The organism is Burkholderia diffusa (assembly GCF_001718315.1).
GTDB lineage: Bacteria > Pseudomonadota > Gammaproteobacteria > Burkholderiales > Burkholderiaceae > Burkholderia > Burkholderia diffusa_B.
The window spans coordinates 172,215-229,885 of sequence record NZ_CP013364.1; the positions used below are offsets into that span (position 1 = coordinate 172,215).

Here is a 57,671-nt window from a genome sequence, read left to right on the forward strand (position 1 = left end):
GGCCGACGTGCCCGGCGAAAGCGACGTCGTGCTCGACGTGAAGCGCGCCAAGCCGTGGACCGTCGTCGCCTCGATCGACAACTCGGGCACGCGGGCGACCGGCCGCCTGCAGGGCAACCTGTCGCTCGGCATCGACAATCCCCTTGGCCTAAACGACATCTTCAACATCGGCGTGAGCCAGGATCTCGAGTTCGGCGACAAGCGGCTCGGCTCGCACGGCTGGAACGGCTTCTATTCGATCCCGTGGGGCTACTGGATCGGACGTCCAGAATCAGTCGCACTACGATGCGAGTTCGAGCGGCTTCAGCGCGGGCGCGACGCCCGGCGACGGCGGGATGAACTACAGCACGCACGGCAGCACGTCGGGCAAGAATGCGGGCGGCGCGCCTATGCTTGGACAGAACGACAGCGGTAGCGACAGTGCAACAACGAAGAGCGGCGTAAGCGCGGGGACGGTCACGATCACAGATTCGGCGAACCGGAAGCAGGATGTGGCGAGCTTGAACCGCGACACGACGAATACGAACGGTACGGTCGCCAAACTCCCCGACATGCAGAACCTGTTGAGCAATCAAGCGGACATGATGGCGGCGGCCAGCGCGGCTGGCGAAGCGGTGTCGCGCCGGATCGGGGACTATGCCGACGAGATGAAACGGCAAGCCGAGAAGAATGGTGACCGGGCAGGTGTCGATGCGTGGAAGGAAGGCGGAGCGAATCGCGCACTGATGCAAGGTGCAGGCGCGGCGCTGGTGACGGGACTGGCCGGCGGCAATGCGGTAGGCGGCGCAGCCGGTGCGGCGATTGCGTCGATCGCGTCCGGCAAGCTGAACGAGCTGAGCAGCGGGATTGCAGGCAGCGATCCGACCGGCAACGCCAATATGAATCAGGCGCTGGGTAATATCGTGGCGAACGCGCTTGCGACGGGGGCTGGTGCGGCTGTGGGTGGGGAATCGGGGGCGTTCTCGGGATACAACGTGGATCGGTTCAATCGGCAGTTGCATCCTGAGGAAAAGACGCTCGCTAAGCGGCTAGCCGAGAAAAGTAGGGGTAAGTACACGCAGGCGCAGATCGAGGATCAGATGCGGATCATGGGCGTGTCCATGAATGGGAGCTACGAATCCGGCGCGCCGGCAACCCTTGTGGGTACGACGCCGACTGACATGGGCGCACAATGGGTTGGAGCGAAACCGACGGCGGATGGCCAGATCGTTTTGACGCAGAAGACAGTGATTGCGAATCCTGAGTTGCAATCTTACATCGCGGCAAACGCGGATTCGGCTGTTCCTGGTCAGATACCGAGCCAGTTTAACTATGATCGTTCTACAGACGGCGGGCCGGGGTTCAATCTGACGGGACCGTTTACGAAGTTCGACCAGTCGGATGCGAACTATGTGAAGGGCACGACTGCGGATACGGCCTCGATGGTGTCGAATACTGCGGGGTGGATTTCGTCGACTGCGGCAACTGGGGCTGCCGTGCCGTCACCCTTTGCTCCAGCGTTTGGAACAATTGCCTACGGAGCGACGGTCGTAGGTATCGGAGCTGACGCCCTATCCCAACTGGTAAGTCCCAATGCAGGTCAATACACTTACGAAGGTGCTTTGGCACTCGGTGGTCAAGTGGTTGGAGATAAAATTCCTATCGCGTCGCTGGTCATCAATGGCACATCCGAAGTGATAAAAAAGCAACCATTTTCAACAGCGATCGGCAATTGGGTTGGTCAGCAGTTGAATTCGATTTTCGGTCAGAGTGTTGAAAAAGGAAAGAAATGAGACTCATCGAAGACGGTAATTTCGCAGGGTGGCTGAGAGTTGTACTTTTTCTGGTCGGCTTAGCCTTGGCATTGGCAGGACTTGGACTTGACCAAATGCCGCAATGGATCAGAGCTGGGGCATTCCTCCTTGGCTTTGCGATGATGGCCCTTGGGGGTATTTCCAGTCGAGCGCATATGCTGAAGATCAAACCATTCGATAACAGCCACAAAAAGGCGCGCAAGAGCTACGAAGTGAAGAACGACGAGCCGGGAAAGTCAAAATGACAATAGATTTAGTTATTCTGAATGAAATGATCATTTAGAGAGATTTATTAGATAGGTGGCGCAGCCGGTGCGGCGATCGCGTCGATCGCATCAGGCAAGCTGAATGAACTGAGCAGCGCGATCGCTGGCAGCGATCCGACTGGCCACGCCAATATGAATCAGGCGTTGGGCAACATCGTGGCGAACGCGCTTGCGACGGGGGCTGGTGCGGCAGTGGGTGGGGAATCGGGGGCGTTCTCGGGATACAACGTTGATCGGTTTAATCGGCAGCTCCACCCTGACGAAAGACAGTGGGCGAAGGATAAGGCGAAGGACTTCGCGAAGTTCTATGAAGAAAAGACTGGCAAGTCACTCACTGCGGAGCAGGCGCAGAATATGCTTCTGGCGAACGGCTATCGTTTGGTGGATGCAGCGGCGAGCAAGGGGCCGGGAGGAGACGCAACAGCGGTGGCGTATATCAGTCAGAACGGGGGCGGGCTGTTCCAGGCGACGACGTCGGAGTACAACAGCCCGTTCTTGTCTGGGAACAAGGACGGCACGTTGACGCCGGAGCAGCGTGCTTTACCGGGATCAGTGGCGAACCCGACCGCGGGCCTGGTGATCGTTGGTGGCCTTGCTACTGCAGGCCTCGCACCAGAAATTATTGCCGGCGGATCGGCAGGGCTATCGTATGCTCAAGACCTGTTTGCTGCCTATAAGGCTGCACAGGCTGGGTACTCGCTGACGACAGCGGCAGCAACTGGAGCAGCAGTCTCCGGTGCGACGTATACGGGCGGGGCAGTGGCCGGTGCTGGCTTAGCAACCCTGAAAGGGAACAACTTCTACGATAGTTTTAATCAGAATTTTTCACTAGCCGGGCTGGCGACTGCGACGACATTTGGAGCCTATAACTCTATGTTTACTACATCGATGTTGGGCTGGGCAGGGATTCAGAATTCGATCGTGAATATCACGACTATTCCGGGGGTCGTTATCCGTGGAATCGGGCTTGCGCTAAGCCAAACGGCAGGAAAAGCAGCGCAGGCAATTGTGAAGTCAGGTGAACCTCAGAAGCAGTAAGGAGCAGACATGTCAATTGAATCCATAAGCGGCATTATAGGAGGATTCTTTGGGCCAGTTTTCGGAAAGATTCTCGGAAAATTTCGCCTTTGGAAGGTTTTCATTTCTTCGATAGTAATTATCTATCTAGGGTTGTTTGTGGCGGGTCTCGTGGTCGTTGGCTTTAAGGCTACAGCATCTAGGTTTGGTGAATTCCTCACCCCTTTTGCGCTGCTTGTATTTGTTGGCTTGTCTGCTGCCATCACTCTCGTTGCGTTTTTAGGGCGCTCTGCACACAGAAATTGAGAGAGATGACTTGCTTTCAGGGCCGCTGATTTCATTATAAAAATTCGTGAAATAGAGGTGGAGGTTTGTTTGATGGTGGGCCAAATCTACGAGATCCGATCAAAAGTCCGTTCCGTCCGACTTGGTTGCGCAGATCTGTAGAGATTTTATTCACGGGAATCGCGAAGGCAACGCTGGTGGTTGCGATACTTATTGCGCTTGTGCTGGCCGTTCTTTCTGGTGGCGCGGACTGGAGCGGTACTTGGCCAACCACAAGACGAGCAAGATTTAGAGTATTCCTGCTTCTGATCGTCGTTATTGCAATCTTGATCGGCGCTACCTATGCGATCCGCCTGCAATCGACAGCTTAATTGGACAATATAATTTTTTCGCTTCCACATTCTCACTTCAAGCAGAATTTGCAGCCGAACGAAAAGAAGGATATCCACACGGGGCGAGAAAGTGCTGCGATGGTGGCTCCGCGAGCGGCGAACGCAGATCGATCTGATCGTCTCGAAGTGATGCAACGATAGCGCGAGTGACACAGTGTGATCCACGATAAAACATTCGAAAAACACATGAGAACTATTCGCCGGGGGAATTCTGCTGCGGCAGCACTGTTGCTTATCGCGACCAGTGTGTCGGCGCAGGAAGCGCCGCGCCTGATCGTTCCGGGTAACGACCAGCAATCCCGACAGCAAGAAGAGGCACGTGAACGCGAGCGGATCGTCACCGCACCCGGGGTGCGTCCGGACGTGGTGGCAAGCGCTGGGTATCCCACGCTGCCGTCGGAAACGCCCTGCTTTCGAATCGATCGGTTCGCGCTCGACGTACCCGATGCGCTGCCTGCTTCTCTGAAGTCGCAAGGCGCGTCGGCGTTGCCGATGGACCGCTTCGCCTTCGCTCGCGAATGGCTCGAGCACTACGCCGGACAGTGCGTCGGCAAACAAGGGCTCGACATCCTCGTCAAGGGCCTGTCGCAAGCGATCCTGGCGCGCGGGTACGTCACGACGCGCGTGCTGCTTCCCGAACAGAATCTGTCGACCGGCACCCTCAAGTTTTCGCTGATCCCCGGCGTAATCCGCCATGTACGTTTCGCCGACGAAAAGCTCCGCGGCACCTGGAAAACAGCTTTCCCGACCGGCGACGGCGAGCTGCTGAACCTGCGCGATCTCGAACAGGGCCTCGAGCAGATGAAACGCGTGTCGAGCCAGGACGTGTCGATGCAGATCGTCCCGGCCGACGTGCCTGGCGAAAGCGACGTCGTGCTCGACGTGAAGCGCGCCAAGCCGTGGACCGTCGTCGCCTCGATCGACAACTCGGGCACGCGGGCGACCGGCCGCCTGCAGGGCAACCTGTCGCTCGGCATCGACAATCCCCTTGGCCTAAACGACATCTTCAACATCGGCGTGAGCCAGGATCTCGAGTTCGGCGACAAGCGGCTCGGTTCGCACGGCTGGAACGGCTTCTATTCGATCCCGTGGGGCTACTGGACCGCGACGCTCTCGGCGTATACGAACACGTACTACCAGCAGATCGCCGGCGTGAACCAGAACTTCATCGCGAGCGGCAATTCGAAGACGGTCGACTTCAAGCTGAATCGCGTGCTGTCGCGCAGCCAGAACGACGTGTTCGGTGCACAGTTCCGGCTGTCGCGTCGCTTCGGGCAAAGCTTCATCGAAGACACCGAGATTCCGCAGCAGCGCCGCAACAATACGTTCGTCGAGTTCGGTCTGACCGATCGCCACTACCTCGGCAACGCGCAGTTCGACGGCACGCTCGCGTACCGTCAGGGCATCGGCGCATTCGGCGCGCAGGACGACAGCTTGGCTGCCGACGGCGGTCCGACGTACCGCTACAAGATGGCGGTGCTCGATGCGAACCTGTCGGTGCCGTTTGTGATCGCGCAGCAGCCGTTACGTTACGTGACGACGTTCCACGGCCAGTACACCGGCAACACGCTGTATTACATCGACGATCTGACAATCGGCAGCCGCTACACGGTACGCGGCTTCGATGGAGAGACGATGCTGGCGGCTTCGCGCGGTTTCTACTGGCGCAACGAACTGCAGGCACCGATCGGGCAGACGGGGATGGCGGTCTACGCGGGTCTCGACTACGGTCGAGTGTGGGGCCCGCAGCCGGTCGCGCTGGTCGGCACGCAACTGGCGGGCGCGGTGATCGGCGTGAAGGGCAGCGTCGCGACGCGTTTCGGCGGCTACGGCTACGACCTGTTTGCCGGCACGCCGGTGTACAAGCCCTCCGGCTTTCCGACGAACCGGGTCACACTCGGGTTCCAGCTAACCGCCCAGTTCTGATGAAGGCCCGATCGAGCAACCCGGCACTTCGCCGATCTGATACCGCCGGCGAGGACAAGGAACTAACGGCGCTTCTGACCGCCCAGCTCGACATGGTCTTGTCCGCGAGTCACGAACCGCGTCCCCGCTGCCCGCGTTGTGGCGGCGGCCACGTCACCAGCGCCGGATTCCGAACACGGCCCATCGGTCGACTGCCGATGTTCGAGTGCCAGCCGTGCCGGCGTTACTTCAGTCGCACCGCCGACTCCCCGCTCGGCGAGAAGCACCTCAAGAAACTCGATCTGTTCGTGTCCCTGCTGTCGCAGCCGATCTCGTGCACGGAGGCGGGTGAACGCATGGGCAGCCTGTCGAACGACATCAGCCAACGTGTGGTGGTCTGGCGCGCGTGGCTGTTGCAGCTCGACCCGAGCGGCAAGTGGGAGCGCCGCGTGAGGCTCGGTGGCCGCCCCACCGAACTGGAACCTGCGCCGCTGGCCTTCAACGAAATCGGCGCGCGCGAAGACTTTACCTTGACGGCTCGGCTGACGCGCGAATTCGACGAACTGAATTCGCTCAGCCATCTGCCTCCGCGTTGCCCGGACTGCGGCAGTCACAAAACGCGTTTCGATGAATGCCCGAACGGCGCCTTCCCGCGGTTCAAATGCGCGAATTGCGGGACCAAATTCACCCGGCGCCGCGGCTCACCGTTCGTCAATACGAAGATGAGCTCGCTCGAGCGCATGCGCCAGTTCATTCGGCACCTGTCGCTGCCGTTGTCGGTCATGCAGGTGGCGGGCCTTGTCGGCACGAGCCACGGGATGGTCCAGAAATGGCACAACATGTTCATCGAATTTGCGGATCAACTCGAACCGAGTGGCGGTCTTTCGGCGCGAATCCGGTTGGGCGTCGAACCGACAGCAGCGACGCCGCGTCCGTTTTTGCGGTCGCGTCGGCAGTGCGCAGCAGGTCGATGGCCGCGGGTGGGCGTGTGCAGGCTGCGGGCGGCTGTTTTCGATGCGGCGCGAGGTGGTTGACCACAACGGCCGGTTGCAAATCGTTGCCGATGAAGCCGCGATGTTGTTTGCCGGACGCATCGAATCCGGATAGGTCTCGAGCCGATATCCATCGGCGACTTCGGTTGCGCACCGTCCCCCCAGCGACTGATGACGGGGAAGCCGTGCCGTCGGATTGATATCGCAATGTGCCACAAGCCAAGCGGCACCAATTGGATTGTCGGGCAGTTCGGCCATATGCAAGTTCCTGTCAGTCGGCTCCGGCCGGCGCGCAAAATCGATTATCGACGGCCGTTCCGTGTGCAAAATCGATTACGGACGTACAAAAATGAATATATGTCGCCCGATCTGTGCAAAATCGATTATGTTTGATTACGCCCTTGAATTAGGGAGCGAACAATTGACACCCTGAGCACCTCCAGCCCCGGTTTTCTTGTTTCCACATTTCGACTATTATCGAAAAATGGAAACGAACCAGACCATCGCTGCCCTGTCGGCCCTCGCGCACGAGTCACGCCTCGCCGTGTTCCGCGCGCTCGTGCAGGCCGGCCCGTCGGGCCTGCCTGCCGGGCAAATCGCGACGCTGCTCGACGTGCCGCCGTCGTCGCTGTCGTTTCATCTGAAGGAACTGGCCCACGCGCAGCTCGTCACGAGCCGCCAGGAAGGCCGCTTCGTGTTCTATTGCGCAAACTTCGCGACGATGAACGGGCTGATCGGCTACCTCACCGAGAACTGCTGCGGCGGCAATCCGTGCGCGCCGGTCTCCCCCTGTTCGACCGCCTGCCCCGACCAAACGTAAGCACACGTTCACGCACCCGCCGATGACCACCAACGTCCTGATCCTCTGTACCCACAACTCCGCGCGCAGCGTGCTCGCGGAGGGCATGCTCAATCACTGGGCCGCGAAACTCGGCCGCGACGTGCGCGCCTACAGCGCCGGCAGCGCGCCGAGCGGCCGGCTCAATCCATTCGCGCTCGACGCGCTCGTGCGCGCCGGCGTCGACATCACCGGATACCGCAGCAAAAGCTGGGACGAATTCGTCAGCGACGGCGCGCCGCGGATGCGCATCGTCATTACGGTATGCGACAGCGCGGCCGCCGAGGCTTGCCCGTACTGGCCCGGCAGCCCGGTGAACGTGCACTGGGGCTACGCCGATCCGTCGAACGCCGAGGGCGGCGACGCAGGCAAGCGCCTCGCGTTCGAGCTGACGCGCGAGGCGATCGGTTACCGGATGCTGCAACTGCTGGCGTTGCCGCTCGAGCGGTTGAGCGACGCCGAACTCCAGGCCGCATTGATCGCCATTTCGCGAAACTGAGCGTCCGCACGGGGGCGCGCTCGAACCCGTGCGCCACCTGCGCTTTTTCGGCATTGAACCCGTCCGATGAATACGTCCAACACCATCCCGCCTTGCAACGCCGCTGCGAAGCCGGCAATCAATTTCTTCGAACGCTACCTCACGGTCTGGGTCGCGCTGTGCATCGTTGCCGGCATCGCGCTCGGCCAGCTGCTGCCGGGCCTGTTCCAGCGGATCGGCCGCATCGAGTACGCGCAGGTGAACCTGCCGGTCGGGGTGCTGATCTGGGTGATGATTATCCCGATGCTCGTGAAGGTCGACTTCGGCGCGCTGCATGAAGTGCGGCAGCATGTGAAGGGAATCGGCGTCACGCTCGCCGTGAACTGGCTCGTCAAGCCGTTCTCGATGGCCTTCCTGGGTTGGCTGTTCATCCGCCAGCTGTTCGCGCCGATGCTGCCCGCGGACCAGCTCGACAGCTACGTCGCCGGCCTGATCCTGCTGGCCGCCGCGCCGTGCACGGCGATGGTGTTCGTGTGGAGCCGGCTCACGGGCGGCGATCCGCTGTTCACGCTGTCGCAAGTCGCGCTGAACGACAGCATCATGGTGATTGCGTTCGCGCCGCTGGTCGGGCTGCTGCTGGGGATGTCCGCGATTACCGTGCCGTGGGCGACGCTGCTCACGTCGGTGCTGCTCTACATCGTGATTCCGGTGATTCTCGCGCAGCTCTGGCGCAAGCGGCTGCTGCGCAGCGGGCCGGCGGCGTTCGATGCCGCGATGGCGAGGATCGGCCCGTGGTCGATCGCCGCGCTGCTCGCGACGCTCGTGCTGCTGTTCGCGTTCCAGGGCGAAGCGATCCTGAAGCAGCCGTTGGTGATCGCGCTGCTCGCGGTGCCGATCCTGATCCAGGTGTTCTTCAACGCGGCGCTCGCGTACTGGCTCAACCGTGCGGTGGGCGAGAAGCACAACGTCGCGTGCCCGTCCGCGCTGATCGGCGCATCCAATTTCTTCGAGCTCGCCGTCGCGGCCGCGATCAGCCTGTTCGGTTTTCACTCCGGCGCGGCGCTCGCGACCGTCGTCGGTGTGCTGATCGAGGTGCCGGTGATGCTGCTGGTGGTGCGCATCGTGAACCGGTCGAAGGGCTGGTACGAGCGCGCTTGAGCCAACCACGGAATCCTTCCATGACAAATCGAATGACCGACCTGCCGCAACTCGACCCCGAACTCTTCCGCGTGCCGGACGCAAGCCGCTTGCGGCCGGCGTCGCCTTCCAGCCATGCTCCGCGTTTCCTCCTGCTGTACGGTTCGCTGCGCGAGCGCTCGTTCAGCCGCCTGCTGGTCGAGGAGGCCGGGCGCCTGCTCACGGCGATGGGGGCCGAGGTGCGCGTGTTCAATCCGAGCGGCCTGCCGTTGCCCGACGATGCGCCGGAAAGCCACCCGAAGGTCGTCGAGCTACGCGAACTGGTGATGTGGTCGGAAGGAATGGTGTGGTGCTCGCCGGAACGACACGGCGCGATGACCGGCATCATGAAGTCGCAGATCGACTGGATTCCGCTGTCGGTCGGCGCCGTGCGGCCGACGCAGGGCAAGACGCTCGCGGTGATGCAGGTCAGCGGCGGCTCGCAGTCGTTCAACGCGGTGAACCAGATGCGCGTGCTTGGACGCTGGATGCGCATGCTGACGATCCCGAACCAGTCGTCGGTGGCCAAGGCGTTCATGGAATTCGACGAAGCGGGGCGGATGAAGCCGTCGGCCTATTTCGATCGCGTCGTCGACGTGATGGAGGAACTGGTGAAATTCACGCTGCTGACGCGCGACATCGGTCCGTATCTGGTCGACCGGTACAGCGAGCGCAAGGAGAGCGCGGAGGAATTGTCGAAGCGGGTGAATCAGCGGGCGATCTGAATCGTACTGGTATCGCTCGTCCAATCGGGAGTCGATGTCATGCAACTTCGCTCTGCCGTGTCATCCGACCTGGCCGCGATCGACGCATTGCTTCGCGCGTCGAACCTGCCTGTCGCGGGTGTCGCCGAGCATCTGGAACACTTCGTCGTGCGCGTCGATCCGCTCGGCTTGAGCGGATGCGGCGGTCTCGAATACCACGGAGACTTCGCGCTGATCCGGTCGATCGCCGTCGCACCCGCCGAGCAAGGCAACGGCGTCGGCCGCGCGATCGTTGCGCGGCTGATTGCGACCTGCCGCGCGCGCTCGGTCCATTCGATCGGCTTGCTGACGACGACCGCGGAGGACTATTTCGCCGGTTTCGGTTTCGTGCGCGTCACCCGTGAGGATGTACCGCGCCCACTGCTGGCGTCCAGCCAGTTTCAACGCGTATGTCCGGACACGGCCACCGCAATGTTGCTGGCATGTTGAGCGAATAGGCCGGAATGCCGTGAGAAGGGCGCCGCGGCGCGCTGGCTGCGTTCGCGTAAAACCTGTCACGGCTGCAGCTCCTTCGTATCGGCGGACACCAGCACCGCAACCGGCAATGCGGCCAGGCAGCGATCGAGCCGCATTACGCCATCCGGCGCCGCGACTTCGCTTCCGTCGCCCAGGCAGTCGATCCACCGCTCGCCCGCGCCGCGCGGCACGATCACGGCCGTATCGCCCCATTCCCGTGGTTCCACGCGCGGCAGCGCGGGCGCTTCGCCGAGCAGCCGGCACGCGAGCCGTGTCACCGCGACCACGACCGTCGCCGTTTCATCGCGGCGCGCGAACGCCACGGCATGCCGCCCGAGTTTTCCGCGCACGCGCAGCGGCACGTACGCGCCATCCGCGAACGTCGCCGGCCAGCGCGTGCGTAGCGCGAGCATCCGCTCGACGAGTGCACGCTTCACGCGTGCATCGGGCCAGTCGCGCAGGTACGCGGCGACCGGCTCGTCGACCCGCTCGGCCGCTAGTTTCGCAAACGGCACGTCGCGCCGGTTGTCCGGATCGACGAGCGAGTGATCCCATGACTCGGTACCTTGGTACAGATCGGGCACACCCGGCGACGCCATTCGCAATGCCGCCTGCGCGAGACTGTTGACGACGCCGGCCGGCGCGATCCGCGCGATGAACGCATGCAGCCGATGCACGAAATCGCCCGTGCCGTGCGGCGTCAGGATCGCGCGGACGAACGCCTCGCAAGCGCGCTCGTAGTCCGCATTCGGCGCGAGCCAGTCCGTATGCTGCTTCGCTTCGCGCAGCGCCTTCGTCTGCCAGCGCACCACGCGCTCCGTGAGCGCCGCGAGTCCGGCAGCATCGTCGGGCGCGAGCCCCGGCGGCCAGCAGCCGACCAGCGTCTGGTACAGCATCGCCTCCGCGCAAGGCGCGGGCGTCCATGCAAGATCGCGATGCGCGGCGCCGCGCCGGGGCTGATTCAACGCGGACCAGTCGAGCGATACCGCGCGCCAGAGGTCCGGCACTTCGCTCAGCACCGCGAGCCGCGCGCGCGCATCCTCGCCGCGCTTGTGATCGTGCGTCGCGGTCGCGACGAGCGTGTGCGGAACGGTGCGCGCGCGACGCCGGTTGCGTGCATGGAATGCGCCGCGCGACAGGCTGAAATCACCAGCATCGGCGCCGACCTCGTTGCGCGACAGCAGCCGCCCGTAGCGATAGTTGGCCGTATCCTCGACCCCCTTTGCCGCGAGCGGCGCGGTGAGCTGCGCGAACGCGACACGCGCCGCGTGCAGCGCAGCGGCGTCTGCGCGCGGCACGCGCGTGCCGGGCAGCCCGAGCCAGCCGGCGACGCGATCGAGCGCATAGCGGTCGGACGGATCGATCGCCGCGCACGCCGCGCTGTACGCATGCGCCAGCACGCGACGATCGGCGCCGGTCGGCTCGTCTCCCGGCGTCGGGTACATCCGGTATACAGGCAGATGCACGGCGAGTTCGCCCAGCACCCGATGGATCGCAATCCGGCTGATGTCGCGCGTCGCGGGCGCGGCGCGCGCGATGCGATGCAACGCCCGCGCAACGCGCTCATGCTCGCCGGCAAGCTGCCGCGTCAGCACGCGCCGCTTGCCGGCCACCGCTTCCTGCGCGAACGAGCGCGCCGATCCCGACACGGCTGCCCAGTGCGCGGCGAGCGGCGCGGCGCCGGCCGGGTCGTGCAGCAGCGCGGCGACGTCGTTCATGAAGTCGTAGCCGGTCGTGCCATCGACGCGCCAGTCCTCTCGCAGCGTTTCGCCCGGCGCGAGGATCTTCTCGACGACGACATACGGCCGCTTGTCGCGCTGCGCGGCGAGCCGCGCATGCAACCGCCGGCAGTACGCGCGCGGGTCGGCGAGGCCGTCGACGTGATCGACGCGCAGGCCGTCGATGAAGCCCGCGGCACGAAGCTCCAATGGCAGCGCGTGCACCGCGTCGAACACCGTCTCGTCTTCGACGCGCACGGCCGCGAGCGTCGCAATGTCGAAGAAGCGCCGCCAGTTCAGTTCGTCGGCGGCCGTGCGCCACCATGCGAGCCGGTAGTGCTGGCGTTCGAGCAGCCGGTGCAGGCATGCGCGCGAACGCGCGCGACGCGGATCGGCGCCGCGCAAAATTGCGTCGAACGCATGAGGGCCTTGCGCTGCGGCGTAATCGCGCAGCGCCTTGTGAGCATCCGCGATACGTGTGCTGCCGCGCGCCGATGCTGCGTCGAAGCGTTCGGCGAGCGCGTTCAGGTCGGCGCGATTCGCGATGCGCAGGATGTCCGCATGGGTCGCGACGTTGACCGGCAGCGTCCGGCCCGGGCATGCGATGAAGAAGCGCCCGGTGGACGGATCGGCGCCGAGCGTGATGTCGCCGGCCGTGAGTGCATCGCCGTACGGCGCGCCGAGGCAGGGCAGCAGCACCTTGCCGTCGAGCGCTGCATCGGGCGGATGCCAGTCGATGTCGAAGTAGCGTGCGTACGGGCTTGCCGGCCCCCATTCGAGCACGTCGTTCCACCAGCCGTTCGATGCGCCGCCAACGCCCATGTGGTTCGGCACGATATCGACGATCACGCCGAGGCCGCGCGCGCGCAGCGCGTCGACGAGACGGCGAAAACCGGCTTCGCCGCCGAGTTCGCCGCGGATCGCGCGATGGTCGACGGTGTCGTAGCCGTGCGTCGAGCCGGGCTCGGCCGTCGTGATCGGCGACAGGTACAGGTGACTCACGCCGAGCCGCGCGAAATAGTCCGCGTGCGCGGCCGCGTCGTCGAACGTGAAGCCTGCGTGCATTTGCAATCGCAGCGTTGCGCGCGGCGTCATCCGTCATCCTCCGGGGCGTGGCGTGCGCGCTCGATCGCCGCGATGCGTGTGCGCACGTCGGCGTCGAACAGCGCGTCGACCGTGCGCGGCAGCCGGCGCAGCCAGTTCGGATGTCCGCGCGGCGGGCCCGGCAGATTCGGCTGCTCCGCCAGTGCGAGCAGATCCTCGAGCGGCACGATCGCGAGCGGCGACGGGCTGCGCGCGACGTACGCGAGAACGGCGCCGACGGGCGGCGTATCGGCGGGCGGGATCGGATCGCCGGCCGGTGCGCAGCCCGCGTGCTGCAGCGCGCGCCACAGCATCGCGCGTTCAGTGGCGCGTTCGGTCTCGGCGGCGGTGAAATCGGGCGCGGATGACGGTGTGTTCTGCGCGGAACGCGCGTCGTGGCTGTGATCCGAGGCCAATGCATCGTCACGCATGACCGGTTCGTTCCGCGCATCGTGATCCGAGCCGTGTGCGGCCGCGGCGCGACCGATGTCGTCGCCGGCATCGCGCGCACTCGCGGCGCGCCGCACCTGGTGGCTCGGGTCAGCCGCGCGCGCGTGCGTGGCCGCATCGGCATCCGCATCCGCGCCCGCCCCGGCCACGACGCGCCGCCAGCCGAGATCGACACCACGCCACCAGCCGGCCACTGTCGGCAGATCATGCGTCGACGTCATCGCGATCGTGTCGCGATCCCACGCCGACGGCGGCCGAAACGCGCGATCCGCTTCACGTTCGAACCACAGCACACGCATTCCCGCGATACCCTGCGCACCGAGCCGCTCGCGAAAACCCGCCGGCACCGTGCCGAGATCCTCGCCGATCGCGACCGCGCGGTGCCGTGCGGCCTCCAGCGCGACCAGCCGCGCGAGGTCGTCGAGCGGATAGCGCAGGTACGCACCGTCGCGTGGCGACCGGCCCTCCGGCACGATCCACATCCGCGCGAAGCCAAGCACGTGGTCGATGCGGATCCCGCCCGCATGCGCGAAGGCCGCGCGCAACAGCTCGACGAACGGCGCGAAGCCGTTTGCGCGCAGCGCGGCGGGCGTCCACGTCGTCACGCCCCACGCCTGGCCGTCGGCATTGAACAGGTCGGGCGGCGCGCCGAGCGACACGCCGCGCAGCAACGTCGTGCCGTGCGCCCACGCGTCGCTGCCTGCGCGATCGGAGCCGACCGCGAGATCGGCGAGCAGCCCGATCGCCATCCCCGCATCGCGCGCCGCGCGCTGCGCGTTGCCGAGCGCGTCCGACGCACACCATTGCAGGAACGTATGGAACGCGATTGACTCGGCATGCGCGTGGGCGAAGGCGTCGACCTCCGGCGACGCCGGCATCCGCCACTGCGCCGGCCATTGCCGCCAGTCCGCGCCGATCCCGTGTTCGATGCAGAACGCCTGCAGCGCGTCGAAGCGCGCATGCGCGTCGAGCGCCGCACCGCCCGCCGCGCGGAACCGCTCGAACGCGTCTTGCGACGGCGCGCCGTTCGCGCGCCACGCATCGAAACACGCGCGCAACCGGCGCAGCTTCAACGGCAGTATGTGCGGCCAGTCGATCAGCGGCGCGTCGCCTGCGTTCGGCATGCCCGGCGCCGCACAGCTCGTTCGCCGCACGATATCGGCTCCCGGCACCGCATCGCAGTCGAGATACGCGACGTTGTGCCAGCGCCGCGACGACGGCGAATACGGGCTGTCGTGTTCGGGCAGCGCCGGATACTCGGCATGCGTCGGACTGGTCGCGACCGCGTGCGCGCCGTGCCGCGCCGCACGCGTGGCGAGGCCGGCGAGCGCGGTGTAGTCGCCCGCGCCGTCGTCGCCCGTGCGGCGCAGGCTGTAAATCTGGGCCGCGATGCCCCAGCGGCGCCGTGCGTCGTCGCAGATGTCGAACGGCCGCGTACGCGGCGGCGCGATCGCAAGCCCGATCCGCTGCTCGCCGATGTCGAGCACGTGATGGCCGGCCAGCGCGAGCGGCGGCAGCGTGCCGTATTCGCCCGCGCCGGTCACGCGCCCGTCGACGTGGCCGCCCGTTTCGAGTGTGATCCGGAAGCGCGCGCCGGGCGGTGCGACACCGCGCGGCAGCTTGAGCGGCACGCCGGCGTCGCCGGTCACGACACACGGCGTCGCGTCGTGCGCGTCGACGAGCGCGGCCGCGCTGTCGATCCGCTCGATCGGCGTGCCGCACGGCCAGCCGAGCGCATCGACGAGCGCGACGAGCGCGTCGTCGTCCACTCGCCGCGCGACGCCGCCGGCATCGATCCAGTCGGGCTCCAGTCCGGCCGCACGCGCGAGTTCGGCGATGGGGACGTCGGTCGTCATGGCCGCGTATGCCCGTTCGCGCGATGGCTCAGCGCATCGTGGTTGACCGCGCCGTCGCGCCACGCGATGCAGGTGCGCGCGGGCAGCCGCCCGTCGGCCAGCCGATCGCGCGCGCGCGGCGGCGTCTCGAACACGATCTTGCCGACCGGCAGCGCGGGCAGCATTGCGTCGTGCGAGCCGGGATTGAACGCGATCGTCAGCGTGCTGCCGTCGCCGAGGCGCCAGCGTGCGACGAGCGCCTCCTTGGCGCCATCGCCGTTGCTGGCCAGCAGCTCGACGCCGAGTGCACGCGTGCCCGGCAGATGCGGCGTGACGAGCGCCGCGCGTACGGTTAGCGCGCTGCGATAGAAGCGCCGCCACGCGTCGGCGTCGGGCCACGCGTCCTCATCCGCATGGCCGGGCGACGAGCGCACGAAGGTGCCGACGTCGTTCGGATCGGGGATCGCGTCGCGATGGGCGGGATCGGCGAACGCGGGAAACGCGGCGAACTCGCGGCGCCGGCCTTCGCGTACCGCGTCGGCGAGTTCGCCGCGATAGTCGGTGAAGAACTGGAACGGCTGCGTGCTGCCGTCCTCCTCGCCCATGAACAGCAACGGTATCTGCGGCGCGATCAGCATCAGGGCGGTGGCCGCGCGCAGCGCGTCGTCGTTCGCGAGCGCGCGCAGCCGTTCACCGAACGCGCGGTTGCCGATCTGATCGTGATTCTGCAGGAACGAGACGAACGCGGTGGGTGGCAGATGCGCGCTCGACTCGCCGCGCGGCGCGCCGCCGTGCAGCGGCGACGGTTCGCCCTGGTACGCGAATCCTTCGCCGAGGGTGCGCGCCAGATGGCGCAGCGGCGCATCGGCGTACGCGCGATAGTAGCCGTCGCGCTCGCCGGTCAGCAGCACATGCGCGCTGTTGTGGAAATCGTCGTTCCATTGCGCATCGAAGCCGCCGGGCCCGAGCAGACTCGCCGCATTGCGTTCGTTCTCGAGCACCAGATGCACGTGGCGCGCATCGCCCGCATACGCATGCACGCGTCGCGCCAGTTCGCGCAGCCATGCATCGTCGTCGATCGCATGCGCGGCGTCGATGCGCAGGCCGTCGAAACGGAATTCGTCGAGCCAGTACAGCGCGTTGTCGATGAAGAACGCGCTCGTCTGCGCACGCGAGAAGTCGATCGCGGGCCCCCACGCGGTCTGCCGGTCCGCGCGGAAGAATTCCGGCGCATAGCGCGGCAGCAGGTTGCCTTCCGGGCCGAAATGGTTGTACACGACGTCGAGCAACACCTGGAGCCCGAGGCCGTGCGCGGTGTCGACGAGCGTCTTCAGTTCCTCGGGCCGTCCGTACGACGCATCGGGCGCGAACGGCAACACGCCGTCGTAGCCCCAGTTGCGCGTACCGGGGAACGTGTTGACCGGCATCAGCTCGATCGCGGTCACGCCGAGCGCGGCGATCTCCGGCAGGCGCCGTTCGACGTTCGCATAGCCGCCACATGCGCCGACGTGCAGTTCATACAGCACCGTCTCGTGCCACGGCCGGCCGCGCCACGCGTCGTTGCGCCAGCGGTACGCGGACGGATCGACGACCTGGCTCGGGCCATGTACGCCATCCGGTTGGAAGCGCGACGCGGGATCGGGCACGGCAAGGCCGTCGTCGAGCAGGAAGCGGTACAGCGTGCCAGGGCCGTATGGCGCGACGACCTCGAACCAGCCGTCGCCGATGGCCGGCATCGCGATACGCTGCTCGCCGTGCAGTTCGACCGCAGCCGCGCGGCTCGCGGGCGCCCACAGGCGAAAGCGCGTGTGCGCCGCGTCGATGCACGTCGCGCCGAATGTCGATACACACGCGGGCGTGCCGGAGGAATGGGCGGTACGTGACGTCATGGGGGCTCCTCACGAGGGCAGGTCGGGCGGCACGGCGGCGACCGCGATCACGGCGGCGTGCGCGGCGACGTCGAGGCCGGCCTCCGGCCACGAGCGCGGGCCGGCGTCGGGTGTCGCGGTGTCGAGCAGCACGCGGTAGTCGAGCACCGGCGCGGGCAGTCTGAACGTGATGACATGGGTCGACGCATTCAGCATCACGAGCAACGCCTCGGTACGCCCGGTACGGCCCGTGCCGACACGACGCATCGTCAGCGCGCGGCGCTCGCCGTCCTCCCACGCCGGCACGCTCAGCGCGTCGCCGCGTTCGTCGAACCAGTCGATCTCGTGCATGCCGGGCGCGCCGTCGCGGTCGCCCGACGGATAGCGTGGCGCGGACATCACCGGATACATGCGCCGCAGCGCGGCGAGCCGCGACACGAAGCGCATCATCTGCATGCCTTCGTCGCTGTGAGCAAGATCCCAGTCGAGCCACGACAGTTCGTTATCCTGGCAATATGCGTTGTTGTTGCCGTGCTGCGTGCGGCCGAATTCGTCGCCGGCGACGATCATCGGCGTGCCGAGCGCGGTAAACAGCGTCGCGAGCATCGAGCGCGCGACGCGCGCGCGCAGGTCGCGGATCGACGCGTCGTCGGTGGCGCCTTCGACGCCCCAGTTCGCGCTGCAGTTGTCGTCGCGGCCGTCGCGGTTGTCCTCGCCGTTCGCGTCGTTGTGCTTGTGCGCATACGACACGACATCCGCGAGCGTGAAGCCGTCGTGCGCGGTGATGAAGTTCACCGACGCCCACGTGCGGCGCCGTTGATGGTTGAACAGGTCGGCGGAGCCCGCAAGGCGCGCGGCGAGCTCCGGGCGCTGCCCCGCGTCGCCGCGCCAGAAGCGCCGCACCGTGTCGCGAAAGCGGTCGTTCCATTCGGCGAAGCCGGGCGGGTGGCGGCCGAGCTGATAGCCGCCCGGGCCGAGATCCCACGGCTCGGTGATCAGCTTGCGTTGCGCGAGAATGGGGTCCTGCCGCAGTGCGTCGAAAAACCCCGCGCCCGGTTCGAATCCGTGATCCTCGCGGCCGAGCGTCACGCCGAGGTCGAAGCGGAAGCCGTCGATATTGAACGCGGTGGCCCAATAGCGCAGCGAGTCCATCACCATCTGCACGACGCGCGGATGCGACATGTTCAGCGTGTTGCCGCAGCCGGTCTCGTCGACGTGATAACGCGGATCGTCCGGCCGCAGCCGGTAGTAGCTCGCGTTGTCGAGGCCGCGCCACGACAGCGTCGGGCCGAGCTCGTTGCCTTCGCACGTGTGGTTGTAGACGACGTCGAGCACGACCTCGATGCCGGCCGCGTGCAGCTGCCGGATCGCGATGCGCATTTCGTCGAGCCGCCGCGTCGACAGATACGACGGCTCCGGCGCGAAGAACGCGGCCGTGTCGTAGCCCCAGTAGTTGCGCAGCCCGCGGTTCACGAGCGCGCGTTGCTGGAGGAACGCGTGCACGGGCAGCAGCTCGACGGTCGTCACGCCGATCGACAGCAGGTGATCGATGAACGCCGGATGCGCGAGCGACGCGAAGGTGCCGCGTTCCGGCGCGCGCAGCCCGGGGCGACGCATCGACGCGCCGCGCACGTGGGCCTCGTAGATCACGGTGCTGCGCCACGGCACGTCCGGGCGCCGGTCGGTGCGCCAGTCGAATGCCTCGTCGACGACCACGGCCTTCGGCATCGCGGGCGCCGAGTCGCGGCGGTCCATCGACAGGTCCGCGCGGTTCGAGTGCACGCGATAGCCGAACAGCGCGTCGGACCAGCGAAAATGACCGACCAGCTTGCGCGCGTACGGGTCGAGCAGCAGCTTGGTCGGATTGAAGCGGTGGCCGTGCTGCGGCTGGTACGGGCCGTCCGCGCGAAAGCCGTACACGGTGCCCGGATGCGCATTCGGCAGGTAACCGTGCCACACCTCGTCGGTGCATTCGGGCAGGTCGAGCCGCGCAAGCTCCTTGCGTCCGGTCGGGTCGAACACGCACAGCTGGATGCGCTGCGCATGCGCGGAAAACACCGCGAAGTTGGTACCGAGACCATCCCAGGTCGCACCGAGCGGATAGGGGCGGCCGGGATCGAGTCGGGATGGCAGGGCGGTCGGCATGGGGAGGGTCTCCGTGTCGAGGGCGCCGGGTGTCAAGCCGGACTCAGCCATAGGGTCGCCAGCGGCGGCAGGCGCAACACCGCCGACCACGACTCGCCATGCGCGGGCACGGCTTCCGCCCACACGGCGCCGTCGTTGCCGGCGTTGGTGCCGCCGTATACGGCGGCATCGGTGTTCATCAGTTCGCGCCACTGGCCGGGCGCGGGCAACCCGATGCGATAGCCGGCGCGCGGCACCGGCGTGAAGTTGCTGACCGCGACGACGAGGCGTCCGGCATCGTCGCGGCGCGCGAACGCGAACACGCTGTTGTCTCGATCGTCGCCGATCAGCCACGCGAAGCCGGCCGCATGGCAGTCGAGCGCATGGAGCGCCGGTTCAGCCGCGTACACCCGGTTCAGGTCGCGCACGAGCCGTTGCACGCCGCGATGCGCGGGCGCGTCGAGCAGGTCCCAGTGCGGCGTCGCGTCGTGCGCGAACTCGGCCCATTGCGCGAATTCGCTGCCCATGAACAGCAGTTTCTTTCCGGGATGCGCCCACATGAAGCCGAAGTACGCGCGCAGTGTCGCGAGCCGCTGCCACGCGTCGCCGGGCATCTTCGCCGCGAGCGAGCCTTTGCCGTGCACGACCTCGTCATGCGACAGCGGCAGCACGAATCGTTCGGAGAACGCATAGACGAGCCCGAACGTCATCCGGTCGTGATGGTAGCGGCGATGGATCGGATCCTCGCGCAGATACGCGAGCGTGTCGTGCATCCAGCCCATGTTCCACTTGAAGTCGAAGCCGAGCCCGCCGTCGCCGGTCGACGCGGTGACCCCCGGCCACGCGGTCGATTCCTCCGCGAAGGTGACGACGCCGGCCGGCGCGAGCGCACCGTGCAGCGTGTCGTTCAGCCTGCGCAGGAACGCGACCGCTTCGAGATTCTCGCGCCCGCCATGCACGTTCGGCACCCATTCGCCTTCCTTGCGCGAATAGTCGCGGTACAGCATCGAGGCGACCGCGTCGACGCGGATCCCGTCGACGTGATAGCGCCGTGCCCACGCGAGCGCCGACGCGACGAGAAACGCGCCGACCTCGTTGCGGCCGAAGTTGAACACACAGGTGTTCCAGTCGGGATGCATGCCTTCGCGCGGGTCGGCGTGCTCGTACAGCGCGGTGCCGTCGAACTGCGCGAGACCATGCGAATCGTTGGGGAAGTGCGCGGGCACCCAGTCGACGATCACGCCGATGCCGGCCGCATGCGCGCGGTCGACGAAGCGCGCGAAGCCGTCGACCGGCCCGAAGCGCGCGGACGGCGCGAACTGCGCGAGCGGCTGGTAGCCCCACGAGCCGCCGAACGGATACTCGGAAATCGGCATGAATTCCACATGCGTGAAGCCCATGCCGTGCACGTACGGGATCAGCCGCTCCGCGAGCTCGTCCCACGTCGCACTGCGGTCCATTTCCTCGGGCACGCGCTGCCACGATTCCGGATGGACTTCGTAGATCGACCACGGGACGCGAAAGCGTCGGTCCGGATTCGGCCGCGCGTGGAGCCAGCCGTCGTCGTGCCACGCGAAGCCGTCGAGCGCAGCCGTGTCGGCGACGACGGACGCGGTGCGCGGCGGCGCTTCGGTCGCACGCGCGCACGGGTCGGCCTTGTGCGGCAGCACGCGGCCGTCGGCTGCGCACAGCTCGTATTTGTAGTGCTCGCCGGCGCCGATGCCCGGCACGAACAATTCCCACACGCCCCACGGCCGCCGCAGCCGCATCGGGTGACGACGGCCGTCCCAGGTATTGAAGTCCCCGACTACCGACACGCGCTGCGCATTCGGCGCCCACACGGCAAACCGTACGCCGTCGATGCCGTCGATCCGGGCGGGCGTCGCGCCGAGGCAGTCGAGCACGGCGGCCGGGTCGCCGGCCGCGAAGCGCGCGAGCGCGGCGTCGTCGAGCAGCGTGCCAAACGCATACGCGTCGTCGGTGACCTGCCGCGCGTCGGGCCAGTCGATCGCCAGCTGGTAATGCCCGTCGCGCGCGATCGTCCCGGCGAAGCAGCCGGCATCGTCGACGCACGCGAGCGTGCCGAGTTCGTCGCCGTCGGGCGTGACCGCGCGCACGCGCCGCGCACCGGGCAGCAGTGCGCGCACGACGATCCGTCCTTCGTCCCCGTGCGGGCCGAGGCATGCGAACGGGTCCGGATGGCGGCCGGCGAGCAGCGCATCGATATCGCGGCGGTCGAACAGCGTGTCGGTCATCGGGTGCCTCCGTTGTCGGATGCGTGCTTCGCATCGAGCAGGCGTTCGATGAGCGCGGCAAGTCCGCCGACCGGCACGCCGAGCCAGTCGGGGCGGTTCGCGGCTTCGTAGCAGAGCTCGTACGACGCCTTGTCGATCAGGAACAGCGCGAGCAGGCGATCGGCGTAGCGCGGGTCGACGAAGCGTTCGGGTGCCTGATCGGCAGCCGCGCGATAGCATTCGACGAAGCGGTCGGCGGCGGCCTGCCCGAACCGGTCGAACAGCGCACGCTTGCGGCCGGCCGCCTGCGGCGGCGCCTTTTCGATCGCGAATTGCGCGGTCGCGCTCACGTACGACAGCGAGCGCAGGAAGCCGGCCACGTCGCGCAGCGGATGCGACTTCGCGCGGCGCCGCTCGAGCGGGCGCGCGGGCTCGCCTTCGAAGTCGATCAGCAGTGCGTCGCCCTGCACGTCGAGCACCTGGCCGAGATGGAAATCGCCGTGAATCCGCGTGCATTGCGCATCGAGCGTGCGCGGCACCAGCTCGCCGAGCGCCTGTATGGCCGCGTCGCGCGACGCGAGCAGCGTGTCGGCGGCCGCGCGTGCCGCCGGATCGAGCGCTTCGAGCGCATCGAGGCGTGTGGCCAGCACGTCGAGCGCATGCCTGAACGACGCGATCGCATCGAGGCTCCAGCCGTCGACGTGTTCGGGCGTCGCGCGCTCCGGCGTGAACGCCGGGTCGTCGGACGGTTGTGCGAGCGCAACGTGCAACTGGCCGAGCCGCGTGCCGACGATGCCCGCGAACGCCGCGTAGCCGAGCAGCGCGTCCGGTTCCTCGTCGGCCTCGGCCGCCTCGCCGTCGACGACGGCGGGCAGCGCGAGCTCGTCGACCGCGCGTTTCAGGAAGTCGAACGAACGCGTCCACGCGTCGCCCTGGTTGTCGACGTAGCGCTGCAGGATCGCGACCGTATGCGGCGAGCCGTCCGGATCGACGTGCACGACCTCGCCCGCGAGCGTCGCGGTGTTCGCGTAGCCGATCCGCGTCAGGTGGCGGCTCATCTCCGCCTCCGGATGGATGCCGTGCGCGACCTTGCGCACCAGCTTCAGCACGATTTCGTCGCCAATCACGAGCGAGCTGTTGCTCTGCTCGGCCGCGAGCCAGCGTACTTCGGCGTCGTCGCCGGGATCGAGTGCGGCGAGCGCCTGCTCGGGCAGGAACTCGAGGCGGCCGCCGTCGGAGGTCGGCACCGTCGCGCCGTCGCGCAACTTGCGCAGCATCCCGCGCGCGAACGCGGGCAGCGCGAACGCGTCGGTCAGGTAGCCGACCGTGTGGCCGCGCCGCACGCGCGCGAGCGCGAGCTGGACGAACAGCGGATGCGAGGTCTCGCCGCCCCATGCGGCGGCCAGCGGCACGACGTAGCGTTCGACGCCGCCGTCGCTCGCGGACACCCATGCCTCCGCGTACTGGAACGGCTCGTCCGGTATCGGCGTGACGACATTCAGCCACGCATCGCCGATCTTGCGGTCCTTCGACGCGAACCAGCGCCGCCGCGCGAGCCACGACGCGAGCGCATCGTGCGCGAGCGCGTGCAGCTGGCCGACATCCGGCCGCGCGTCGCCGCGCCGCATCACGATCGTCACGTACTCGGGCAGCGGCTCCGCGTGCGGCTGCCGCCACGACGGTTCGCGGCCGTGCTCGGACAGCACGAACCACAGGAACCCGTACGGCGGAAAGGTGAGCAGGTAAGTGAGCTGCCCGATCGGCGGAAACGCCGAATCCGACGTCATCTCGATCGGCACGCGGCCGGCGAATTCGGACAGGTCGAGTTCGACCGCCTGCGACGAGCGCGACAGGTTGGCGACGCACAGCACCGTCTCGTGGCCTTCGAGTTCGCGCAGGTATGCGAGCACCTTGCGGTTCTCGGGGCGCAGGAAGCGGATCGTGCCGCGTCCGAACGATTGCGTCGCGCGACGCGTCGCCAGGATGCGGCGCGTCCAGTTCAGCAGTGAATGCGGGTCGCGCGTCTGCGCCTCGACGTTGATCGCGTCGTAGCCGTACAGCGAGCCCATTACGGGCGGCAGCACCAGCAGTTCCGGGTCCGCGCGCGAGAAGCCGCCGTTGCGGTCCGACGACCATTGCATTGGCGTGCGCACGCCGTCGCGGTCGCCGAGGTGGATGTTGTCGCCCATCCCGAGTTCGTCGCCGTAGTAGATCACCGGCGTGCCGGGCATCGACAGCAGCAGCGAGTTGATCAGCTCGATGCGGCGCCGGTCGCGCTCCATCAGCGGCGCGAGGCGGCGCCGGATGCCGAGGTTGAGCCGCGCGCGCCGGTCGGACGCATAGGTTTGCCACAACAGGTCGCGCTCGGAGTCGGTCACCATCTCGAGCGTCAGCTCGTCGTGATTGCGCAGGAACACGGCCCACTGGTTGCTCGGCGCGAGCGCCGGCGTCTGCCGCATGATGTCGACGATCGGGAAGCGGTCCTCGCTCGCGATCGACATGTAGATGCGCGGCATCAGCGGGAAGTGGAACGCCATGTGGCATTCGTCCTCGTGGCCGAAGTATTCCTGCACGTCCTCCGGCCACTGGTTCGCTTCCGCGAGCAGCATCCGGTTCGGATATTCGGCGTCGATCGTCGCGCGGATACGCTTCAGGATCGCGTGCGTCTCCGGCAGGTTCTCGTTGTTGGTGCCTTCGCGCTCGACCAGATACGGCACCGCATCGAGCCGCAGCCCGTCGATGCCGAGATCGAGCCAGAACCGCATCACCTGGAGCACCTCGCGCACGACGGCCGGATTGTCGAAGTTCAGGTCCGGCTGGTGCGAGTAGAAGCGGTGCCAGTAGTACTGGCCGGCGATCGGATCGTGCGTCCAGTTCGACGTTTCGGTGTCGAGGAAGATGATCCGCGTGCCCGCGTATTTCGTGTCGGTGTCGGACCACACGTAGTAGTCGCGATGCATCGAGCCCCGCTTCGCGCGCCGCGCACGCTGGAACCACGGATGCTGGTCCGACGTGTGGTTGATCACCAGCTCGGTGATCACGCGGATCCCGCGCGCGTGCGCTTCGCGGATGAAGCGCCGCACGTCGGCCAGCGTGCCGTAGTCGGGATGCACGTCGCGGTAGTCGGCGATGTCGTAGCCGTCGTCGCGGCGCGGCGACGGATAGAACGGCAGCAGCCAGATCGTGTCGACGCCGAGCTCGGCGATGTAGTCGAGCTTCATGATCAGGCCGGGGAAGTCGCCGATCCCGTCGTTGTTCGAGTCGTAGAACGACTTCACGTGCACCTGGTAGATGATCGCGTCCTTGTACCACAGCGGATCGTCCGCGCAGAGCGCGGGCGCGCGGCGCCGCGAACGGCGCCGGCGCGGCGTGCCGGCCGGTGCGAGCGACGGGAACTGCGCGCGGCGTACGTCGTCGAGGGAGTCTTCGCGATTCATCAGGCGTGTGCTCCGGAAGGGGGCCGGGCATCGCCCGGCGCGGGCGCCGCCGCTCGCGCGGCGCCGGGAGACGGCGCGAGCCGCCAGATCGCATACGGCCGCACGTGCGGGTCGAGCGACACGTACTGGCGATGCCCGCGCCAGGTTTCGGCATGCGCGGCATCCTGTTCGAGCGCGTCGAGCGGTTCGCCGTCGACCAGCCCGAAGCCGCGCCAGAGCGAGGCGTCGAGCGTGAAGTTCGCGGCCTGTGGATGCCATGGGTCGAGGCTGATCGCGACCGCGACGACGCTGTCGTGCGCGGGCGTCGCCTTCACGAACACGATGACCTGGTCGTTGTCGGCGTCGGCGAACGCGAGGCCGAGGTGCGTCTGCAACGCCGGATGCTCGCGCCGCGCGCGGTTCAGTCGCGCGACTTCGGTGCCGATGTGCGCAGCCTTGCTCCAGTCGCGCGCGCGCAGCTCGTATTTCTCCGCGTCCGCGTACTCCTCGCTGTCGGGCAGTGGCGCCGATTCGCCGATCTCGAAGCCCGAATACAGGCCCCACGAGCCGGCGAGCGTCGCGGCGAGCGCCGCGCGGATCACGAACTGCGAGCGCGGCGCGTTCTGCAGGTGGCGCGGATTGATGTCGGGCGTGTTCACGAAGAAGTTCGGCCGGAAGAACTCGCGGGGCGGGCCGGCCGTCAGCTCGGTCAGGTAGTCGATGAACTCGCGCTTCGTCTCGCGCCACGTGAAGTACGTGTAAGACTGCGAAAAACCGATCTTCGCGAGCCGGTACATCATGCCCGGCCGCGTGAACGCCTCCGACAGGAACACGACGTCCGGATGCTTGCCGCGCACGTCGGCGATCATCCACGCCCAGAACGGCAGCGGCTTCGTGTGCGGGTTGTCGACGCGGAAGATCCGCACGCCCGCGTCGACCCAGAACAGCACCGCGTCGCGCAGCGCGAGCCACAGGTCGGGCAGCGCGTCCGGCGCGTAGAAGTCGGGGTTCACGATGTCCTGGTAGCGCTTCGGCGGATTTTCCGCAAAGCGGAGCGAGCCGTCGGGCCGCCACGCGAACCAGCCCGGATGCGCGGCGAGCCACGGATGGTCGGGCGAGCACTGGATCGCGAAGTCCAGCGCGATTTCGAGCCCCTGTGCGCGCGCCGCGTCGACCAGCGTGCGGAACGACGCGAGCGTGCCGAGTTGCGGATGCACGGCCGTGTGGCCGCCTTCGGGCGAGCCGATCGCGTACGGGCTGCCGACGTCGTCCGGGCCGGCCTTCAGCGTGTTGTTGCGGCCCTTGCGCGCGGTCGTGCCGATCGGGTGGATCGGCGGGAAATACAGCACGTCGAAACCCATGTCGCGGATGCGCGGCAATTGCGCGATCACGTCGTCGAACGTGCCGTGCCGGTGCGCGTCGTTGCTGGCCGAGCGCGGGAACATTTCGTACCAGCTCGAGAAGCGCGCGGCGCGGCGTTCGACCTCGACCGGGTAGACCGTTTCGTCGTGCGTGACGAACGGCCGGTAACGCAGCGCCGCGTATGCGTCGGCGAGTTCGGGGGCGCCGAGCAGCGCGAGGCGATCGTCGGGCGACGCGTCCTTGAAGTCGGCGGCCAGCCGTTCCATCCGTGCGCGCGCACGCGGATCGACCGGCTCGGCGAGCGTCAGCGCGGTCGCGAGCAACAGTTGCGCCTCGCGCACCTCCAGCGCCACGTCCTGGCCGGCCGCACGCTTTTTCGCCACGTCGGTGACGAGCGATGCCCAATCGTCGCGCCACGCGATCACGCGAAACGCATGGCGACCGAGCCGGTCGAGCGCGACGCGCGCGTGCCAGCGGTCGTTCGGCTCCGCGACGAACGGCACCTCGCGCCAGTCGTCCTCGTCGTCCGCGCGCCACTGCAGGGCGGCCGAAAGATGCGCATGCCCGTCCGAGAAGATCGATGCATGCACAACCAGCGTTTCGCCGATCACACGCTTGATCGCGAAGCGGCCGCCGTCCACGGCCGGCTCGACCCGCTCGATCGCGATCCGGTCGGCCGCGAGCGCGGCGGACAAGGTGGCGCGCTCGCTCGCGGTGTCGGCGCGCGCGATCGCGGGCGGCGCGCGCCACGCGTCGAGCAGCGCATGGCCGCCGGGTTCGAGCGTGAAGGCCGGCAGCGCGACCGGCGCGTGCCGGTGCGCGCCGTCGGGTGGCGCGACGTGCGTGAAGCCGCCTGGCACCCCGGGCAGGATCGTGGCGGGATCGACGGCCGCTTCGCGATCGAGATCGGGGTTCAGCGCGATCAGCAGTGCCGCGTCGTCGTGTTCGAGCGACGGACCCGTGCCGCGCAGCAGCGCGGTCGCGGCCGCGCCGGGGGCGCTCAGTTGCGCGATTTCGCCGCGCTCGGCCGCGAGCGGCGTCGCGCGGCGCCAGGCATTCGCGTCGGCGATCGCGCCGGACAGGTCGAAGCGCGCGCCGTCGAATGCGGCGCGATAGCGCGTGGCGTCCGCATCGCGCGCCATCAGCGGCAGCGTGACGCCGCGCTCGAAGCCCATCGGCACGAGCCAGCCGGTGCCGACCGCCGCGGCGGTCCACAACGCGCGGTGGTATGCGCGGGCGACCGTCTCATCCGGCGCGTCGTTCCAGTCGTCGGCGAGACGCGGGCCGTCGTAGGCGTCGGGAAACGCGATCGGCGAGCCGATGCGCCGCAGCAGCCGGTGTTCGTCCGCGAACCACGGCGAGCGCAGATCCCACCAGCGAACCGACGAGAACACCGCGTCGAAGCCGGCCGCCTCGAATTGCGCGAGCGCGTCGCGCGCATGGCCGGGCACGCCGGCCAGCACCGCGACGTCCGGGCGCGCGCGACGCAGCGCCGCGCGCCAGCCGGGCCACCACGCGGCCGGCAGATGATGCGGCGCGTCGATCAGGAAGCCGGTCGCGCCGGCGTCCGCGAACGCGGCGAGATGTGCGCACCACCACGCGGCGAGTGCGTCGTGTATCGCGTCTTCACCGACCTGCGCATGCGCGACGTCGAGTTCATGCGCGGCGCGGCGCGGGTCGATCAGCGCGTCGTCGTGCGAGCGCTCGACGTACCAGTCCGGGTGCTCGGCGCGCAGCGGATTGTCGCGCGCGATGCGGTCCGGTATCACTTCGAGCATCACGCGCAGCCCGTGGCCGTGCGCGATGTGCGCGAGCCGCGAGAACGTCTCGAGCGCGCCGGCGCGCGTTTCGAACGTCGCGGCCGGCCGGTGGAAGTCGGCGACGTGACGCGGAAAGCCCGCGACGCTGGCGGTCCAGAAGCCGCCGATCAGCACGTGGTCGAAACCCATGCCCGCGATGTGCGCGAACGTATCCGGCCACGCGTCGAGTGGACCGACGAGGCGGGCATCGCAGAAGTAGAGGTGTGGGGCGAAGGGGGGCGTGACGTTCATGGAATGGCGTGGGCAGGCGGCGAACGGTAACGGCCGTGCGCCGCAACCTGCGTGCCCGCGGCGCGGCGCCCCGCGCGGCAACGTATGTGGAGATGCAGGGTGCCGGATCCCTGTCGTTTTTACATGAAGGCTGTACGGTCGCTGCATCGCGCGCGGCGCGAAGCCGGCACGTTCGGTGTCGTCACATGCGCGGAATCGAGCGGATGTCCGAACTGTCGCCGGCGGCCGGATCGTCGTCCGCTTCGGGAAGCGGCGCCCCGGGGTCGTAGCGCACGGGCGCGCCGCGCTCGATCCGGTGCGCGAACGACGGCGGGGCGTCGACGTCGTCGCCGAAGCGCGCGCGCACGAATGCGCGCAGCAGCGCGGTGCGCATGTCGGGCGCGCGCGCCGCGCAGGTCGACGGGCCGTCGATGAAGCATGCATCGCATTCGACGCCGTCGCCGCGCCGTGCGATGCGCAGGTCGCCGACGCGCTCGAGCACGGCCCCCGCGTCGGCCCACGACGCGGACGGCGCGAAATGCGCATCGAGGCGCCGCAACGCATCGCACGCGGCGGTCAGGATCAGTTGCGGCTCGACGGCCGTGAAGCACAGCGTATCTTCGTCGTCCGCGCACAACGCGCGCGCGCACCAGTAGTCGAGGGCCGTTCCGGCGAGGTCGTCGATTCGCATGGGCAAGCTCCGTCAGGGTTCGTCAGCGCGGTGGGATGCGTGCGCAAGCGGCGTGCCACCCGCGGAACCGACACGCATTCGCGCAACGAGCGGGTAATGATCCGACGCGTGTCGGGCCAGCATGCTGCGATGCACGTTCACGTCGACCAGCAATTCACCGGGATGGATCCAGATCCGGTCGAGCGAGAACACCGGGCACAGCGTCGGGAACGTGCGGGGCGCCGGCGCGCGGCGAAACCGCGTGACCAGCGCCTGCAGCGCACGGCCGCGCACGAACCATTCGTTGATGTCGCCCATGAGGATCACCGGCATCGTGCCGGTATCGAACGCGGCGAGCAGCCGCTGCACCTGCGCGCTGCGTTCGTTTGCGGACAGACCGAGATGGGTCGCGACCACGCGCAGCGTGTCCGCGCCGCAGTCGATGTCCGCATCGAGCGCGCCACGCGGTTCGCGCTGGTGGAACGACAGGTCGAGCGTGCGCGCCGCGCGGATCGGGCAGCGCGACAGCACCGCGTTGCCGTAGCGGCGCTCCGGCGTGTCGATGGTCGGACCGGCCGCCGCGTGCATGCCGGTTGCGTCGCGCAGGTGCGCGAGCACGTCGGGCGCGCGTATTCCGCCGAGCGGCACCTCCTGCAGCGCGATCACGTCCGCGTCGAGTTCGTGGATGACCGCCGCGATCCGGTCGGCCGCGCGCGCGGGCCACGCGCCGTAGCCGCCGCGGATGTTGTACGTCGCGATCCGCAGGTCGCGCCCGCCCGGCGCGGCGGCGGGCGGGCCGTCCGACGTGATGATGTCCGGCGGCGGGGCCGGCTGCCGACTCAGCGCCATCGTCGCAGCACCCTGACGAGCAGCACCGACACCCCGACCAGTGCGACGCCGATCGCCGCGAGCCACGCGAACGCGCGCGGCCCGGGATGGCTGAACGCGGCGGTCAGCTGGTGCGCGAACGTGACGGTCAGCACGATGCCGGGCAGCATGCCGATCGCGGTGCCGACCAGGAAGTCGCGCAGGCCGATGTGCGACGCGCCGGCAACCAGGTTCACGATGGTAAACGGCGCGACCGGCAGCAGGCGCAGCACGGCCATCGCGACCACGCCGCGCCGGCCGATGTGTTCGCTGAGCCGGTTCGCGCGCGCGCCGGCGAGCCGCCGCACCGCGTCGCGTCCGAGCCAGCGGCCGATCCCGTAGGTCGCGGCGGCGGCGGCCATCGTGCCGGCGGACGCATACGCGAAACCCGGCCAGGCGCCGAACACGAGGCCCGTGACGGTGATCAGCAGCGTGATCGGCACCGACAGCGTCGCCGCGACCACGTAGCCGGCCAGCAGCAGCGCGGGTGCGCCGGGCAGTTGCGCGGCGTGGCTGGCCGCTTGTGCGAGCGACGCGACGTTCAGCGCCTTGCCGAGCGGCGAGAAGCGCCACGCGAGCGCGAGTGCCGCGATCAGCAGCACGGCCGTGCCGAGCACGAAAAAGCGCGCGGTCAGCGAGCGGTGCTGTTCGCGCGGCACGAATTCGCGGACGAACCGGTCCGGTTCGATCGGCTGCTCCGGGTCGAGCCGCGCGCTGACCGGCACCAGCGCGTCGAGCTGCGGCGCCACCGCCGGGTCGAGCGTGCGCAGCGTGCGGCCCGGTTTCGCCCGCAACAGGTCGAGCGCGGCGTTCGGTCGGCCGGCTTGCGCGAATGCAGCGGCGATCGTCGCCGGCGTCGTGCCGAGATGTTCCGCCAGCAGGCGCTCGCGCAGCCCTGCGATCGCGGCACGGATGCGCGGCTCGCCGGCCGCGACGAGCGCGATGCAGCATTCGGTGTCGAGCACCATCGACCGGTTGTTCAGGTTCGCGCTGCCGATCACGATGCATTCGTCGTCGACGATCTGGAGCTTGCTGTGCACGTTCACGCACGCGTCGTCGAGGCCGTCGACATGGGGATACAGCAGCCGGTAGCGGTCGAAGCGGTCGGCGGACTTGAGCGTGGCGTGCAGCCGCGCGCGCAGCACGCCCATCGTCGCTTCCTGCAGCCAGCCGCTCTGCACGCGCGGCGCGACGATCGTCACGTCCGGCCCGTGCGCGTCGGCCAGCCGCGCGGACAGCGTCTCGCGCACCACCGTCGCGGTGAGATACTGGTTTTCGATGTACAGGTGGCGCCGCGCGGCGCGGATCGTGTCCTCGACGAGCGCGCGCACCTGCCGCACGGGCTCGCGATCGCGGTGGCGCGGCGCCGTGTACGCGATGCCGAGCCGCACGTTGCGCATGTCGACGCGTGCGTCGGGCGGCCAGGGGTCGACGTCTTCGTCACGCTCGAGGTGCCGCCGCGCGCGGATCGCGATCGGACGCCCGCACGCGTTGTACCAGCGCGAGCGCGCCTGCTCGCCGATCGCGGCGGCCGCGTCGCCGTCGAACATCGCCTGCACGTCGTGAAACGGCGCGTATGGCATCCCGTTTGCATCGCGGCGGCGCGGATCGTCGGCCGCGTGCGCGGGCGTGTCCCAGCGCGAGCGCGTCAGGTCCAGGCCGCCGACGAACGCGAGCCGGTCGTCGATCACGACCAGTTTCTGATGATGCGACGCGCCGCGCGGATGCGTGTCGTCGAGACGGAAGCGGATGCCACGGTGCGCACGCCACGCGGCACGATAGACGGGTGGCCAGTCACGCTCCAGTGCGTAGATCATCGCGAAGTCCCACGCGAGCACGTAGATGCGCAGGTTGTGCCGCGCGGCCGCGAGCGCGTGGAGGAACGCGGCGAGCGTGTCGGGCAGGCCGTCGCCGGCGTCGGCGGGCGACAGATGCATCTGGCTGTCGACGTCCCAGCCGACGATGAAGACGGTGTGGCGCGCCCGTCGCAGTGCGGCGCGCAGCGTCGCGAAATAGGCGTCGCCGTCCACCAGCATCGCGAAGCGGTCCGCATTGCGGATCGCGTCGCAGTTGCGCCCGCATTCAAGCAGCCCGTGTCTTGACGGCTCGTTCGTGTGCGATGAGGCGGCAACCGCGCTGTCGGGGCCCGACGTCGCGCTTGTGGCGCGCGGCATGCGGTCCGGCACGATCATCGGGCATCGACGTCCGGGGCGCCGTCGATGCGTTGCAGCAGCGCGTCGCAGCGCGCGCGCAATGCCAGCAGTTCCGGCGAATCGGCGTCGATCCGGATGCGTTCGCCGCTGTCGGGATCGCCGTACGCGGCGGCGATCTCGTAAATGCCTTGCGCGATCGTGGTGGACGCGGCCGCGATCCGGATCCGGTCGAGCCAGCCGCATTCGGCGTGATGGCACGCGAGCCATGCGCGCAGCGCGCCGACCACCTGGCTGGTCGTGAGCCATGTGCCGCCGCGCAAGCGCGCGGTCAGCTGGCTCGTCACGAGGTACGAGAGCAGTTCGGTCTGGGTCACACGAAACTCCTTGACGAGGTGTCGGGTCTGCAGGTGCGCACACCGGCGATGCCTTGCAGCGCCTCGCAGATCGCCGCAAATTCCGCGCCGCTCGTGCGGGAGAACGACACGGAGATGTCGTCGGTATCCGGATCGTCGTCGGACTGCTGGACGATGAACCGCTTCACGCGTACGCGGCCCGTGCCGAGCGTGTCGTGCAGCGTGCCGAGCGTCAGGCCGCCGCGCTCGACGACGAGCCGCAGCGTGCGCTGTTGCCGCTGCGCGATGAAGCGGCGCTCGATCGGCTTCACGCCCGCGAGAATCGCGAGCACGATCGCCGTCGCGCCAATCGACGCGACGTACATGCCGCCGCCCGCCGCAAGACCGACGCCGGCCACCGCCCAGAGGCTCGCGGCCGTCGTCAGCCCGCGCACGACTTCGCCCCGCAGCAGGATCGAGCCCGCGCCGAGAAAGCCGATGCCCGAGACGACCTGCGCGGCGACCCGTGACGGATCGAGCACGACGCCGTCTTGCCCGCGGACGTCTTCGAAGCCGAAGGTGGAGACCAGCATCACGAGTGCGGAGCCGACGCACACCAGCATGTGCGTGCGCAGGCCGGCGGCCCAGTTGAGCCGTTCGCGTTCGAGCCCGATCACGCTGCCGAGCAGCGCGGCGAGCAGCAGGCGTCCGAGGAGTTCGACATGGCCGATCATCGTGGCCTCCCTTTTTGTCTGGCGTTCCGGAGCGGTCCGATGCACCAGAGGGACGCAAGGTGCGTGCCGGGCCGCCGGATAGCGGGCACGGCTTGTGCGCACGGGGCCAACGGCGCGCGCGGCGATCATGCGGCGCGCATTTTTTGCATCGCCATCGCAGATAAGCACAGGGGGCCAGGATGCAACATCAACAGGACGCACAGGTTCGCGACCCGTATCGCGGCCACGAGATCCGCGTATGGGCGCGGCGCAACGAACGCGGCGCATGGGCTGACGAAGTGCAGGTGTACGTGGACGGCGCGCGCATCGAGCTGTATGTGCCGGAGCCGACCGGGCCGGAATGGCTGACCGAGGACGAAGCGCTGCGCGCGGGTGTCGAGCGCGGGCGTTATCTGGTCGACAAGCGCGTCGACGACGATTGAAGTGGCGGCGCGCGATTCGACCGCGCGCGATGCGGCCGGCATGGCGCTTGCGCGCGGCTCGCGCATTTCCTGAACGCACGCCGGCGCCGCGCCGGGAGGCCCCATGAACGATCCGCGCACCCTTCAGATCTACCGCTACGATCCCGACCGCGACGCCGCGCCGTATCTGCAGCGCTACGAAATCGACGTGGCGCCCGGCGACCGGATGCTGCTCGACGTGCTCGGCCGCGTGAAGCGTGAGGACGAGACGCTGTCGTACCGGCGCTCGTGCCGCGAGGGCATCTGCGGCTCGGACGCGATGAACATCAACGGCAAGAACGGGCTCGCCTGCCTGACGAACATGAAGACGCTGCCGCGCGAAATCGTGCTGCGGCCGCTGCCGGGATTGCCGGTGGTGCGCGACCTGATCGTCGACATGACGGATTTCTTCAACCAGTATCACTCGATCCGCCCGTATCTGATCAACGATACGATGCCGCCGGAGCGCGAGCGGCTGCAGTCGCCCGAGGAGCGTGATCAGCTCGACGGGCTGTACGAATGCATCCTGTGTGCGTGTTGCTCGACGTCGTGCCCGAGCTACTGGTGGAACCCGGACAAGTTCGTCGGGCCGGCCGGCCTGCTGCAGGCGTACCGGTTCATCGCCGATTCGCGCGATCTCGCGACGGCCGAGCGGCTCGACGATCTGGAGGATCCATATCGGCTGTTCCGCTGCCGCACGATCATGAACTGCACGGACGTGTGCCCGAAGGGGCTCAATCCGACGAAGGCGATCTCGGAGATCCGCACGATGCTGGTCAGGCGGACCGTCTAGCGCTCGCTTGCGCGCATCACGGCCGCGCCGCGATCTCGTCGAGGTGCCAGAGCAGGTCGGCCGGATCGTCATACACGCGCAGCGCGCCCGCGCGTTCCAGCTCGTCGCTGCCGTAACCGCCCGACAGCAAGCCGACGCCCAGTGCGCGGCAACGGCTCGCGGCGAGCATGTCCCAGATGCTGTCGCCGACCACCACCGTATGCTCGATCGGCACGTTCAGCTTCGCGGCGGCCGTCAGGAACAGATCGGGATCCGGCTTCGCATACTTGACCTGGTCGCGCGTGACGACCACGTTCTTCGCCGGATCGACGCCGAGCGCTTCCAGATTGATCGCCGCGGTTTCCATCCGCCCGCTGGTCGCGATCGCCCAGCGGATGCCCGCGTTCGACAGTGCGGCCAGCAGCTCGCGCGCGCCGGGCAGCGGCCGGACTTGCGCGCGTAGCCGCTGGTAAGCGGCCGCGTGCAGTCGCGCGAGCCGTTCGACGCGCTCGGCGTCGATGTCGCCGGGCGTTTCGCGCAGCAGCTGGTTCAGGAACAGGCCGCCGCTCATCCCGATCTTGCGGTGGATGCGCCATACCGACAGCTCGATGCCCTCGGCATCGAGCGCTTCCTTCCACGCGAGCACGTGCTGGTAGACGCTGTCGACGAGTGTGCCGTCGAGATCGAACAGAAACGACGTTTCAATGCGCATGTGAATCTCCTGGCCCGATGAGGTTCGGGCGAATCGTCCGCGAAATGTCCTTCGACGCATTATCGGCGCGCGGCCGTGTCATCGCCATGTCCCGGCGCCGCGGCCGGCGCCGGCGTGTCATTTGCCGCTGGTACAATCGCGCCGATGCGCCGGGCCGGCTGCCCGCGCCCCCAACCCTCGTCGAATTCCCGTATGGCAACTCCGGACGCCGTCAGTTCCGAGCAGTCGTGGTGGGGCGTCCTGGCCCTTGCACTTACTGCCTTCATCTTCAACACCACCGAATTCGTGCCCGTCGCGCTGCTGAGCGCGATCGGCGACAGCCTGCGGATGCAGCCGACCGACGTCGGCCTGATGCTGACGATCTACGCGTGGGCCGTCGCGGTCGTGTCGCTGCCGCTGACGTTCGTCACGCGCCACGTCGAGCGTCGCAAGCTGCTGAGCGGCGCGCTGCTGGTATTCATCGGCAGCCATGTCGTTACCGGTATCGCGTGGAATTTCACGGTGCTAATGATCGGCCGGCTCGGCATCGCATGCGCGCATGCGGTGTTCTGGTCGATTTCCGTTCCGCTGGCCGTGCGGCTCGCCCCGAGCGACCGGAAAAGCCGCGCGTTGAGCCTGCTCGCGATGGGCACGGCGATCGCGATGGTCGCCGGCATCCCGCTCGGACGCGTGATCGGCGAGGCGCTCGGCTGGCGCGTGACGTTTCTCGTGATCGGCGGCGCGGCGGCCGTCGCGCTGCTGATGCTGCGCGTGACGCTGCCGACGCTGCCGAGCCAGGGTGCCGGATCGCTCTCCAGCATCAGCATGTTTCTCAGGAAGCCGGCGCTGGTATCGCTGTACGCGATCACCGTACTGGTCGTGTCCGCGCATTTCACGTCGTACACATACATCGAGCCGTTCGTGCAGAGCGTCAATCATGCGAGCAACAGCCGGATTACCTACGTGCTGATCCTGTTCGGCGTCGCCGGCATGCCGGCCGCGGTCTGTTTCAACCGCGTGTTTCCGGAGCGGCCGGCCGATTTCCTGCTCGCGTCGATCATCGCGCTGTCGGCGTGTCTGCTGATCCTGTTCCCGAGCGCGCTGAACATCGTGACGCTGTCGGTTCACACGCTGGTGTGGGGCGGCGCGATCGTCTGCTTCGGGCTCGCGATGCAGGCCTGGGTGCTGAAGCTCGCGCCCGAGGCGACCGATCTCGCGGTGTCGATCTTTTCAGGGCTGTACAACGTCGGCATCGGTGCCGGCGCGCTGCTCGGCAACCATATCGCCGGGGATTTCGGCCTGCCGTGGATCGGCACGTTCGGCGGGGTGGTCGGGATCTTCTCCGCCGGGATCGCGTGGGCCGCGTTGCGGCTGCATGAGCGGCGGGCGGTGGCGTAGTCCGCCGTCGCTGCGGGCTGCGCCGCCGCCGCAGGTCGCCGATTCGGTGATGCGCGTCTCGACGCCTTCAAACCGTGATCGATGCCGTCCGGCGAGCAGGCACGCGACATGCGCCGCTTTCCGGATTCGTGCCGGTTCGTCCATGACGTTGCCGCGCGGCCATCTCGCCGTTCGGGCGGAACGGCTCCGACGTGTGCGACCGGATCATTCATGATGGCCTTCCCCGTAGCGCGCGCGGCCGGCAGCCCGGCCGATCCGGCGTAGCCTGAAAGCTGGATACGCACATCGGAGGCGGTATGGAACGCGAGTTGAAACTGCGGATCTCCGCAAAGGACCTCGACAGACTGCGTCACGCGCCGTTGCTCGCGCAAGGCGGACGCGCCGGCGCGTCGCAACAGCTGACGAGCACCTACTTCGATACGCCCGCGCTGGCCTTTCACCGGTGCGGCGCATCGCTGCGGGTGCGCGCGGCCGGCGACGACAGAATCCAGACGCTGAAACTGGAAGGGGCGGCACAGGCCGGACTGTTCGACAGGGACGAGTTCGAAACGCCCGTCGACGGCGACGTCCCCGATCTCGAGCCGCTGCACGCACATTTACCGGAAGACAGCGACTGCGGCAGGCTCGTGCGCGATGCGGCCACGGCCGGCCAGCTCAAGCCGGTGTTCGTCACGCGGATCAGGCGGTCGGTCTTTCCGCTGCACTTGCCGTCCGGCGATGAACTGGAGGTCGCGCTCGACAAGGGCACCGTGGACGCGGAGCCGGGTTCGGTCCCGATCGCCGCCGTCGAACTGGAGCTGAAGCACGGCGAGCCGGAAAGCCTGTACGGCGTCGCACGGGCATTGCTTGACGTCGTGCCGTTGCGGATCGATCGCGAGAGCAAGGCCGATCTCGGCTACGGACTCCTCGTCGGCGAGCACCACGCGGCCGTCAAGGCGCAACCGGTGCGACTGAAGAAGCGCGATTCGATCGAAGACGCATTCCGCCGCATCGCGAGCAACTGTCTCGACCAGGTCAATGCGAACGAACGTGGCGTCGCGTCCGGTCACGATCCGTCATGCGTCCATCAGATGCGTGTCGGGCTGCGGCGCTTGCGTTCCGCCCTCGACCTGTTCGAGAAGGTGATTCCCGCGATTCCCGGCCTTGATGACGAACTGCGCTGGATCGCGTCGGAACTGGGCGCCGCGCGGGACTGGGAGGTGCTTGCGGGATCGACGCTCGAGCAGGCCGGCGCGAACGGCCATCCGGACGAGGTTCGTTCGGTCCGCGACGCGTGCGAGCAGATCGCGGTGAGGAACCGGCAGCGCGCGGCCGACGCGGTCGAGTCGGTCCGCTACACGCGGCTCGCGTTGCAACTCGCGTCGTGGGTGAGCCGACAAGGCTGGCGAGACGGGATGTCCGACGCCCAGCGCGAGGCGATCGGCCGGCCGGCGACGCGGTTTGCTGCCGATGTGCTGCGTCGGCGGCACCGCAAGCTGATCAAACGCGGGAAGGGCCTGGCCGATCTCGACGATCACCGTCGTCACCGTGCCCGGATCGCGGCGAAGAAAGTCCGATACGCGACCGAATTCTTCGCGTCGCTCTGTTCCAAACGGGCGGTCAAATCATACGTCGGCGCGCTGACCGCGCTTCAGGACGATCTTGGCTGGCGCAACGATGCCGTCGTCGCGGACAAGCTTCTGAAGGCGCTGCCTCGCACGTCGCCCGCTGCCACGCCCGGGGCGGCCTTTGCGCGAGGCTTTCTGACCGCCCGCGTGGCGGCCGATCATCAGACGTTGAAGACGCTGTGGAAGCGCTTCAGGCGGCTTTCGCCGCCGCGCTGATGCGGCCACGGGGACGCGGCCGGATCGCGGCGCCTTCGTGCGGAAGATGGGTGGCCGGCAGCGCCGAATACGCATCAGGAAAACCCTGATTCGGCCGCCCGAAGGTCGATTTCCATCGACGCCGCCAAACGCCGCTCCGCCTGCAATTCGCCGTCCGCCATGCGGCGCGCTGAAACCCGTCCCGCGCCTCCCATCAAGCCTTTCAGCTTTGCCGACCAGACGAAACGGGTATAAGTCGGTGCAATATTTCGCTATCTTCAGCCAATTTCTATACCTGTTAGGTATGAAAAAGCGAGACCAAAAGTATTGGACGGTCCATTTCCCCGCCGCGTATAAATCCGTTCCATGAACTCCCCACACGCAGCGTGCCCCATGCCTCCCGTTACCATCGAACGCATTGAAACCCGCCTCGTCGACCTGCCGACGATCCGTCCGCACAAGCTGTCGGTCGCCACGATGCACGGCCAGACGCTGATGCTGGTGAAGGTGACCTGCAGCGATGGCGTGACGGGCACGGGCGAAGGCACGACGATCGCCGGGATGGCCTATGGCCCGGAAAGCCCGGAAGCGATGAAGCTCGCGATCGACGCATATCTCGCGCCGGCCATCATCGGCAAGGATGCGACGCGCATCCAGGCGGTGATGGCGTTCCTCGGCAAGCTCGCGAAGGTCAATCACTTCGCGAAGAGCGCGCTCGAAACCGCGCTGCTCGACGCGCACGGCAAGCGCATCGGCGTGCCGGTCAGCGAACTGCTCGGCGGCCGGCGGCGCGATCGCCTGCCGGTCGCGTGGACGCTCGCATCGGGCAACACCGCGACCGATATCGCCGAAGCCGAGCGCATGCTCGAGCTGCGCCGCCACAACGTGTTCAAGCTGAAGATCGGTGCGAAGGCGCTCGACGCGGACATCCGGCACGTGGCCGAGATCAAGCGGGCAGTCGGCGAGCGCGCATCGGTGCGCGTCGACGTGAACATGGCGTGGAGCGAAACGCAGGCCGCGCGCGCGATTCCGGCGCTCGCCGATGCAGGCTGCGAACTGGTCGAGCAGCCGGTCGCATCGGCGGCGGCGCTCGCGCGCCTGATGCGCCGCTTCCCGGTCGCTTTGATGGCCGACGAAATCCTGCAAGGCCCGGACAGCGCGTTCGAGATCGCGAAGCATCACGGCGCGGACGTGTTCGCGATCAAGATCGAGCAGAGCGGCGGCCTCTTCGCCGCGCAGCGCGTCGCGGCGATCGCGGATGCGGCAGGCATCGAGCTGTACGGCGGCACGATGCTCGAAGGCGCGTTCAGCACGATTGCGTCCGCGCATCTGTTCGCGAGCTTCGCGAACCTGCAGTGGGGCACCGAACTGTTCGGACCGCTACTGATTACCGAAGAGATTCTCACGACCCCGCTCGACTACAGCGATTTCGAACTGACCGTGCCGAGCGGCCCGGGCCTCGGCATCGAGCTCGACGAAGCGAGGGTCGCGCGCTTCACCCGAGACGGGCTGACGAAAGTCTCCCGCTGACCCGCGACAACACGCGATAACACGATCACGCACCAGGACATCACGATGCTTTTCCACGTACGTATGGACGTCAACCTGCCGGCCGACATGCCGGCAGGCGTGGCCGACGAGATCAAGACCCGCGAGAAGGCGTATTCGCAGGCGCTGCAGCACAGCGGCAAGTGGCGCCACATCTGGCGCATCGCCGGCGAATACGCGAACTACAGCGTGTTCGACGTGTCCGGCAACGCCGAGCTGCATGAGATCCTGACTGGCCTGCCGCTGTTCCCGTACATGAAGATTTCGGTGACGCCGTTGTGTCGCCACCCGTCGTCGATACACGACGGCGACGTTTGAGCCACGGAGCCGCCGCTGCTGCAACGGCGGGCACCGGGTCACCTTTCCCCAAAATACACGTGGAGACACCATCATGAGCGTCAAAGTATTCGAAACCAAGGAAGTGCAGGATCTGCTGAAGGCCGCGTCGAACGCGGGCGGCAATGGCGGCAACGCGCGCACGCAGCAGGTCGTGCTGCGGCTGCTCGGCGACCTGTTCAAGGCGATCGACGACCTCGACATCACACCCGACGAGGTGTGGGCCGGCGTGAACTACCTGAACAAGCTCGGCCAGGACGGCGAGGCGGCGCTGCTCGCGGCCGGCCTCGGCCTCGAGAAGTATCTCGACATCCGGATGGACGCCGAGGACGAGGCGCTCGGCCTCGACGGCGGCACGCCGCGCACGATCGAAGGCCCGCTGTACGTCGGCGGTGCGCCGGTGCGCGACGGCGTCGCGAAGATCGACGTCGATGCGGACGAAGGCGCGGGCCCGCTCGTGATCCACGGCACGGTCACCGGCGTCGACGGCAAGCCGGTGGCCGGCGCGCTGGTCGAATGCTGGCACGCGAACTCGCACGGCTTCTACTCGCACTTCGACCCGACCGGCGCGCAGAGTGACTTCAACCTGCGCGGCGCGGTGAGGACGGGCGCGGACGGCAAGTACGAATTCCGCACGCTGATGCCGGTCGGCTACGGCTGCCCGCCGCAGGGCGCGACGCAGCAACTGCTCGACCGCCTCGGCCGTCACGGCAACCGCCCCGCGCACGTGCACTTCTTCGTGACCAGCGACGGCCACCGCAAGCTCACGACGCAGTTCAACATCGACGGCGACCCGCTGATCTGGGACGACTTCGCGTATGCGACGCGCGAGGAGCTGATTCCGCCCGTCACCAGCAAGTCCGGCGGCGCCGCGCTCGGGCTGAAGGCCGACGCATACCAGGACATCGAGTTCAACTTCGTCCTGACGCCGCGCGTCGAGGGCAAGGACAACCAGATCGTCGAACGCCTGCGCGCTTCCGCCACGGCATAACCGCCCGACGGCACGGCGGCGCGGTCAGCGCCGCCGCCGGCCGGCTTCCCGCGAGATTCAATCGATACCGATGCGAGCGTGCTTGCAGGAGCCGGCACGCGCACTGGAGGAACCAACATGTCCGCCACGATCGACCACACCACCGAACTGGACCACCTGCTCGCCACCGCCGTGCAGGACGACAAGGAGGCCGGCGTCTTCCGCTGCCGCCGCGACATCTTCACGAACGAGGCGCTCTTCGAGCTCGAGATGAAGCACATCTTCGAGCGCAACTGGGTGTACCTCGCGCACGAAAGCCAGATCCCGAACAACAACGATTACTACACGACGTGGATCGGCCGCCAGCCGATCGTGATCACGCGCGACAAGACCGGCGAGCTGCACGCGGTAATCAATGCGTGCGCGCACAAGGGCGCGATGCTGTGCCGCCGCAAGCACGGCAACAAGGGCAGCTTCACGTGCCCGTTCCACGGCTGGACCTTCTCGAACACCGGCAAGCTGCTGAAGGTGAAGGACGAGAAGACGACCGAGTATCCGGTGCAGTTCAACACGCACGGCTCGCACGACCTGAAGAAGGTCGCGCGCTTCCAGAACTATCGCGGCTTCCTGTTCGGCAGCCTCAGCGACGACGTGCTGCCGCTCGAGGAGTATCTCGGCGAGGCGCGCGTGATCATCGACCAGATCGTCGACCAGGCGCCGAACGGGCTCGAAGTGCTGCGCGGCAACTCCTCGTACATCTACGAAGGCAACTGGAAGATGCAGATGGAGAACGGCTGCGACGGCTATCACGTGAGCACCGTGCACTGGAACTACGCGGCGACGATGGGCCGCCGCAAGGAAGACGGCACCAAGGCCGTCGACGCGAACAGCTGGAGCAAGTCGGTCGCCGGCGTGTACGGCTTCGACAACGGCCACATCCTGCTGTGGACCAAGACGATGAACCCCGAGGTGCGGCCCGTGTACCAGCACCGCGACGAGATCAAGGCGCGCGTCGGCGACGTGCAGGCCGACTTCATCGTGAACCAGACGCGCAATCTCTGCGTGTATCCGAACGTGTTCCTGATGGACCAGTTCAGCACGCAGATCCGTGTCGTGCGTCCGCTTGGCGTCGACAAGACCGAAGTCAGCATCTTCTGTTTCGCGCCGAAGGGCGAGAGCGCAGCCGACCGCGCGACGCGCATTCGCCAGTACGAGGATTTCTTCAACGTGACCGGCATGGGCACGGCCGACGACCTCGAGGAGTTCCGCGCGTGCCAGGCCGGCTATGCGGGCATCACGGCGATGTGGAACGACCTGTCGCGCGGCGCGCCGTTGTGGATCGACGGGCCGGACGAGAACGCGAAGAAAATGGGGCTGAACCCGCGCATGTCGGGCGAGCGCAGCGAGGACGAAGGGCTGTTCGTGTGTCAGCACGAATACTGGGTGCACGTGATGCGCGATGCACTGAAGAAGGAACGCGGGGAGGTGCAGGCATGAACATCGATTACCGGACCATCTGTGCGGCGCTGTATCGCGAAGCACGCCTGCTCGACGACCGCGAGTGGGACGCGTGGCTGACCTGCTACACGGAAGACGTCACGTACTGGATGCCCGCGTGGGACGACGACGACCGGCCGACCGACGATCCGCATAGCCAGATCTCGCTGATGTACTACGCGGATCGCGGCGGCCTCGAGGATCGCGTGTTCCGGATCAAGACCGAGCGCAGCGGCGCGTCGACGCCCGAGCCGCGCACCAGCCACAACGTGACGAACGTCGAGGTGCTGGCCGAGCGCGACGGCGAGGTGGACGTGCGCTACAACTTCCACACGCTGAACCACCGCTACCGCGTGACCGATCACTTCTTCGGCACGATGTTCGTCACGCTGCGCCAGGTGGGCGACGCGCTGCTGATCTCGAACAAGAAGATCGTGCTGAAGAACGACTACATCCGGCAGGTGCTCGACGTGTGCCACGTCTGACGCCGATCGATTCGATACGTAACACAGGGAGACGATGTCATGTCCACCTACAAGATTGCACTGAACTTCGAGGACGGGGTCACCCGCTTCATCGACTGCAAGGCCGGCGAGAAGGTGCTCGACGCCGCGTTCCGCGCGAAGATCAACCTGCCGATGGACTGTTCCGACGGCGTGTGCGGCACCTGCAAGTGCCGCGCGGAAAGCGGCAGCTACGACCTCGGCGACGATTACATCGACGATGCGCTCACCGAGGACGAGAAGGACGGCGGCCTCGTGCTGACGTGCCAGATGGTGCCGCAAAGCGATTGCGTGATCGCGGTGCCGACGTCTTCCGTCGCATGCAAGACGGGCCACAGCGCGTTCGCCGCGACCGTGACGAAGGTCGAGCCGCACAACGATGCGGCGATCGTGCTCGAACTGGACGTCGATGCGGCCGCGCCGGCATTCCTGCCCGGCCAGTACGTGAACATCGGCGTGCCGGGCAGCGGCCAGCACCGGTCGTATTCGTTCTCGTCCGCGCCGGGCGACACGAAGGTCGGGTTCCTGATCAAGAAGATTCCTGGCGGCGTGATGAGTACGTGGCTCGAATCCGCGAAGCCTGGCGACACGCTCGAACTGAACGGGCCGCTCGGCAGCTTCTACCTGCGTGACGTCGCACGGCCGCTGCTGTTCCTCGCGGGCGGCACGGGCCTTGCGCCGTTCCTGTCGATGCTTGAAGTGCTCGCGCGCAGCGGCTCGCAGCAGAAGGTGCACCTGATCTACGGCGTGACGCGCGATCTCGACCTGGTGCTGGTCGACGCGATCGAAGCGTATGCGGCAAAGCTGCCGAACTTCAGCTTTGCGACGGTCGTCGCCGATGCGGCGTCGAGCCATCCGCGCAAGGGCTGGGTCACGCAGCATATTCCTGCCGATGCGCTCAACGACGGCGACGTGGACGTCTACCTGTGCGGGCCGCCGCCGATGGTCGACGCGGTGCGCCAGTACTTCGACGACGCAGGCGTGAAGCCCAAGAGCTTCCACTACGAGAAGTTCACCCCGAACGTCACGGCAAAGGCGGCATGATCATGCAACGATTCTCCGGAAAGGTCGTCGTCGTCACCGGCGCGGCGCAGGGCATCGGCCGCGGCGTCGCATTGCGCGCGGCGGCCGAGGGTGGCCGTGTGCTGTTCGTCGATCGCGCGGACTTCGTCGCCGAGGTGGCAGCCGAGGCGCCGGGTGGCAACACGGCCGGATTCGTCGCGGATCTCGAAACCTACGACGGCGCACGCGCGGCAATGGCGTGCGCGGTCGCGACGTTCGGCCGGATCGACGTGCTGATCAACGGCGTTGGCGGCGCGATCCGGATGCGGCCGTTTGCCGAGTTCGAGCCCGAGCAGATCGACGCGGAAATCCGCCGCTCGCTGATGCCGACGCTCTACAGCTGCCACGCAGTGCTGCCGCATTTGCTGGCGGGCGGCGGCGGCACGATCGTCAACGTGTCGTCGAACGCGACGCGCGGCATTCGCCGCGTGCCGTATTCGGCCGCAAAGGGCGGCGTCAATGCGCTGACGGCGGCGCTCGCGATGGAATACGCGGAGCACGGCATCCGCGTGGTCGCGACCGCGCCGGGCGGCACCACGGCGCCGCCGCGCCGCGTGCCGCGCAATGCGGCCGGCGACAACGCGCAGGAACAGGCATGGATGGCCGAAGCGGTGCGGCAGGTGACCGATTCGACGTTCTTCAAGCGTTACGGCACGCTCGACGAACAGATCGCGCCGATCCTGTTCCTCGCGTCGGACGAGGCGAGCTACATCACCGGCACGGTGCTGCCGGTCGCGGGCGGCGATACGGGCTGAGCGGCACGTCCGCCGATTCGCTTGCTGTTTCAGACGTGCGCACACGCCGGTCGGATAACGTGCGCGCGATGACCATCGAACAACTGGCCGGCGCGCAAAGCGCCGCTTCGGAGACACTCATGCGCAATCGCGAAGCGATCATCCCCTCTGGAATGGAAGCCGTGTACGAAAAAATCGGCTATGCGCCGGCGATCAGGGTGGGCGACACCGTGTACGTGTCCGGCCAGATCGGCCGCGACGCGGCGATGCAACTGGTGGAAGACCGCGAGTCGCAGATCGTGCAGGCGTTCGACAACCTCAAGCGCGTGCTCGAGGCGGCCGGCGCATCGCTCGACGACGTCGTCGATCTGATGAGCTTTCATACCGACATGCGCGACCTGCCGTTGTTCATGCAGGTGCGCGACCGCTATTTCCATGCGCATCCGCGGCCTGCGTGGACGGCGGTCGGCGCGCACATGCTCGGCGGCGCGCCAGGTTACATCGTCGAAATCAAGGCGGTCGCGGTTCTCGCGGGCTGATACGCGACGCCTGCATGCGGCGACGGCTGGCGGTTCACCGATGGATCGCCGCCCGCAGCCGCCTCACGTCCTGCTCCGACACCGGCGCGGCGCGATTTCCCCACGCGGCGCGCACATAGCTGACCACCGCGGCGATCTCGCTGCTCGTCAGTGCGCCGCGCATCGCCGGCATTCGCCGCACGGGCCCGTGCGTGCCGGGCGCTGGCCGCGCGCCTTCGACGACGATCCGGATCGCGCTGGTCGGATCGGCCGCGAGCACGGCCGAATTGCCCGCGAGCGGCGGCCCGCGATCGGGCACCCCGGCGCCTTCGGCGCCGTGGCAGCGCGCACAGAATCCCGCATATACGCCGGCCCCCGGCGGTTGCTGGCCACCCTCGGGACGCGGTCCCGCCGCTGTCAGCCGCGGCACGCCGATGCCGAGCGGATTCGTCGCGGCAGTCGGTTGCGCGGGCAACGATTTCAGGTACACGGCGATCGCATGGCGGTCCGCATCCGTCAGCAGCGCGGTGCTTTCGCCGACGACCGGCGCCATCGCGCCGAACACCGCGCCGCGCACCGCGTGGCCATTGCGCAGGAACGCGACGAGGTCGTCGGTGGACCAGCGGCCGAGGCCGTCGGCGTCGGCGCCGGTGAGGTTTGGCGCGAACCAGTGATCGTTGATGCCGCCGGTCAGGAACGCCGGGCTGCGCTCGTCGTAGCCGCGCTCGTTGTAAGCCGGCCCGCGCGGCGTGTGGCACGCACCGCAATGGCCGAGCCCCTGGACGAGATACGCACCGCGATTCCATTCCGACGATTGCGACGGTTGCGGCACGAAGCGCTCGCGATTGCCGAACGCGAGACTCCATAGTCCGAGTGCCCAGCGCTGGTTGAACGGAAACGGAAGCTGCGTGAGCTTTGCCGCATTCGCGGACGGGGCGACGCCGCGCATGAAGTACGCATAGAGCGCGCGCACGTCGTCGTCGGACAGGCGCGCGAACGACGGGTAGGGCATCGCCGGATACAGACGGCTGCCGTCGGCGCTGATTCCGCGCCGCACCGCGTCGTCGAACTGCCGCAGCGTGTCGTTGCCGATTCCGTGCACGGGATCCGGCGTGATGTTCGGCGCATAGATTGGCCCGAACGGCGAATTCACCGGCTGGCCGCCGGCATACGGTGTGTGGTCCGCTGCATCGTGACAGGCGGCGCAGTCGCCGGCGAGCGCGAGGTAGCGGCCGCGCGCGATTGTCGCGGCATCGGCGCTCGCGGCCGCGGCGGCAACCACGGGGCGGCGGCCGGCGGAAGCCGCCGATGCGGATGAAGCAGATGTCGGGGACGCAGCCGATGAAGCAGGCTCGGCGTCCGACGACGTAGCCGAAGCCGGGGCGGCTGCCGTGTCACGCCGCTGTGCCAGCCGCGGATCGCGGTTCACGCGGGCCGACATCGACGCGCCGGCATCGGCTCCCGACGCGCGTATCCGCACGAAACGCCAGCCCGACGCCGGCTCGGGCGCCTCGGTCGCCGACGCGGCTTCGGCCGCATTGCCGGCGGACGCTGCGTGGTCGTCTTGCCGCAAGTCGCATGCGCACAGCGCGGCGCATACGGCGAGCGCGACGCTCGCGCGGCGGCGGCGAGCGACGCGCGCGGCGAACGAAATACACGAAGCGAACGAGATCAACGCCATGGACTGCACGGCCCCACGAAAGCGGTGACGATCCCGGTAAACACGAGACCGATCACGAACCCGAGCGCGGCGAGCATCCCGCAGCGCGCGAGGAACCGCGTGCTGTCGTCGCGCGTCGCGGCCTGCACGTTCGTGTCGTGCCTGCGCTGCCACGTGCGCACGAGCCAGGCGGCGAATGCCGCCGCCAGCGCGAACGCGCACGCGGCGATCAGCGCGAGCCACACGCCTACGTGCGCCCAGCGCGGCACGGCCTGCGCGACGCCGAGCGGATAGCATGCGGTCGACGCGAGCGTCTCGGATGCCAGCATCTGCGCGAACCACAGTGCGGGCGCGCCGATCAGGCCGCCCGCGATTGCGAGCAGGGGCGTCCATGAGCGTCGCGCGCCGTTCATCCCGCGCTCCTGAGCCAGTACGGCGATACGTATAGCGCCGTGAAGATGAACAGCCACACGATGTCGACGAAGTGCCAGTAGAGCCCGCCGACCGTCAGCGCGACGCGCCGTTCGCGGCCGAAGAAACCGGCGGCGGTCCACCCGGCGAGCAACGCGAGAATGACCAGGCCGGCTACCACGTGCGCGAGGTGGAAGCCGGTGATCGTGAAGTACAGACTGCCGTACAGGTGTGCTGTCGGTCCGTACGGATGGTCATGCCACTCGTGCAGTTGAACGAGCGCGAACGCGACGCCGAGCAGCAGCGCGACGGCGAGCGCGGCCACCGCGCGCCGGCGCCGCCCGGCTTTTACCGCGCGCTCCGCGAGCCATACGAACACGCTGCTCGACAGCAGCACGACCGTGTTGCCGGCCGCGAGCCCGATCTTGGGCATCCCTTCGGGCGGCCATCGCGCGGCCGTTTGCGACTGCAGGTAGAAATAGCAGAACAGCAGGTAGCCGAACAACCCGGCCTCGGTCACGATCAGCGTGATGACGCCCCACCAGCCGCTCGCGCGTTCGCCGCAACTGCCGACCGGCAGCGGTTCGATGCACGCGACCGGCGCGCCGGACGGCGCGCTCGCCGAGCCCGGTTCATCCGGATGCGGACCGGCGGCTGCCGACGGCGCCTGCGTGGCGTCGCGGGCCGGCAGGCGTGCGCGTTGTCCGAGCGTGCGACGCGGCCACAGCCACACGGCGGTCCCGATCGCGCAGCCGGCGACGGCCGCGCACACGAGCGTCGGCGAGCGCGCCAGCATCGCAGCGAACACGGCGGTCGCGAGCAGCGCGAGCACGAACGGCACGCAGCTGTCTTCGGGCATCTTCAGGATTGCGCTCGGCGTCGCCGCGAGCGGCGTGACCGCGAGCGCCTCGCGCCCGTCGGCGAGCCGGTAGCCCACGCGCATGCTGGTGCGCATCGGATCGTCGCGCGTTTCCCACAGCGGGTGCCGCGACGCGACGAGCGGCAGCACCGCGAAGTTGTACACGGGCGTCGGCGACGCGACCGACCATTCCAGCCCGGCGCCGCCCCACGGATTCTCGCCGGCGCGGGCGCCGCGCCGCGCGCTGACGAGCGCGTTGACGACGAACATCACGATGCCGATGCCGAACACGAACGAGCCGATCGTCGTCAGCAGGTTCGACGTGTCCCAGCCCATTCCGGACGGATAGGTGTAGATGCGGCGCGGCATCCCGAGCAGTCCGGACACGTGCATCGGGAAGAAGCCGAGGTTGAAGCCGACCAGCACGACCCAGAACGTGAGCCGGCCGAAGCGCTCGTTCATCATCCGCCCGGTGAATTTCGGGAACCAGTACGTGACACCCCCGAGCACCGGGAACACGTTGATGCCGAGCAGCACGTAGTGCAGGTGCGCGACGACGAAATACGTGTCGGTCAGCTGCCAGTCGAGCGGCACCGCTGCCGTCATCACGCCCGATACGCCGCCGATCACGAACATCAGCACGAAGCCCGCGAAATACAGGAACGGCGTGCGGAACACGGGGCGCCCTGTCCAGATCGTCGCGAGCCACGCGAACACCGCGACCGCGCTAGGGATCGAGATCAGCATGCTCGCCGCGCCGAAGAACGCGAGCGCGAGCGGCGCGATGCCGGTCGCGAACATGTGGTGGACCCACACCTCGAAGCCGATCAGCATCGTCGCGACCGTCGATACCGCGACGGCTTCGTATGCGACGAGCGGCCGCCGGCAGAAGGTCGGCAGCGCGTCCGACACGATCCCCATCGCGGGCAGCACGACGACGTAGACCCACGGGTGCGCGAACATCCAGAACAGGTGCTGCCACAACAGCGGCCGCCCGCCGTTCGCGACGTCGAAGAAGTGCGTGCCGGCATTGCGGTCGAGCCACAGCAGCAGGAACGCGAGGCTCACGGACGGCACCGCGACGAGGTTCGCGACCGATGCGGTGAGCGTGCCCCAGACGATGATCGGCAGGCGGTCGATCGACATCCCGTGCGCGCGCATGCGCAGCAGCGTGACGACGAAGTTGGCGGCGCCGCCGGTCGTCGAGATGCCGAGCAGGATCATGCCGAGCGCGTAGATGTCGATGTTCGCGCCGGCGCTGTAGTCGAGCGACGTGAGCGGCACGTAGTTGAACCAGCCGCCGTCGGGCACCGCGCCGAGCGGAAAGCTCGCATACAGGAACAGGCCGGCGAACAGGAACGTCCAGTAGGAAAACGCGTTCAGCCTCGGGAATGCCATGTCGCGCGAGCCGAGCATCAGCGGCCACAGGTAGTTCGCAAAGCCGGACAGCACGGGCAGCGCGTACAGGAAGATCATCGTGACGCCGTGCATCGTGAACAGCGAGTCGTACTGCGCGGGCGTGAGCACGGTCGCATTCGGCCGCGCCAGCTGGATGCGCATCACGAGCGCCTCGACGCCGCCGAGCAGCAGGAACGCGAACGCGGTGACGATGTAGCGCAGCCCGATTCGCTTGTGGTCGACCGTGCCGAGCCAGCCGCGCCATCCGGGTTCCGATTCCCACAGCGCGGCCAGTTCGCGCTCGTGCGCGGAGCCCGGCGGTGCTTCACCGAGGTCGGGCACGCGGCTGAGCGGAGCAGGCATGTTGCGGGCAACGGCCATCGTCATCCTCCGTTCAGTGCAGCGTTGCGAGATAGGCGGCGAGATCGTCGGCGTCGCGCGGCGCGAGCGCGAACGACGGCATCAGCGTCTGCGGCTTGATCTGCTGCGCATGCGCGATCCAGCGCCGCAGGTTGTCGGGCGTGTTGTCCAGCGTGCCGGCCGCGAGCAGCCGGCGCGTCCCGAGATGCGACAGGTCGGGCCCCGCGTCGCCGGCCGCGTCGGTGCCGCGCACCGCGTGGCAACCCGCGCAGCGCGTCGCGAACACGTGCCGGCCGCGCCGCTCGGCGCCGGCCGCGGGCGAGGGCGCCGGCTGCCGCTGCGCGGCGAGCCACGCGCGAAACGCGTCGGGCGGCTCGGCCACGACCTCGAACGCCATGTGCGCGTGCTGCGCGCCGCAGTACTGCGAGCACTGACCGCGGTATACGCCCGGCCGATCGGCCTGCAGCCACTGATGATTCGTCTGGCCGGGAATCGTCTGCGTCTTGCCGGCCAGTTGCGGGACCCAGAACGCGTGGATCACGTCCGCGCTTTTCAGTTCGACCGCGACGGGTTCGCCGACCGGGATATGGATTTCGTTCGCGGTGACGAACGCGGTGCCGCCCGCGTCGTCCGGATAGCGGACGGCCCACCACCAGTCGTGCGCGATCACGACGATCGTGAGCGCGGGCGGGCGCGGCGGCGACGCCACGGCGCCGAGCACGCGCAGCATGTAGACGAGTGCGCCGAACAGCAGCACGATCGAGATCGCGGAGCCGATCATCACGATCGCCAGCCCGCTGTCGTGGCCGCCGCCCGCGTGCGCGCGGCGGCGAAACGTCGCGATCAGCAGCAGCACCGCGATCGCGATGCACACGAACGTGCACAGCGCGAGCAGCGCCCAGCCGAGCACGAACACCGGCCGCGCAGCCGGGCCCGCCGCATGCGCGACGTAAGCGAGCGGCAGCGACCCGCCCGTTGCGTCGGGCTCGCTGGCCGCGCGCGCGGCCACGGGGGCGGCGACGCACGCGATCGCGGCGAGGTGAACGATACGGCGCGCTTTCATGAGCGTCAGGACGGGCAACACGGCTCCTTGCCGGATTCGGCGGCGTGACGACAGCCGTTCGCCGCGCAGCAATTTCCGTGCGCGAACGGCGCGGCCATCGCGGCCCGGGCGTGGCCCATGCCGCGCGCTGCGCGTTACAGCCGGCTTGTAAATTTGGCGACCGTTCAGGGCCCGCCCGGACCACGGTGCGAGGCACATCGCTTGCTACGCCGAATCGTGTTCCGGCACGCCGTTCGGGGAATGCCCCGGGGGCGTGCCGCCCACCGCGAGAAAAACCGGAGGAATCGACCGTGAAGACCGTCGCGATCACGGGTGCGAGCGCCGGCGTCGGCCGCGCTACAGCCCATGCGTTTGCGCGGCGCGGCGCGAACGTCGCGCTGCTCGCGCGCGATCTGCGCGCGCTGCACGACACCGCGTGCGAAGTGCGCGCTTATGGCGTCGAGGCGTTGCCGATCGCCGTCGACGTCAGTGACGCCGCCGCGCTCGACGCCGCCGCCGAGCGCATCGAGAGCGAGCTCGGCCCGCTCGACGTGTGGGTCAACAATGCGATGGTGACGGTGTTCGCTCCGTTCGACGAGATCGCGCCGGAAGACTACGCGCGCGTGACCGAGGTCACTTATCTCGGCTGCGTGTACGGCACGCGGGCGGCGCTCGCGCGGATGGCCGCGCGCAATCGCGGCACGATCGTGCAGGTGGGCTCCGCGCTCGCGTACCGGTCGATTCCGCTGCAGGCGCCGTACTGCGGTGCGAAACATGCGATTCGCGGCTTCACCGACGCGCTGCGGTGCGAGCTGCTGCATGCGCACAGCCGCGTACGCGTGACGATGGTGCAACTGCCGGCGATCGACACGCCGCAGTTCGACTGGGCCGAATCCGTGTTGCCGCACGCCCCGCGTCCGGTCGCACCCGTCTATGCGCCCGAAGTGGCCGCTGACGCGATCGTGCAGGCGGCGCGCCATCCATGCCGCGAGCGCTGGGTCGGCTGGTCGTCGCTCGCAGCGATCATCGCGAACGGGCTCGCGCCCGGCTGCTTCGACCGCTATCTCGCGCACACGGCGGTGCGCGGCCAGCAACGCGCGGAGCCCGCCGGCCCGCGCGAATCGAACCTGTGGCATACCGTGCCGGGCCATCATGCGACGCGCGGCGCGTTCAGTTCGGAAGCGCGCCGCAGCGGCGCCGAGGCCGGCCTCGGCGCGTCGCGCGCGCTGGCGTTCGGCGCGATCTGCGCGGTGCTCGCGGCCGGTTTCGTCGCCGCGCGCAAGCTGAACCGGTGAGCGCGATGCGGATCGAGGATTACGCGCTGATCGGCGACGGCCGCAGCGCCGCGCTCGTCGCGCTCGACGGCAGCATCGACTGGCTGTGCTGGCCGGACTTCGACTCGCCGCCATGCTTCGCCGCGCTCGTCGGCACGCCCGACAACGGCCGTTTCCGTATCGCGCCGCGCGAGCCGGACGCTCGCGCGACGCGCCGCTACCTGCCCGGCACCGCGGTGCTCGAGACGACGTTCGAGACCGCGTCGGGCTGCGCCGTCGTGATCGACTGGATGAGCTGGGCCGCGCCCGACCCGTGCCTGATTCGCAGCGTGCGCGGCGAGCGCGGCACGGTCGAGTTCGACGTCGATCTCGGCGTGCGCTTCGACTACGGCCACGCGCTGCCGTGGTGCCGCCGCCTCGGCCGGCGCTGGCGGATGATGACGGGCGGCGACGCGATGTGGCTCGATACCGACGTGCACCTCGACGTGCGCGACGACCGGCTCGTCGGCACGCACCGGATCGACGCGGGCGACCGTGCGGATTTCTGCATCAGCTATGCGCGTTCGTTCGACCGGCCGCCGTCGGTGCCCGACTCGTACGCGTCGCTGCGCGACACGCAGGCGTTCTGGCGCGTCTGGTCGAAGTGCAATGCCGCGGAAGGTCCGTATCGCGACGCGATCGAGCGCGCACTGATCACCGTGAAGCTGCTGTCGAGCGTGCGCACGGGCGGCATCGTCGCGGCGCCGACGAGCTCGCTGCCCGAACGCTTCGGCGGCGTGCGCAACTGGGATTACCGGTTCTGCTGGCTGCGCGACGCGAGCTTCACGCTGCGCGCGCTGGTGCGCTGCGGCTACCGCGAGGAGGCTGCGCGCTGGCGGGACTGGCTGGTGCGCGCTATCGCGGATCATCCTGCGCAATTGCAGGTGCTGTACGCGGCCGACGGCGGCCGGCGCGCGGACGAATGGACGGCCGCGCACCTGGCCGGTTACGAAGGCGCGCGGCCGGTGCGCTTCGGCAACGCGGCGGCCGAACAGCTGCAGCTGGACGTATACGGCGAGGTGCTGGCCGCGCTGTACCAGGCGCGCCGGCACGGGTTGCCGCCGGACGACGATGCATGGACGCTGGAGCGGCGGCTGCTCGACCATCTCGCGACGATCTGGCGCGAGCCGGACGAAGGTATCTGGGAGGTGCGCAGCGGCCGGCACCCGTTCACGTCGTCGAAGGTGATGGTGTGGGCCGCCGTCGAAAGTGCGTATCGCTCCGCGCGCGCGTTCGGCCATCACGCGCCGCTCGACGAGTGGCGGCGCTGGGCCGGCACCGTGCGCGCGGATGTGCTCGCCCGCGGTTATCACCCGAAGCTGGGCCGATTCGTCGACCGCTACGACGGCGACGGACTCGACGTCAGCCTGCTGCTGATTCCGCTGACCGGGATGCTCGATGCGTCGGATCCGCGCGTCGCGGCGACGGTGGCCGCGATCGAGCGCGAGCTGCTCGAGGACGGCCTGCCGTTCCGTTACCGGCCGCCGCGTTTCAGGGATGGATGCGAAGGCAACGAGGGTGCGTTCGTCGCCGCCGGCTTCTGGCTCGCGCAGGTGTACCGGATGCAGGGGCGCGACGCCGACGCCCACGCGTTGTTCGAGCGGCTGCTCGGCCTGCGCAACGACGTCGGGCTGCTGTCCGAGGAGTACGACGTGAAGGCGCGGCGCATGTGCGGGAATTTTCCGTTCACGCTCGCGCAGGTCGGGCTGGTCAACGCGGCGCTCGCGCTGCAGGGCGACGGGCGCGACGACGTCGATATCGGCTGACGTGCCGCGCTGGACAACACGCCGGGGCAGCACGGCACGATGCACGCTGGCGCCGCGCCGTGCCGTGCCGGCCGTCGTGCGCTACGACTCGTGCTTGCCTCCCTTGCCGCCGTGCTCGCCGTTGCCCGGCAGCACGGCCGACAGCACCTGTCGCGCGGTCTCGACGATCACGTTCGCTTCGCGCGGGTCGCCCTTCATCAGCGATTCGGCGAAATGCTTCGCCTGCTGCAGCGTCACGTGCGGCGGCAGCGGCGGCACCTCCGGATCGCTCTTGACCTCGAGCACGACCGGGCGGTCGGACGCGAGTGCCTCGTCCCATGCGGCACCGAGCTGTTCCGGATCGTCGACGTAGATGCCCTTCAGCCCGAGCAGCGTCGCGAAGCGGTAGTACGGCACGTTCGGAATCTGCTGCGACGCGTCGAGTTTCGGATCGCCTTCCATCACGCGCTGTTCCCACGTCACCTGGTTCAGATCCTCGTTGTTCAGCACCATGCAGATCCAGCGCGGGTCCGGCCATTGCCGCCAGTACTTCGCGACGGTGATCAGCTCGGCCATGTTGTTCATCTGCATCGCGCCGTCGCCGACCATCGCGATCACCGGGCGCACCGGATGCGCGAACTTCGCGGCGATCGCATACGGCACCGCCGCGCCCATCGACGCGAGCCCGCCCGACAACGAGCCCATCATCCCGCGCCGCATCTTCAGGTCGCGCGCGTACCAGTTTGCGCAGGATCCCGAATCGCTCGTCAGGATCACGTCGTCGGGCAACCGTGGCGACAGCTCGGTGAACGCGCGCTGCGGATTCACGCCGCGCCCGGGGCTCGCCTTCGCGGCCGCGCGCGCGGCCAGCGTCTCGTGCCAGTCCGCGTTCCATTTCGCGATCTGGTCGCGCCAACCCGTGTCGTGCCGCTCCTTCAGCAGCGGCAGCAACGCACGCAGCGTTTCGGCGCTGTCGCCGACGAGGTTCACCTCCATCGGATAACGAAGGCTCAGCATGTCGGCCTTCAGGTCGATCTGCACGCCGCGCGCCTGGCCTTCCTTCGGCAGGAATTCCGAATACGGGAAGCCAGAACCGACGACGAGCAGCGTGTCGCATCCGGTCATCAGTTCGTAGCTCGGCTTGGTGCCGAGGAGCCCGATCGAGCCGGTCACCCACGGCAAGTCGTCGGGCAGCGCGGCCTTGCCGAGCAGCGCCTTCGCTGCGCCCGCGCCGAGCCGGTCGGCCACCGCGATCACCTCGTCGGTCGCGCGCAGTGCGCCCGCGCCGATCAGCATCGCGACCTTCTTGCCGGCATTGAGCACATCGGCCGCGCGCTGCAGGTCCTCGGCGTACGGCACGACCTTCGGCGCCGTATAGCCGACGCCCGAGTGCACGGTGCCGTGCGCGCGCTTCGGCGGCGCGTAGTCGAGTTCCTGCAGGTCGTTCGGCAGCACCAGCGCGGTGACCGTGCGCTCGCCGACGGCGATGCGCACCGCGCGATCGACGAGGTGGCGCACCTGGCCCGGCACGACCGCAAGCTGGACGAATGCGCCCGCAACGTCCTTGTAAAGGGCCGGGAGATCGACCTCCTGCTGATAGTGGCCGCCGAGCGCCGCGCGCGCCTGCTGGCCGACGATCGCGAGCACCGGCATGTGATCGAGCCGCGCGTCGTACAGGCCGGTCACGAGATGCGCCGCGCCGGGGCCGGAGGTCGCGACGCACACGCCCAGCTCGCCTGTAAATTTTGCATGCGCCGACGCCATGAAGGCCGCCATCTCCTCGTGGCGCGCCTGGATGAATTCGATCTTGCCCCCGGCCCGGCCGAGCGCGCCGAAGAAGCCGTTGATGCCGTCGCCCGGGTAGCCGTACACGCGCCGCACGCCCCAGTCGTACAGCCGTTCGACGATGAAATCCGCCACTGTCGCCATGCCGTTTCTCCTTGTTTCGGGAAGAGCCGATGAGCCGCGCGGGCGATGGCCTGCGCGGCGCTGCCGGGCGTCGCGCAAGGCGTGTGCCGCGCCGCCGCATCGGGCACGGGCGTTGCACGCAGGCGTTGCAGGCAAAAAGCAGGCAATCCGGAGCACGACGATGGCACTTTCCGCGGCACCGACGATCGACGACGTGCGCGCCCGCGCGTACCGGATACCGACCGACCGGCCCGAAGCCGACGGCACGTACACATGGGACGCGACGACGATCGTCGTCGTCGAGATCGACGCGGGGCCCGTGACGGGGCTCGGCTATACGTACACCGACGCGAGCGCGGCGCCGCTCGCGATGTCGCTGCTGGCCGGCGTGTTGCGAAACCGGCCGCTCGTCGACATCCCGGCCGCCGTCGACGCGCTGTGGCGCGCGGTGCGCAACGTCGGACGGGCCGGTGTCGCGGCAACCGCGATCTCCGCGCTCGACATCGCGCTGTGGGACGCGAAGGCGAAGCTCGCCGGCGTACCGCTCGCGATCCTGCTCGGCCGCCTGCGCGAGTGCGTGCCCGTGTACGGCAGCGGCGGCTTCACGACCTACGACGACGCGACGCTCGCCGCGCAACTCGACGGCTGGCGCGGTGAACGCATCCGCGCGTGCAAGATCAAGATCGGTGCGCCGGACGCCCGCGATCCGTCGCGCGTGCGGGTCGCGCGCGACGCGCTCGGCGCCGACGTCGACCTGTTCGTCGATGCGAACGGCGCGTATGCGGCGCGCACCGCGCTCGCATTCGCGGACTCGGTGGCCGATTGCGCGATCCGCTGGTTCGAGGAGCCGGTCAGCAGCGACGACGTCGACGGCCTGCGGTTCGTGCGCGAGCACGTTGGTGCGCGGGTCGATGTCGCGGCCGGCGAATACGCGTATACGCCCGACGATTTCCGGCGCCTGCTCGAAGGCCGCGCGGTCGACGTGCTGCAGGCGGACGCGACGCGCTGCGGCGGCGTCAGCGGCTTTCTCGCAGCGGCCGCGCTGGCCGATGCGCATCACGTCGACCTGTCCGCGCATTGCGCGCCGGCGCTGCATCGCCAAGTCGGTTGCGTCGCGCCGCGCATGCGTCATGTCGAATGGTTTCACGATCACGTACGGATCGAGCGAATGATGTTCGACGGTGCGCCGACGCTCGTCGACGGCGCACTGGAGATCGACGCCGCGCGCCCCGGGCTTGGCCTCGAATTGCGTGCGGCCGACGTCGAGGAATTCGCGATCTGAATGAATCCGGCGCCCCGGACAACCGTCACGAACAAGGAGGACCGATGCGACACGCCCGACACCGCGCGGCCGAGCACGATACGTTGCTGGCCGATGCCGCGCGCCTGCTGAACCGCAGCGCGCTGCTGCTCGCCGGGTCGGTGCTTGCCGACAGCGGCGTCGAGCACTACCGCGGCACGATCCA

At 68.2% G+C, this 57,671-nt stretch carries 45 protein-coding genes and 1 pseudogene (2 of these 46 cut by a window edge); 28 read left to right on the top strand and 18 right to left on the bottom strand.

Annotated elements, in window-relative coordinates:
* From WI26_RS27525 to arsN2, 12 genes and pseudogenes are all read left to right on the top strand, one after another.
* Positions 1-256 (top strand): annotated as a pseudogene (locus WI26_RS27525) (ShlB/FhaC/HecB family hemolysin secretion/activation protein) (its annotated part extends 659 nt beyond the left edge of the window); the annotation flags it as partial.
* A gap of 79 nt (positions 257-335) precedes the next feature.
* Positions 336-1,772 (top strand): hemolysin, encoded by a 1,437-nt coding sequence (locus tag WI26_RS27530; protein WP_069227959.1) that lies wholly within the window; start codon positions 336-338, stop codon positions 1,770-1,772.
* A complete protein-coding gene (locus WI26_RS27535) occupies positions 1,769-2,038 on the top strand; it encodes a hypothetical protein (protein WP_069227960.1) in 270 nt (89 codons plus the stop codon). Before WI26_RS27530 ends, WI26_RS27535 begins: the two co-directional genes overlap by 4 nt.
* Before the next feature lie 153 nt (positions 2,039-2,191).
* Positions 2,192-3,097, top strand: coding sequence for a hypothetical protein (locus WI26_RS27540; RefSeq protein WP_069227961.1), 906 nt, complete (start codon positions 2,192-2,194; stop codon positions 3,095-3,097).
* A 9-nt stretch (positions 3,098-3,106) separates the two neighbouring features.
* Positions 3,107-3,382, top strand: a complete 276-nt coding sequence (locus WI26_RS32470; protein ID WP_155768838.1) for a hypothetical protein — start codon at positions 3,107-3,109, stop codon at positions 3,380-3,382.
* 557 nt (positions 3,383-3,939) lie between these two features.
* Positions 3,940-5,679 (top strand): ShlB/FhaC/HecB family hemolysin secretion/activation protein, encoded by a 1,740-nt coding sequence (locus WI26_RS27545; RefSeq protein WP_069227962.1) that lies wholly within the window; start codon positions 3,940-3,942, stop codon positions 5,677-5,679.
* Entirely contained in the window at positions 5,679-6,692 is a 1,014-nt protein-coding gene (locus WI26_RS27550) for a DUF746 domain-containing protein (RefSeq protein WP_236849377.1), read from the top strand. Before WI26_RS27545 ends, WI26_RS27550 begins: the two co-directional genes overlap by 1 nt.
* A gap of 442 nt (positions 6,693-7,134) precedes the next feature.
* Positions 7,135-7,470, top strand: coding sequence for an ArsR/SmtB family transcription factor (locus WI26_RS27555; RefSeq protein ID WP_059540809.1), 336 nt, complete (start codon positions 7,135-7,137; stop codon positions 7,468-7,470).
* A 22-nt stretch (positions 7,471-7,492) separates the two neighbouring features.
* On the top strand, positions 7,493-7,987 hold the full coding sequence (locus tag WI26_RS27560) for an arsenate reductase ArsC (RefSeq protein ID WP_069227963.1): 495 nt from the start codon (positions 7,493-7,495) through the stop codon (positions 7,985-7,987).
* A gap of 66 nt (positions 7,988-8,053) precedes the next feature.
* Positions 8,054-9,124 (top strand): ACR3 family arsenite efflux transporter, encoded by a 1,071-nt coding sequence (gene arsB, locus WI26_RS27565; protein WP_059540807.1) that lies wholly within the window; start codon positions 8,054-8,056, stop codon positions 9,122-9,124.
* Between the two features lie 20 nt (positions 9,125-9,144).
* On the top strand, positions 9,145-9,867 hold the full coding sequence (arsH, locus tag WI26_RS27570) for an arsenical resistance protein ArsH (RefSeq protein WP_069227964.1): 723 nt from the start codon (positions 9,145-9,147) through the stop codon (positions 9,865-9,867).
* A 39-nt stretch (positions 9,868-9,906) separates the two neighbouring features.
* Positions 9,907-10,335 (top strand): arsenic resistance N-acetyltransferase ArsN2, encoded by a 429-nt coding sequence (gene arsN2, locus WI26_RS27575; protein ID WP_069227965.1) that lies wholly within the window; start codon positions 9,907-9,909, stop codon positions 10,333-10,335.
* A gap of 65 nt (positions 10,336-10,400) precedes the next feature.
* Here the strand turns inward: arsN2 and treY are convergent, their stop codons facing one another.
* The 12 genes from treY to WI26_RS27635 form a co-directional block, all read right to left on the bottom strand.
* Positions 10,401-13,175 carry a malto-oligosyltrehalose synthase gene (gene treY, locus WI26_RS27580; RefSeq protein ID WP_069227966.1) on the bottom strand — a complete coding sequence of 925 codons (2,775 nt, stop codon included), beginning with the start codon at positions 13,173-13,175 and terminating at the stop codon, positions 10,401-10,403.
* Positions 13,172-15,469, bottom strand: coding sequence for a 4-alpha-glucanotransferase (malQ, locus tag WI26_RS27585; protein ID WP_069227967.1), 2,298 nt, complete (start codon positions 15,467-15,469; stop codon positions 13,172-13,174). The genes treY and malQ overlap by 4 nt, the downstream gene beginning before the upstream one ends.
* Positions 15,466-17,337: a malto-oligosyltrehalose trehalohydrolase gene (treZ, locus tag WI26_RS27590; RefSeq protein WP_069227968.1), complete on the bottom strand. Its 1,872-nt coding sequence runs from the start codon at positions 17,335-17,337 to the stop codon at positions 15,466-15,468. The genes malQ and treZ overlap by 4 nt, the downstream gene beginning before the upstream one ends.
* A 9-nt stretch (positions 17,338-17,346) precedes the next feature.
* Positions 17,347-19,461 carry a glycogen debranching protein GlgX gene (glgX, locus tag WI26_RS27595; RefSeq protein ID WP_069227969.1) on the bottom strand — a complete coding sequence of 705 codons (2,115 nt, stop codon included), beginning with the start codon at positions 19,459-19,461 and terminating at the stop codon, positions 17,347-17,349.
* A 32-nt stretch (positions 19,462-19,493) separates the two neighbouring features.
* A complete protein-coding gene (gene glgB / locus WI26_RS27600) occupies positions 19,494-21,695 on the bottom strand; it encodes a 1,4-alpha-glucan branching protein GlgB (protein WP_059540798.1) in 2,202 nt (733 codons plus the stop codon).
* The gene (gene treS, locus WI26_RS27605) at positions 21,692-25,111 is read right to left on the bottom strand and encodes a maltose alpha-D-glucosyltransferase (RefSeq protein WP_069227970.1); all 3,420 of its coding nucleotides are present in this window, start codon (positions 25,109-25,111) and stop codon (positions 21,692-21,694) included. The genes glgB and treS overlap by 4 nt, the downstream gene beginning before the upstream one ends.
* Positions 25,111-28,503 (bottom strand): maltotransferase domain-containing protein, encoded by a 3,393-nt coding sequence (locus WI26_RS27610; protein WP_069227971.1) that lies wholly within the window; start codon positions 28,501-28,503, stop codon positions 25,111-25,113. The genes treS and WI26_RS27610 overlap by 1 nt, the downstream gene beginning before the upstream one ends.
* Positions 28,504-28,684: 181 nt before the next feature.
* Positions 28,685-29,173 carry a phage protein NinX family protein gene (locus WI26_RS27615; RefSeq protein ID WP_069227972.1) on the bottom strand — a complete coding sequence of 163 codons (489 nt, stop codon included), beginning with the start codon at positions 29,171-29,173 and terminating at the stop codon, positions 28,685-28,687.
* A 12-nt stretch (positions 29,174-29,185) separates the two neighbouring features.
* Positions 29,186-30,001, bottom strand: coding sequence for an endonuclease/exonuclease/phosphatase family protein (locus tag WI26_RS27620; protein ID WP_069227973.1), 816 nt, complete (start codon positions 29,999-30,001; stop codon positions 29,186-29,188).
* A complete protein-coding gene (locus tag WI26_RS27625; protein WP_069227974.1) occupies positions 29,992-32,211 on the bottom strand; it encodes a VTT domain-containing protein in 2,220 nt (739 codons plus the stop codon). The genes WI26_RS27620 and WI26_RS27625 overlap by 10 nt, the downstream gene beginning before the upstream one ends.
* Positions 32,208-32,546, bottom strand: coding sequence for a hypothetical protein (locus tag WI26_RS27630; RefSeq protein WP_059511481.1), 339 nt, complete (start codon positions 32,544-32,546; stop codon positions 32,208-32,210). The genes WI26_RS27625 and WI26_RS27630 overlap by 4 nt, the downstream gene beginning before the upstream one ends.
* Complete coding sequence (locus tag WI26_RS27635; protein WP_059511480.1) at positions 32,543-33,238, bottom strand: MgtC/SapB family protein; 696 nt, start codon at positions 33,236-33,238, stop codon at positions 32,543-32,545. The genes WI26_RS27630 and WI26_RS27635 overlap by 4 nt, the downstream gene beginning before the upstream one ends.
* 179 nt (positions 33,239-33,417) lie before the next feature.
* On the opposite strand from WI26_RS27635, the gene WI26_RS27640 reads away from it, so the two are divergent.
* Together WI26_RS27640 and WI26_RS27645 are read left to right on the top strand one after the other, a co-directional pair.
* Entirely contained in the window at positions 33,418-33,660 is a 243-nt protein-coding gene (locus WI26_RS27640; RefSeq protein WP_059511479.1) for a DUF6566 family protein, read from the top strand.
* A gap of 103 nt (positions 33,661-33,763) precedes the next feature.
* Positions 33,764-34,471: a succinate dehydrogenase/fumarate reductase iron-sulfur subunit gene (locus tag WI26_RS27645; protein WP_059511478.1), complete on the top strand. Its 708-nt coding sequence runs from the start codon at positions 33,764-33,766 to the stop codon at positions 34,469-34,471.
* Between the two features lie 16 nt (positions 34,472-34,487).
* On the opposite strand, the gene WI26_RS27650 is transcribed toward WI26_RS27645, so the two are convergent.
* Complete coding sequence (locus WI26_RS27650; RefSeq protein ID WP_069227975.1) at positions 34,488-35,162, bottom strand: HAD family hydrolase; 675 nt, start codon at positions 35,160-35,162, stop codon at positions 34,488-34,490.
* A 192-nt stretch (positions 35,163-35,354) separates the two neighbouring features.
* Here WI26_RS27650 and WI26_RS27655 point away from each other — a divergent pair, with 192 nt between their 5' ends.
* From WI26_RS27655 to WI26_RS27700, 10 genes are all read left to right on the top strand, one after another.
* Positions 35,355-36,539, top strand: a complete 1,185-nt coding sequence (locus WI26_RS27655) for a sugar transporter (protein WP_069227976.1) — start codon at positions 35,355-35,357, stop codon at positions 36,537-36,539.
* Between the two features lie 296 nt (positions 36,540-36,835).
* Entirely contained in the window at positions 36,836-38,362 is a 1,527-nt protein-coding gene (locus tag WI26_RS27660; protein WP_059540784.1) for a CYTH and CHAD domain-containing protein, read from the top strand.
* A 372-nt stretch (positions 38,363-38,734) separates the two neighbouring features.
* Positions 38,735-39,871, top strand: a complete 1,137-nt coding sequence (locus tag WI26_RS27665; RefSeq protein ID WP_069227977.1) for a muconate/chloromuconate family cycloisomerase — start codon at positions 38,735-38,737, stop codon at positions 39,869-39,871.
* Positions 39,872-39,916: 45 nt separating this feature from the next.
* Positions 39,917-40,207, top strand: coding sequence for a muconolactone Delta-isomerase (catC, locus tag WI26_RS27670; RefSeq protein WP_059505097.1), 291 nt, complete (start codon positions 39,917-39,919; stop codon positions 40,205-40,207).
* A gap of 73 nt (positions 40,208-40,280) precedes the next feature.
* Positions 40,281-41,216, top strand: a complete 936-nt coding sequence (catA, locus tag WI26_RS27675) for a catechol 1,2-dioxygenase (RefSeq protein ID WP_069227978.1) — start codon at positions 40,281-40,283, stop codon at positions 41,214-41,216.
* Between the two features lie 117 nt (positions 41,217-41,333).
* Positions 41,334-42,692: a Rieske 2Fe-2S domain-containing protein gene (locus tag WI26_RS27680; protein WP_069227979.1), complete on the top strand. Its 1,359-nt coding sequence runs from the start codon at positions 41,334-41,336 to the stop codon at positions 42,690-42,692.
* Positions 42,689-43,177 (top strand): benzoate 1,2-dioxygenase small subunit, encoded by a 489-nt coding sequence (benB, locus tag WI26_RS27685; RefSeq protein WP_069227980.1) that lies wholly within the window; start codon positions 42,689-42,691, stop codon positions 43,175-43,177. The genes WI26_RS27680 and benB overlap by 4 nt, the downstream gene beginning before the upstream one ends.
* A 39-nt stretch (positions 43,178-43,216) precedes the next feature.
* On the top strand, positions 43,217-44,239 hold the full coding sequence (gene benC, locus WI26_RS27690) for a benzoate 1,2-dioxygenase electron transfer component BenC (protein WP_069227981.1): 1,023 nt from the start codon (positions 43,217-43,219) through the stop codon (positions 44,237-44,239).
* A complete protein-coding gene (gene benD / locus WI26_RS27695) occupies positions 44,236-45,012 on the top strand; it encodes a benzoate diol dehydrogenase BenD (RefSeq protein ID WP_059536856.1) in 777 nt (258 codons plus the stop codon). Before benC ends, benD begins: the two co-directional genes overlap by 4 nt.
* Before the next feature lie 119 nt (positions 45,013-45,131).
* Positions 45,132-45,530 (top strand): RidA family protein, encoded by a 399-nt coding sequence (locus tag WI26_RS27700; RefSeq protein ID WP_059511590.1) that lies wholly within the window; start codon positions 45,132-45,134, stop codon positions 45,528-45,530.
* 34 nt (positions 45,531-45,564) lie between these two features.
* Here the strand turns inward: WI26_RS27700 and WI26_RS27705 are convergent, their stop codons facing one another.
* From WI26_RS27705 to coxB, 4 genes are read right to left on the bottom strand one after another with little or no spacing between them, the layout of a single operon-like run.
* A complete protein-coding gene (locus WI26_RS27705; protein ID WP_069227982.1) occupies positions 45,565-47,190 on the bottom strand; it encodes a c-type cytochrome in 1,626 nt (541 codons plus the stop codon).
* Positions 47,181-47,582, bottom strand: a complete 402-nt coding sequence (locus tag WI26_RS27710) for a hypothetical protein (protein WP_059540768.1) — start codon at positions 47,580-47,582, stop codon at positions 47,181-47,183. Before WI26_RS27710 ends, WI26_RS27705 begins: the two co-directional genes overlap by 10 nt.
* A complete protein-coding gene (gene ctaD, locus WI26_RS27715) occupies positions 47,579-50,218 on the bottom strand; it encodes a cytochrome c oxidase subunit I (RefSeq protein WP_069228337.1) in 2,640 nt (879 codons plus the stop codon). Before ctaD ends, WI26_RS27710 begins: the two co-directional genes overlap by 4 nt.
* Before the next feature lie 13 nt (positions 50,219-50,231).
* Positions 50,232-51,260 (bottom strand): cytochrome c oxidase subunit II, encoded by a 1,029-nt coding sequence (gene coxB, locus WI26_RS27720; RefSeq protein WP_069227983.1) that lies wholly within the window; start codon positions 51,258-51,260, stop codon positions 50,232-50,234.
* A 290-nt stretch (positions 51,261-51,550) separates the two neighbouring features.
* Between coxB and WI26_RS27725 the strand changes: the two genes are divergently transcribed.
* Together WI26_RS27725 and WI26_RS27730 are read left to right on the top strand one after the other, a co-directional pair.
* Positions 51,551-52,534: an SDR family oxidoreductase gene (locus WI26_RS27725; protein WP_069227984.1), complete on the top strand. Its 984-nt coding sequence runs from the start codon at positions 51,551-51,553 to the stop codon at positions 52,532-52,534.
* Between the two features lie 5 nt (positions 52,535-52,539).
* Positions 52,540-54,318 carry a glycoside hydrolase family 15 protein gene (locus tag WI26_RS27730; protein ID WP_069228338.1) on the top strand — a complete coding sequence of 593 codons (1,779 nt, stop codon included), beginning with the start codon at positions 52,540-52,542 and terminating at the stop codon, positions 54,316-54,318.
* Positions 54,319-54,399: 81 nt separating this feature from the next.
* On the opposite strand, the gene WI26_RS27735 is transcribed toward WI26_RS27730, so the two are convergent.
* Complete coding sequence (locus WI26_RS27735; RefSeq protein ID WP_059540765.1) at positions 54,400-56,226, bottom strand: thiamine pyrophosphate-requiring protein; 1,827 nt, start codon at positions 56,224-56,226, stop codon at positions 54,400-54,402.
* 160 nt (positions 56,227-56,386) lie between these two features.
* Here WI26_RS27735 and WI26_RS27740 point away from each other — a divergent pair, with 160 nt between their 5' ends.
* Both WI26_RS27740 and WI26_RS27745 read left to right on the top strand, forming a co-directional pair.
* Complete coding sequence (locus WI26_RS27740) at positions 56,387-57,487, top strand: enolase C-terminal domain-like protein (protein WP_069227985.1); 1,101 nt, start codon at positions 56,387-56,389, stop codon at positions 57,485-57,487.
* Between the two features lie 44 nt (positions 57,488-57,531).
* A protein-coding gene (locus WI26_RS27745; protein ID WP_069227986.1) for a hypothetical protein crosses the window boundary here: on the top strand, positions 57,532-57,671 show its start. The gene runs 712 nt beyond the window's last position; 140 of the gene's 852 nt are visible here — the first part of the coding sequence; its start codon is at positions 57,532-57,534; the stop codon falls past the right edge of the window.

Bases quoted from the DNA above. Each gene is read 5' to 3' on its own strand.
- WI26_RS27530 (WP_069227959.1), top strand. From the start codon at position 336: ATGAACTACAGCACGCACGGCAGCACGTCGGGCAAGAATGCGGGCGGC.
- WI26_RS27535 (WP_069227960.1), top strand. From the start codon at position 1,769: ATGAGACTCATCGAAGACGGTAATTTCGCAGGGTGGCTGAGAGTTGTA.
- WI26_RS27540 (WP_069227961.1), top strand. From the start codon at position 2,192: ATGAATCAGGCGTTGGGCAACATCGTGGCGAACGCGCTTGCGACGGGG.
- WI26_RS32470 (WP_155768838.1), top strand. From the start codon at position 3,107: ATGTCAATTGAATCCATAAGCGGCATTATAGGAGGATTCTTTGGGCCA.
- WI26_RS27545 (WP_069227962.1), top strand. From the start codon at position 3,940: ATGAGAACTATTCGCCGGGGGAATTCTGCTGCGGCAGCACTGTTGCTT.
- WI26_RS27550 (WP_236849377.1), top strand. From the start codon at position 5,679: ATGAAGGCCCGATCGAGCAACCCGGCACTTCGCCGATCTGATACCGCC.
- WI26_RS27555 (WP_059540809.1), top strand. From the start codon at position 7,135: ATGGAAACGAACCAGACCATCGCTGCCCTGTCGGCCCTCGCGCACGAG.
- WI26_RS27560 (WP_069227963.1), top strand. From the start codon at position 7,493: ATGACCACCAACGTCCTGATCCTCTGTACCCACAACTCCGCGCGCAGC.
- arsB (WP_059540807.1), top strand. From the start codon at position 8,054: ATGAATACGTCCAACACCATCCCGCCTTGCAACGCCGCTGCGAAGCCG.
- arsH (WP_069227964.1), top strand. From the start codon at position 9,145: ATGACAAATCGAATGACCGACCTGCCGCAACTCGACCCCGAACTCTTC.
- arsN2 (WP_069227965.1), top strand. From the start codon at position 9,907: ATGCAACTTCGCTCTGCCGTGTCATCCGACCTGGCCGCGATCGACGCA.
- treY (WP_069227966.1), bottom strand. From the start codon at position 13,175: ATGACGCCGCGCGCAACGCTGCGATTGCAAATGCACGCAGGCTTCACG.
- malQ (WP_069227967.1), bottom strand. From the start codon at position 15,469: ATGACGACCGACGTCCCCATCGCCGAACTCGCGCGTGCGGCCGGACTG.
- treZ (WP_069227968.1), bottom strand. From the start codon at position 17,337: ATGACGTCACGTACCGCCCATTCCTCCGGCACGCCCGCGTGTGTATCG.
- glgX (WP_069227969.1), bottom strand. From the start codon at position 19,461: ATGCCGACCGCCCTGCCATCCCGACTCGATCCCGGCCGCCCCTATCCG.
- glgB (WP_059540798.1), bottom strand. From the start codon at position 21,695: ATGACCGACACGCTGTTCGACCGCCGCGATATCGATGCGCTGCTCGCC.
- treS (WP_069227970.1), bottom strand. From the start codon at position 25,111: ATGAATCGCGAAGACTCCCTCGACGACGTACGCCGCGCGCAGTTCCCG.
- WI26_RS27610 (WP_069227971.1), bottom strand. From the start codon at position 28,503: ATGAACGTCACGCCCCCCTTCGCCCCACACCTCTACTTCTGCGATGCC.
- WI26_RS27615 (WP_069227972.1), bottom strand. From the start codon at position 29,173: ATGCGAATCGACGACCTCGCCGGAACGGCCCTCGACTACTGGTGCGCG.
- WI26_RS27620 (WP_069227973.1), bottom strand. From the start codon at position 30,001: ATGGCGCTGAGTCGGCAGCCGGCCCCGCCGCCGGACATCATCACGTCG.
- WI26_RS27625 (WP_069227974.1), bottom strand. From the start codon at position 32,211: ATGATCGTGCCGGACCGCATGCCGCGCGCCACAAGCGCGACGTCGGGC.
- WI26_RS27635 (WP_059511480.1), bottom strand. From the start codon at position 33,238: ATGATCGGCCATGTCGAACTCCTCGGACGCCTGCTGCTCGCCGCGCTG.
- WI26_RS27640 (WP_059511479.1), top strand. From the start codon at position 33,418: ATGCAACATCAACAGGACGCACAGGTTCGCGACCCGTATCGCGGCCAC.
- WI26_RS27645 (WP_059511478.1), top strand. From the start codon at position 33,764: ATGAACGATCCGCGCACCCTTCAGATCTACCGCTACGATCCCGACCGC.
- WI26_RS27650 (WP_069227975.1), bottom strand. From the start codon at position 35,162: ATGCGCATTGAAACGTCGTTTCTGTTCGATCTCGACGGCACACTCGTC.
- WI26_RS27655 (WP_069227976.1), top strand. From the start codon at position 35,355: ATGGCAACTCCGGACGCCGTCAGTTCCGAGCAGTCGTGGTGGGGCGTC.
- WI26_RS27660 (WP_059540784.1), top strand. From the start codon at position 36,836: ATGGAACGCGAGTTGAAACTGCGGATCTCCGCAAAGGACCTCGACAGA.
- WI26_RS27665 (WP_069227977.1), top strand. From the start codon at position 38,735: ATGCCTCCCGTTACCATCGAACGCATTGAAACCCGCCTCGTCGACCTG.
- catC (WP_059505097.1), top strand. From the start codon at position 39,917: ATGCTTTTCCACGTACGTATGGACGTCAACCTGCCGGCCGACATGCCG.
- catA (WP_069227978.1), top strand. From the start codon at position 40,281: ATGAGCGTCAAAGTATTCGAAACCAAGGAAGTGCAGGATCTGCTGAAG.
- WI26_RS27680 (WP_069227979.1), top strand. From the start codon at position 41,334: ATGTCCGCCACGATCGACCACACCACCGAACTGGACCACCTGCTCGCC.
- benB (WP_069227980.1), top strand. From the start codon at position 42,689: ATGAACATCGATTACCGGACCATCTGTGCGGCGCTGTATCGCGAAGCA.
- benC (WP_069227981.1), top strand. From the start codon at position 43,217: ATGTCCACCTACAAGATTGCACTGAACTTCGAGGACGGGGTCACCCGC.
- benD (WP_059536856.1), top strand. From the start codon at position 44,236: ATGATCATGCAACGATTCTCCGGAAAGGTCGTCGTCGTCACCGGCGCG.
- WI26_RS27700 (WP_059511590.1), top strand. From the start codon at position 45,132: ATGCGCAATCGCGAAGCGATCATCCCCTCTGGAATGGAAGCCGTGTAC.
- WI26_RS27705 (WP_069227982.1), bottom strand. From the start codon at position 47,190: ATGGCGTTGATCTCGTTCGCTTCGTGTATTTCGTTCGCCGCGCGCGTC.
- WI26_RS27710 (WP_059540768.1), bottom strand. From the start codon at position 47,582: ATGAACGGCGCGCGACGCTCATGGACGCCCCTGCTCGCAATCGCGGGC.
- ctaD (WP_069228337.1), bottom strand. From the start codon at position 50,218: ATGGCCGTTGCCCGCAACATGCCTGCTCCGCTCAGCCGCGTGCCCGAC.
- coxB (WP_069227983.1), bottom strand. From the start codon at position 51,260: ATGAAAGCGCGCCGTATCGTTCACCTCGCCGCGATCGCGTGCGTCGCC.
- WI26_RS27730 (WP_069228338.1), top strand. From the start codon at position 52,540: ATGCGGATCGAGGATTACGCGCTGATCGGCGACGGCCGCAGCGCCGCG.
- WI26_RS27735 (WP_059540765.1), bottom strand. From the start codon at position 56,226: ATGGCGACAGTGGCGGATTTCATCGTCGAACGGCTGTACGACTGGGGC.
- WI26_RS27740 (WP_069227985.1), top strand. From the start codon at position 56,387: ATGGCACTTTCCGCGGCACCGACGATCGACGACGTGCGCGCCCGCGCG.